General features: G+C 55.9%; 47 protein-coding genes and 1 tRNA gene (2 of these 48 cut by a window edge). 31 read left to right on the forward strand and 17 right to left on the reverse strand.

Going from position 1 to position 57671, the window contains the following annotated elements; genetic code table 11:
- The 3 genes from LOC70_RS20140 to csrA all read left to right on the forward strand — a co-directional run.
- Window positions 1–44, forward strand: partial view of a flagellin N-terminal helical domain-containing protein gene (locus tag LOC70_RS20140; RefSeq protein WP_255716507.1) — the end only. Its footprint begins 1870 nt before the window's first position; the window shows 44 of its 1914 coding nt (coding positions 1871–1914); its start codon lies off the left edge, out of view; its stop codon occupies window positions 42–44.
- Window positions 45–235: 191 nt separating this feature from the next.
- Window positions 236–700, forward strand: coding sequence for a flagellar assembly protein FliW (fliW, locus tag LOC70_RS20145; protein WP_230255768.1), 465 nt, complete (start codon window positions 236–238; stop codon window positions 698–700).
- Window positions 701–1208: 508 nt separating this feature from the next.
- Entirely contained in the window at window positions 1209–1433 is a 225-nt protein-coding gene (gene csrA, locus LOC70_RS20150; protein ID WP_230255769.1) for a carbon storage regulator CsrA, read from the forward strand.
- 28 nt (window positions 1434–1461) lie between these two features.
- Here the strand turns inward: csrA and LOC70_RS20155 are convergent, their stop codons facing one another.
- Genes LOC70_RS20155 through LOC70_RS20175 form a run of 5 tightly spaced genes read right to left on the reverse strand, consistent with a single transcriptional unit; the run spans window position 1462 to window position 7311 of the window.
- Window positions 1462–1956 (reverse strand): molybdenum cofactor biosynthesis protein MoaE, encoded by a 495-nt coding sequence (locus LOC70_RS20155; RefSeq protein WP_230255770.1) that lies wholly within the window; start codon window positions 1954–1956, stop codon window positions 1462–1464.
- Window positions 1957–1959: 3 nt separating this feature from the next.
- Complete coding sequence (locus tag LOC70_RS20160; protein WP_230255771.1) at window positions 1960–2220, reverse strand: MoaD/ThiS family protein; 261 nt, start codon at window positions 2218–2220, stop codon at window positions 1960–1962.
- Window positions 2221–2250: 30 nt separating this feature from the next.
- Window positions 2251–5463: an FAD-binding and (Fe-S)-binding domain-containing protein gene (locus LOC70_RS20165; RefSeq protein ID WP_230255772.1), complete on the reverse strand. Its 3213-nt coding sequence runs from the start codon at window positions 5461–5463 to the stop codon at window positions 2251–2253.
- 46 nt (window positions 5464–5509) lie between these two features.
- Complete coding sequence (locus LOC70_RS20170) at window positions 5510–6178, reverse strand: DUF2238 domain-containing protein (RefSeq protein WP_230255773.1); 669 nt, start codon at window positions 6176–6178, stop codon at window positions 5510–5512.
- Complete coding sequence (locus tag LOC70_RS20175) at window positions 6175–7311, reverse strand: TlpA disulfide reductase family protein (protein ID WP_230255774.1); 1137 nt, start codon at window positions 7309–7311, stop codon at window positions 6175–6177. Before LOC70_RS20175 ends, LOC70_RS20170 begins: the two co-directional genes overlap by 4 nt.
- A 272-nt stretch (window positions 7312–7583) precedes the next feature.
- On the opposite strand from LOC70_RS20175, the gene LOC70_RS20180 reads away from it, so the two are divergent.
- On the forward strand, window positions 7584–8411 hold the full coding sequence (locus tag LOC70_RS20180; RefSeq protein WP_230255775.1) for an inositol monophosphatase family protein: 828 nt from the start codon (window positions 7584–7586) through the stop codon (window positions 8409–8411).
- Between the two features lie 24 nt (window positions 8412–8435).
- Here LOC70_RS20180 and LOC70_RS20185 read toward each other — a convergent pair whose 3' ends face one another.
- A complete protein-coding gene (locus LOC70_RS20185; RefSeq protein WP_230255776.1) occupies window positions 8436–9302 on the reverse strand; it encodes a carbon-nitrogen hydrolase in 867 nt (288 codons plus the stop codon).
- On the opposite strand from LOC70_RS20185, the gene bioD reads away from it, so the two are divergent.
- On the forward strand, window positions 9301–10020 hold the full coding sequence (gene bioD, locus LOC70_RS20190; protein WP_230255777.1) for a dethiobiotin synthase: 720 nt from the start codon (window positions 9301–9303) through the stop codon (window positions 10018–10020). The genes LOC70_RS20185 and bioD overlap by 2 nt on opposite strands.
- Before the next feature lie 495 nt (window positions 10021–10515).
- Window positions 10516–11730, forward strand: a complete 1215-nt coding sequence (locus LOC70_RS20195; RefSeq protein ID WP_230255778.1) for an adenylate cyclase — start codon at window positions 10516–10518, stop codon at window positions 11728–11730.
- Window positions 11731–11804: 74 nt separating this feature from the next.
- Here LOC70_RS20195 and LOC70_RS24530 read toward each other — a convergent pair whose 3' ends face one another.
- Window positions 11805–13022, reverse strand: a complete 1218-nt coding sequence (locus tag LOC70_RS24530; protein ID WP_230255779.1) for a ribonuclease D — start codon at window positions 13020–13022, stop codon at window positions 11805–11807.
- Between the two features lie 151 nt (window positions 13023–13173).
- Here LOC70_RS24530 and LOC70_RS20205 point away from each other — a divergent pair, with 151 nt between their 5' ends.
- Window positions 13174–13980 (forward strand): (5-formylfuran-3-yl)methyl phosphate synthase, encoded by an 807-nt coding sequence (locus LOC70_RS20205; protein ID WP_230255780.1) that lies wholly within the window; start codon window positions 13174–13176, stop codon window positions 13978–13980.
- Between the two features lie 95 nt (window positions 13981–14075).
- Here LOC70_RS20205 and tig read toward each other — a convergent pair whose 3' ends face one another.
- Window positions 14076–15587, reverse strand: coding sequence for a trigger factor (gene tig, locus LOC70_RS20210; protein ID WP_230255781.1), 1512 nt, complete (start codon window positions 15585–15587; stop codon window positions 14076–14078).
- A gap of 252 nt (window positions 15588–15839) precedes the next feature.
- Here tig and LOC70_RS20215 point away from each other — a divergent pair.
- The 8 genes from LOC70_RS20215 (at window position 15840) to LOC70_RS20250 (ending at window position 23955) form a co-directional block, all read left to right on the forward strand.
- A tRNA-Gly gene (locus LOC70_RS20215) sits at window positions 15840–15912 on the forward strand.
- 160 nt (window positions 15913–16072) lie between these two features.
- Window positions 16073–17083: a ketoacyl-ACP synthase III gene (locus LOC70_RS20220; RefSeq protein ID WP_230255782.1), complete on the forward strand. Its 1011-nt coding sequence runs from the start codon at window positions 16073–16075 to the stop codon at window positions 17081–17083.
- Window positions 17084–17173: 90 nt separating this feature from the next.
- A complete protein-coding gene (locus tag LOC70_RS20225) occupies window positions 17174–17947 on the forward strand; it encodes a YqgE/AlgH family protein (protein WP_230255783.1) in 774 nt (257 codons plus the stop codon).
- On the forward strand, window positions 17948–18667 hold the full coding sequence (locus tag LOC70_RS20230) for a metallophosphoesterase family protein (RefSeq protein WP_230255784.1): 720 nt from the start codon (window positions 17948–17950) through the stop codon (window positions 18665–18667). It begins immediately after the preceding gene.
- A gap of 218 nt (window positions 18668–18885) precedes the next feature.
- Window positions 18886–20976: an NAD(+) synthase gene (locus tag LOC70_RS20235; RefSeq protein ID WP_230255785.1), complete on the forward strand. Its 2091-nt coding sequence runs from the start codon at window positions 18886–18888 to the stop codon at window positions 20974–20976.
- A 69-nt stretch (window positions 20977–21045) separates the two neighbouring features.
- Window positions 21046–21390: a rhodanese-like domain-containing protein gene (locus tag LOC70_RS20240; protein WP_230255786.1), complete on the forward strand. Its 345-nt coding sequence runs from the start codon at window positions 21046–21048 to the stop codon at window positions 21388–21390.
- A gap of 462 nt (window positions 21391–21852) precedes the next feature.
- Window positions 21853–22656 carry a crotonobetainyl-CoA--carnitine CoA-transferase gene (locus LOC70_RS20245; protein WP_230255787.1) on the forward strand — a complete coding sequence of 268 codons (804 nt, stop codon included), beginning with the start codon at window positions 21853–21855 and terminating at the stop codon, window positions 22654–22656.
- 141 nt (window positions 22657–22797) lie between these two features.
- Window positions 22798–23955 (forward strand): DUF1570 domain-containing protein, encoded by a 1158-nt coding sequence (locus tag LOC70_RS20250; protein WP_390889062.1) that lies wholly within the window; start codon window positions 22798–22800, stop codon window positions 23953–23955.
- A gap of 36 nt (window positions 23956–23991) precedes the next feature.
- Here the strand turns inward: LOC70_RS20250 and LOC70_RS20255 are convergent, their stop codons facing one another.
- Window positions 23992–25260 carry a DUF1559 domain-containing protein gene (locus LOC70_RS20255; RefSeq protein ID WP_230255788.1) on the reverse strand — a complete coding sequence of 423 codons (1269 nt, stop codon included), beginning with the start codon at window positions 25258–25260 and terminating at the stop codon, window positions 23992–23994.
- A 217-nt stretch (window positions 25261–25477) separates the two neighbouring features.
- Here LOC70_RS20255 and LOC70_RS20260 point away from each other — a divergent pair, with 217 nt between their 5' ends.
- From LOC70_RS20260 to LOC70_RS20285, 6 genes are all read left to right on the forward strand, one after another.
- Window positions 25478–25873, forward strand: coding sequence for a Dabb family protein (locus tag LOC70_RS20260; protein ID WP_230255789.1), 396 nt, complete (start codon window positions 25478–25480; stop codon window positions 25871–25873).
- 290 nt (window positions 25874–26163) lie between these two features.
- A complete protein-coding gene (locus tag LOC70_RS20265) occupies window positions 26164–27135 on the forward strand; it encodes a LysR family transcriptional regulator (protein WP_255716511.1) in 972 nt (323 codons plus the stop codon).
- Window positions 27136–27203: 68 nt separating this feature from the next.
- Window positions 27204–31769 (forward strand): glutamate synthase large subunit, encoded by a 4566-nt coding sequence (gltB, locus tag LOC70_RS20270; protein ID WP_230255790.1) that lies wholly within the window; start codon window positions 27204–27206, stop codon window positions 31767–31769.
- 144 nt (window positions 31770–31913) lie between these two features.
- Window positions 31914–33416: a glutamate synthase subunit beta gene (locus LOC70_RS20275; RefSeq protein ID WP_230255791.1), complete on the forward strand. Its 1503-nt coding sequence runs from the start codon at window positions 31914–31916 to the stop codon at window positions 33414–33416.
- Window positions 33417–33606: 190 nt separating this feature from the next.
- Window positions 33607–35133 carry a trypsin-like peptidase domain-containing protein gene (locus LOC70_RS20280; protein WP_230255792.1) on the forward strand — a complete coding sequence of 509 codons (1527 nt, stop codon included), beginning with the start codon at window positions 33607–33609 and terminating at the stop codon, window positions 35131–35133.
- 176 nt (window positions 35134–35309) lie between these two features.
- Window positions 35310–36005, forward strand: coding sequence for a 3-keto-disaccharide hydrolase (locus LOC70_RS20285; RefSeq protein ID WP_230255793.1), 696 nt, complete (start codon window positions 35310–35312; stop codon window positions 36003–36005).
- A gap of 331 nt (window positions 36006–36336) precedes the next feature.
- On the opposite strand, the gene fliG is transcribed toward LOC70_RS20285, so the two are convergent.
- From fliG to LOC70_RS20305, 4 genes are all read right to left on the reverse strand, one after another.
- Window positions 36337–37344 (reverse strand): flagellar motor switch protein FliG, encoded by a 1008-nt coding sequence (gene fliG, locus LOC70_RS20290; protein ID WP_230255794.1) that lies wholly within the window; start codon window positions 37342–37344, stop codon window positions 36337–36339.
- A 292-nt stretch (window positions 37345–37636) separates the two neighbouring features.
- Window positions 37637–39304 carry a Na+/H+ antiporter NhaC family protein gene (locus tag LOC70_RS20295; RefSeq protein ID WP_230255795.1) on the reverse strand — a complete coding sequence of 556 codons (1668 nt, stop codon included), beginning with the start codon at window positions 39302–39304 and terminating at the stop codon, window positions 37637–37639.
- Window positions 39305–39343: 39 nt separating this feature from the next.
- Window positions 39344–41767: a hypothetical protein gene (locus tag LOC70_RS20300; RefSeq protein WP_230255796.1), complete on the reverse strand. Its 2424-nt coding sequence runs from the start codon at window positions 41765–41767 to the stop codon at window positions 39344–39346.
- Between the two features lie 127 nt (window positions 41768–41894).
- The gene (locus LOC70_RS20305) at window positions 41895–42737 is read right to left on the reverse strand and encodes a TIM barrel protein (protein ID WP_230255797.1); all 843 of its coding nucleotides are present in this window, start codon (window positions 42735–42737) and stop codon (window positions 41895–41897) included.
- A gap of 304 nt (window positions 42738–43041) precedes the next feature.
- Here LOC70_RS20305 and LOC70_RS20310 point away from each other — a divergent pair, with 304 nt between their 5' ends.
- Window positions 43042–43317, forward strand: coding sequence for a hypothetical protein (locus LOC70_RS20310; RefSeq protein WP_230255798.1), 276 nt, complete (start codon window positions 43042–43044; stop codon window positions 43315–43317).
- A gap of 63 nt (window positions 43318–43380) precedes the next feature.
- Complete coding sequence (locus LOC70_RS20315) at window positions 43381–44226, forward strand: ParA family protein (protein WP_230255799.1); 846 nt, start codon at window positions 43381–43383, stop codon at window positions 44224–44226.
- 1 nt (window position 44227) lies between these two features.
- Here LOC70_RS20315 and LOC70_RS20320 read toward each other — a convergent pair whose 3' ends face one another.
- Together LOC70_RS20320 and LOC70_RS20325 are read right to left on the reverse strand one after the other, a co-directional pair.
- Window positions 44228–44842, reverse strand: a complete 615-nt coding sequence (locus tag LOC70_RS20320; RefSeq protein ID WP_230255800.1) for a DUF6702 family protein — start codon at window positions 44840–44842, stop codon at window positions 44228–44230.
- Complete coding sequence (locus tag LOC70_RS20325; protein ID WP_230256217.1) at window positions 44839–47421, reverse strand: M1 family metallopeptidase; 2583 nt, start codon at window positions 47419–47421, stop codon at window positions 44839–44841. Before LOC70_RS20325 ends, LOC70_RS20320 begins: the two co-directional genes overlap by 4 nt.
- A gap of 543 nt (window positions 47422–47964) precedes the next feature.
- Here LOC70_RS20325 and LOC70_RS20330 point away from each other — a divergent pair.
- Complete coding sequence (locus tag LOC70_RS20330) at window positions 47965–48147, forward strand: Flp family type IVb pilin (RefSeq protein WP_230255801.1); 183 nt, start codon at window positions 47965–47967, stop codon at window positions 48145–48147.
- 15 nt (window positions 48148–48162) lie between these two features.
- Window positions 48163–48693 (forward strand): hypothetical protein, encoded by a 531-nt coding sequence (locus tag LOC70_RS20335; RefSeq protein WP_230255802.1) that lies wholly within the window; start codon window positions 48163–48165, stop codon window positions 48691–48693.
- Between the two features lie 61 nt (window positions 48694–48754).
- Here LOC70_RS20335 and LOC70_RS20340 read toward each other — a convergent pair whose 3' ends face one another.
- Window positions 48755–49654 carry a uracil-DNA glycosylase gene (locus LOC70_RS20340; RefSeq protein ID WP_230255803.1) on the reverse strand — a complete coding sequence of 300 codons (900 nt, stop codon included), beginning with the start codon at window positions 49652–49654 and terminating at the stop codon, window positions 48755–48757.
- A gap of 208 nt (window positions 49655–49862) precedes the next feature.
- On the opposite strand from LOC70_RS20340, the gene der reads away from it, so the two are divergent.
- The 5 genes from der (at window position 49863) to LOC70_RS20365 (ending at window position 55666) form a co-directional block, all read left to right on the forward strand.
- On the forward strand, window positions 49863–51227 hold the full coding sequence (der, locus tag LOC70_RS20345; RefSeq protein ID WP_230255804.1) for a ribosome biogenesis GTPase Der: 1365 nt from the start codon (window positions 49863–49865) through the stop codon (window positions 51225–51227).
- 132 nt (window positions 51228–51359) lie between these two features.
- The gene (locus LOC70_RS20350; protein WP_230255805.1) at window positions 51360–51812 is read left to right on the forward strand and encodes an NINE protein; all 453 of its coding nucleotides are present in this window, start codon (window positions 51360–51362) and stop codon (window positions 51810–51812) included.
- Window positions 51813–51931: 119 nt separating this feature from the next.
- Window positions 51932–53992, forward strand: a complete 2061-nt coding sequence (locus LOC70_RS20355; protein WP_230255806.1) for an alpha/beta hydrolase family protein — start codon at window positions 51932–51934, stop codon at window positions 53990–53992.
- Complete coding sequence (locus LOC70_RS20360; protein WP_230255807.1) at window positions 53989–54411, forward strand: hypothetical protein; 423 nt, start codon at window positions 53989–53991, stop codon at window positions 54409–54411. The genes LOC70_RS20355 and LOC70_RS20360 overlap by 4 nt, the downstream gene beginning before the upstream one ends.
- A 97-nt stretch (window positions 54412–54508) precedes the next feature.
- A complete protein-coding gene (locus LOC70_RS20365) occupies window positions 54509–55666 on the forward strand; it encodes a hypothetical protein (RefSeq protein ID WP_230255808.1) in 1158 nt (385 codons plus the stop codon).
- Between the two features lie 86 nt (window positions 55667–55752).
- Here the strand turns inward: LOC70_RS20365 and LOC70_RS20370 are convergent, their stop codons facing one another.
- The gene (locus LOC70_RS20370) at window positions 55753–57075 is read right to left on the reverse strand and encodes a family 16 glycoside hydrolase (protein WP_230255809.1); all 1323 of its coding nucleotides are present in this window, start codon (window positions 57073–57075) and stop codon (window positions 55753–55755) included.
- 124 nt (window positions 57076–57199) lie between these two features.
- Between LOC70_RS20370 and uvrA the strand changes: the two genes are divergently transcribed.
- Window positions 57200–57671, forward strand: the start of a protein-coding gene (uvrA, locus tag LOC70_RS20375) for an excinuclease ABC subunit UvrA (protein ID WP_230255810.1). Its footprint extends 2555 nt past the window's final position; the window shows 472 of its 3027 coding nt (coding positions 1–472); the start codon lies at window positions 57200–57202; its stop codon lies beyond the right edge, outside the window.

The following is a 57671-nucleotide window of genomic DNA, read 5'->3' on the forward strand; positions in this document are numbered from 1 at the left end:
TCATCGGGCAAACCTCCGGAATCACCGTGTTGAACTATTTGTAGGTTTCCTGCGGTTGACTGGCCCAGCGATGCGTTGAGTTTGCGGGTTGTACCGAACATAGCGATCGCATTGGTCATGCGGAAATTTCGAGTTTTCTGGATTGTTCTGTCAATTTGCAGCTCGCGAAGGTCGATACCCATAGCGACGGGACAGTCCCGGAACACCAAAAAATTCGACGAGTGGAATTCAAGTCATGCGGATTGACAGTCATCGCTTCGGCACGTTGGAGCTCAACGCCGATCAGTTGTTTTTGTTCCCGCAAGGCTTGATCGGAATGGAATCGCTGCATCAGTGGGCGTTGATCCCTGATCCAGACAACGCGGCCGTTGCCTGGCTGCAAAGTGCTGCTCGGGGCGACCGTGCATTGGCCGTTATCAGCCCGCGAGCCTTCTTTCCGGATTACCGCGTTCACATCGGCCGCCGTGACTTGGCGAGCCTGCACCTCACCTCTGGATCCGAGGTGTATGTGATGACGACGGTTGCTGGGCACGTCGGCAAATTGACGACCAACTTGCGTGCTCCATTGATGTTGAACTTGGACCGACGACTTGGTTGCCAAGTCATCACCAACGACGACCGGCCCATGCGTCAACCGTTGCCAACCGTCGCAGCACAATCGGCTCAACCGTTGCCGACTTCCAACGTGCGTGCTGCCTGATCGCAGCGAACACGAACAGCTCTCAACAAATGGCGGGTCCGTTCACGGGCTCGCCATTGTTGCTGCGCCAGCGTGTCGTTCATCGCCCGTGATGCGGATGCCCGCGTCGGAACGTCGCTGTGATGTCGTGCTGATGCGAACCTTGCAAGCTGGCTGGCATCTCACTGGTCGCCGTTTGCGTTGCGAAACCAGCGTCATCGCATCTGTTCATGGACGCGAGTGGCCATGTTGCAAAGCGGGCCAGCGTTGCAAACGGGGTACCAAGGCGAATCGGCACGACCGGCACGTGCCGACCTTCTGACCGATGCTTGAACAATTCTTGGGCGGGCGTCGATGAGTGGTGTACGCGAGGCGAAGCAACGGGTGTTGTTTCATCAGGTGAACCTCGTGCGAACATTGCGATGGAATGCAATTACATCCGGCAAAGGACTGCCGCCGTAAACGCTTGAAATTCCTGACGACTTGATTCGAAAGCTCTCCCACTCCGATAAAATAAGCCGAGGACACCATGCTCGTCCTTTCCCGACACCGCGACGAAAGCATCATGATTGGTGACGATGTGGTCGTAACCATCGTTGATATCCGAGGCGACAAAGTGCGTCTGGGCATCGAAGCTCCCCAAGCCATCCCAGTGCACCGTCAAGAAGTCTATGACGCGATCCAGCGAGAGAATCGCCGCGCATCGCAAACAGGTGCGGGGGCGACCAAGGACTTGCGTCCGCCTCGCGACTGATCGATCGCGATGAAGGTGGAGCTCCAGGTCAGTGAGGACCGTCCGTCGTGGGTGACGGATGAATCCACTGGCGATCGCCTGACTCGAAACGTTCTTGCTTCCAAATGGGAACATCGCGTTTCAGGTGATCCATTACGGAGGCCACCGCTTGCAAGGCGGCCACTCGGTGGGAACTGCTGCAACCGACGATGACACTGGCTTCACTGATCGGAACGATTCCGAGGCGATGCCAAAGAACGATTCGGTGCAACGAATATTCCTCTATCGCTTCGCTTGCAATACGTTGCAGTTCTTTCACCGCCATTTCGCGATGGGCGGTGTAAGCCAGCTCTTCGGTGACGTTGACCTGATCCTTCAAGATGGTGGTTCGCCTCGTCACGCCATGAAACCAAAGCATCGCACCCGCGTCGGGGTGCGATAGCCAGGCCGCTGCATTCTCCGAATCGAGCAACGGTTCCAGTGGATCGTCGGTCAGTCGAATGTTCACCGTGGAGTCGACCACGGTCGAAGGTTCCGCTTTCAAGGCTCAGCCTCCACTGACCGGTGGAATCAGAGCGATTTCAGCGGCCGAATCGACGGGTTCGTCGTGGCCAACATACTTTTGGTTCACTGCCAACCGCGATCGCTGCGTCAGTCCTGCCAAGGCGGGGTGTTGTTCTGCGATATGTTGCAGCAATTCACCAGCGGTGACTTCATCGGTCGAATCGATCGTGACGCGATCCACGCCGCCGGCCGCTTCGCAGGCTCCGGCAAAGAGCAAGACTTCGAGTTTGCGTGGCGGTGACATGATTGATCGATGCAGACGAAGGGTGACGGACTAGGAATTCGCTTGACCGCGAAGATTCAAGGCGGGGAGGCGACCGTAGGCGTGGGCTAGCAACTTCAACGGATGTACGGCTTCGTAGTTGCCACCGTGTTCCATCTGAAGTTTGCAGGCACTGCATTCCGTCGTGGGTGCGGAATGGGATGCCTTTCGAACTGCGGAGACCATGGGCCAACCAATTCGAAGGCTGTTGCGATAGTTTTTGCGTTGCAAACCCCACGTCCCCGCCATGCCGCTACAACCTTTGGCGACCACATCGACTTCCAACTCGGGAATCAACCGCATCAAATTCGCGGCTGCTGTGTCGCTGTGCAGGACGCGACTATGGCAAGGCTGGTGATACAGCATTTGATGCCGGATCGGTTCAAACTCCAACGTGAGTCGCTTTTCTTGATGCAGCGACCAAAGATAGTGGCATGCTTCAAAACTATGTTCGGCGACGAGGTGAGCGTCCTCGGTATCCAGCAAGTTCGGGTACTCGTGTTTCAAACAAAGTGCCGCGGCCGGTTCCGTCGCTAAAACGGTATAGCCTTGACGCACCGCGTCGGCCAGTAAGCGGACATTTCGTTTGGCGACACGGCGTGCACCCTTCAAGTCGCCTGCGGTGATGCGCCCCATTCCGCTGAGGCTTTGCCCGGTCGGAACATAGAACCCAATTCGGTTGTGTTGAAGGATTTCCGCGAGTGCACGACCGATTTCGGGGTCGTGATAGTTGGCAAAGTGGTCAACGAAGTAAACCACTTTCAATCCACCGGCGGGTGAGGCACGGTGCCAACGTCGCCTCACGGCGTATCGCAAGAAAGGTTCGCTGGTCAGAGGCGGAATTTCTCTGGATGCTGATAGTCCGAGCGTCTTTTCCGCGAACCAGCGCAGCGAACGCCGGCGGATCATCCAGTTCGAAAGCCAAGCCACTCGCGAACCCAAGGCCGCGAGCATGTCGATGCGACCGATCAGCCAATCGGACAGCGTGAGTCCATTGGTGGCGACGTACTGAGCTTTGATTTCGCCGACAACTTTCGGGATGTTGACCGACGCGGGGCATTCGACACGGCAGGAGTGGCAATTGAAACAAAGGTCCGCGACCGCTTTCGCTCGTTCACCAGTCAATTCGGAAACGGGCAGTTGGCCGCTCAACACGCCACGCAGCAGGTTGGCTTTCGCGCGCGGTGAAGCCTCCTCGACTGAGGTGATGCGGAACATCGGGCATTGGCGTTCATCAGTCGTGTGCGAACGACACCTCGCACATCCGTTGCAGGCTCGCGTCGTCGTTGTGATCGGAGCTCCGCCAGGCCAATGCTGCAGAACCTCGAGTTGAGGTGCAGGCTCGTGAGGCATGAGCGACGCAACCCATTTGGCTGGTTGGACGTCCTGCTTGACGGTGGCTTCGTCGATGATGGCGGGTTGCGCGTTCGGTGGGACTTTGTTGGATGGAACCGCGTCGGATGCGGGGTTTTCTACCGTCTGTGATGTGTCATCCGAAACCTCGTTGCGAGACAAACCAATGGATGAAGGAATGACGCTTCGTCCGGCGGCAACAATCTCGATCGTCTGGTCTTGAGGTCTTAGGTTTTCGTCCGGTTTTTGCAGGACCGCGCCAAAGAGTTTCCCTGGGTTGAATCGGTGATAGGGATCGAACAAACGTTTGACTTGACCCATTGCTTGCCAAAGTTCGCCGGTCTGTTTCGGCATCAGGTACGAACGACTGAGTCCCGCGGCATGCTCGGCGCCGATTTGTCCGCCACGTTCCCAAACCACACTGGCAATTTCTTCGCTAAGCGGACGAATTTTGCTTCGGTCCTCCACTTTCTGAAGATCCAGCATTGGGCGGACGTGTAGTTGACCATGGCCTGCATGTGCGAAAATGGTCGCGGTGACTTGGTGTCGCTTCAATACGTTTTGAACCGCCACCACCATCGCCGGAATTTGTTCCGGCGGCGAATGAATGTCCTCCACAAAGGGCAAGGGCATTTGCGTTCCGCGGACACGGTACTGCCGTGGGATCACTCGGCGAAACAACATCCAGTAAAGGTCACGAACTTCATCGCGAATGGTGTCCATCGATTGAAATGCCGCGTCGGGACCACTGCATAAAGACTGACGCAGAATGGCAAGCCGGTCGTAGAGGTCGCCCAGCGATTCGCCTTGAATCTCAACCAACATTGCGGCTTCGGCTTCGCGAGGCACCAAGTCCACGAACCGTTTGTCGCCTTCACGAGCGATTTGTAGCAAGCGGCGATCCATCACATCGCATGCGATGGGACCATGGTCGAGGGCGGCGACAGCGGCCCGCGTCGCGGAGTCCAAGCGATGAAAGAAGAACAGCACCACACCGCGATGTGCCGGGATCGCTTCGGTGCGCAACGTCGCGTCGATCAGAATGCCCAATGTCCCTTGGGAACCGCTGAAGAATTTCGCGAGGTCGACGCGGTGGTTGGCATCGTACAAATCATCCAGGCGATATCCGCCGCTGGCGGGCGACAAGAATGCGTTGGATTGCAGATGGGGCGCGAAACGGTTGCGGATTTCAACGAGCCCGCGTGTGACGCGATTGACGAAGCCGGTTTCTCCCGAGCGGTCCAACAACGGAACGGCGGTTTCGTGATCGCGGTCTTGGTTCAGTGGATCCGTGGGACGGTCTTCTTCGCCGAGGGCGACCGGATCATGTTGGGATAGTTCCACCAAGCGGCCGTCGGCGGCAATCATTCGCAACGAAAGAATCGTGTCGCGTGCGGATCCGCTGCGCAGGTAGTGGCTTCCTGATGCGTTGGTTGCGATCACCCCGCCCATGGTGGTCACGGAACGAGTGGCCGGGTCAGGACCGAACCAACGTCGGTGGCTCTTCAGAAAACGATTGACGCTGGACAGCGTGGCACCGCTTTGCACGGTGACTTGCGAGCCATCTTCTGTGGTCGACAGACGCTTCATGTGAGCGGACATGTCCACGACGATGCCGGGGCCCACGGATTCGCCGGACACTCCGCTTCCACTGCCACGTGGATGAATCGGCAAATCATTGTCACATGCGTATTGGACTGTGGCCGAAACATCGGCGGTGCAGCGCGGACGCACGACGGCCAAGGGCCGAATTTGGTAGATGCTGGCGTCTGATGCGTAGAGCTGCAACGAGACGGGGTCACACAACACGTCGCCGGATACCAATCCGCGGAGATCGTCGTGAAGTCGCTGGCTGTCGTTGTCTCGATGCATGCTCCCATTACGACGGCTCGCGACCGTATCCGTCAAGATGACAGAGTCACTCGCGTTTCAATTCGAGCCAGATCCGGTGAATGCCGATGGCCGACAAGCTTCCCAGGCCGGCGAGAAGCAGATCTTTTTGAGCGTCCCACATGTCGCCCTGCTGGCCGTTGTACGCTTCGGCCTGCGCGGGCGAAAAGAACATGGCGATTTGCCATTCGAGGACTTCGTAAGCGGCTCCAACCGCCAAGACAATCGATGCCGATAGGAACCAAAGCCATCCATTCGAAAAGGAAGGCCGCGTTTCGCGAATTGGATCGCGAAGCTTTTCAGATAGAACATCGAACGCAACGGGAACGCCGAGCAAACCCGACGCGAAATGCACCAATCGGTCGTAATGGTTTCTTTGCCAGGCCATGCGTTCGGAAAGCGAACCGCCGAATAAGCTTTGTGACCAGTCGTCGTAGGGCACGAAGGAGTAAATCCAGCGTGCCCCCAAGATGTGCATCAATACAAAAGCGATTGCAGAAGTGAACGCGATGGACGAAAGCCGAGCCTGCGAACTGGACCACCACAGGCCGCCGAGCATGCCGATGGTTGGAATGTGTTGCAGCCATTGCTCGTTCGGATAAGGAGCCCGATACAGCGAAAGCAACATGCATCCCAAAGTGGCAAGGACGACGGCCTTTTGGCGATCCAATTGTTTGAGCCCTCGGCGGACGTTCATTCCGTCTCAGCAGCGGTTTCCGTTTCCTCCGATTCTTCTTTTTTGTCGGAACTCGTCAGCTCATCCAGAAACGGTTGCAGGAAACGACGACGCACTTCCGGAGCCACTTCGAGGGCTCGGGTTTGCCACTCGATCGCCGCTTCCTTGTCATCGGCTGCGGCCTGGAGGTAGGCCATCGCATTCATCGCCATCCATTGGTTCGGCAGTGACTCGGGGGAGTTCTCTTCTTGGTAAGCGAGAGCAGACTCCAAGGCATCAATGGTTGTTTGAAGCACCTTTTCATTTTCCATTTGTCCAGCCCGGACGGCTTGAGCAACACTGCGTGCCCAGCTGCTGATTGCGACCGCGTCGTTCGGGGTGGCGGCAACTTTCTCTTCGATCGTAGCCAAGGCTTTCTCGGCTTGGCCAAGAGCCAAGGTATTCGCGAAAGCGAGAGACTCGATGGCGTTCTCGTACTTGCTGGCTGCGAAGAGCTCCGTGTTTTCTTCTAACATTTCAGCCACCAACTCGTGCTTCCCGGCTCGCTGAGCCAGAACCAATTCACGGTAGGCCAATTTCATCTGGGTTTCTTTTTCGAATTCTTCCTTGGCGGCTTCTCGGTCCCACTGGTTGTTCAGTACCGCCTCCAAAGCAGAGTCCATGCTCATTGGATGGCCAATCCATTCAACATGCCCGTCCTTGCCCACAATAAACGCGGTGGGAATGCCGTTCTGGTTGGCTGCTTTCATGTAATCCGTGTGCACGGAGGCGTCTGGATCGGTCGTCAGGCTGTAGGCCGAAGTGAGTTCACCATAAGTGATTGGCTCTTGATCCTCATCGGGCTCTTCTTCGCTCTCGTCTGTCTCCGCTTCTTTTTTGCCCGGATGGAGGATCGTTTCAGGGACTTCTTTGTCGAGAAAGTTTGTGACCGTTTCCAAGTCTTCACGGCTGACGCTGACGACTCGCAATCCTTCGTCGCGATAACGGGTTTGAAGTTCAGCAAGATGAGGCATGCTATACAGACAGGGGCCGCACCAGGTCGCCCAAAATTCCACGACGGTGACTTGACCAGGTTCGAAATCTGTCATCGGGGAAGGCTCCTCGCCCACCCAGTGTTCGATGTCCAACGAAGGAGCCACGGATCCGATTGTCATCGGTTCAGGTTCATCGGGAGGCGTCTCCGCTTGCTTTGGCTCGGGGGCTTTGGGCGTGGCCGAAGGTTGAAGAGGAGTGGCCGGCTTTGAGCTTGTTTCGTCCCCCTTGGCAATGGCGGAGGGAACCATCAAAAAACAACAAGCAAACATCCAAGCGGTCAAGAATCGATTCACCACGATTGGTCTCACAGAGTGACTGGGACAGAAGTCGGGGATGACCCACCTAGAGTATCAGATTGAAGCCCTCGGTTGAGAGTTTCCAAGGAACCAAAATGACAGAGAATTCGTTGGGGAAAAACGACTTCATCGATACCGCGATCAAGGCGGCTCAATCCGGCGGTGAAATACTGAGGCGATACTTCGAAAACGGAGTGACGATCCGCAACAAAGCCGATGGCGGTGGTAAGAGCTATGACTTGGTCAGTGATGCGGACTTGGAAAGTGAAAAGGAGGTCGCTGATACGATTCGCGACGCATTCCCGGACCACGAACTGTTGGGCGAAGAGGACCTGCAGAACGGGGATCCAAACGCCAAGCACTTGTGGGTGATCGATCCACTCGATGGCACCAACAATTTCGCTCATCACCTGCCACACTTTGCCGTGTCGGTGGCTTACTACGAATCAGGCGTGCCCATCGCGGGAGCGGTCTACAACCCCATTCGCGAGGATTGGTTCACGGCGGTTCGTGGCGAAGGGGCGTTTCATAACGGGACTCGCGTGAAGGTCAGCGAAGCTGCCACGCTGAACCAATCGATGATTGGTTGCGGTTTCTATTACGATCGCGGAAAGATGATGCGAGCGACGTTGGCGGCCGTCGCGGAGTGTTTTGAGAATGACATTCACGGCATCCGCCGCTTTGGAACCGCGTCACTGGATTTGTGCCAAGTCGGCAACGGTTCGTTCGACGCTTTCTTCGAATACAAACTTTCGCCATGGGATTTCGCGGCGGGAGTTCTGTTCATTCAGGAAGCTGGCGGAAGAGTCACAACCGCCACCGGAGAAGACTTGCCGCTGCAAAGCACCACGATCCTGGCTAGCAATGGCAAGATTCACGATGCGATGTTGGACATCACATCGCGACATGCCTTGAACCAGTGAGCAAACTGGCGGGCCAAGGTTGTTTCAGTCAATCCAGCGTTTGGTCAGGTCGCCGTAGGCGTCGATGCGACGGTCCCGCAGGAACGGCCAATGGGTTCGCACCACATCAATGTCCGCCAGAGGGCAGTCGGCGGTGATGATTTGGTCGCTTTCACAGTCGCCTTGTGCAAGGATCTCACCGCGTGGTGAGGCGATGAACGATGAACCCCAAAACTCAACCGGGCCTTCGCTGCCGACTCGGTTAGGTGCACCCAGATAGATCCCGTTGGCGATGGCGTGGGCTCGCATGGCGGTGATCCAAGCGTCACGTTGCCCTTCGCCGTATTCCTCTTTTTCTTCGTTGATCCATCCGATGGCAGTGGGGTAAAGCAAAATGTCGGCGCCCGCCATCGCGAAAAGTCGGGCGGCTTCGGGGAACCATTGATCCCAGCAAATGCCGACTCCCAGTTTCGCGAATCGCGTGGGAATGACTTTGAATCCCAAGTCGCCGGGTATGAAATAGAACTTCTCGTAGTACAACGGGTCGTCGGGGATATGCATTTTGCGGTACACACCCGCCACACTGCCGTCGGCATCGATCACCACCGCGCTGTTGTGGTAAACGCCGGGAGCACGACGCTCGAAGATGGGCGCGACAATCACCACACCCAATCGTTTGGCGACCGGAAGCAAAGCTTCGGTTGTTGGACCGGGGATCGATTCCGCCAAATCAAAATTCGCATGGTCTTCGCTTTGACAGGGATAGCAGGTGGCAAACAATTCCTGAAGGCAGATGACTTGCCCGCCATCCGCAGCGGCTTTTTCGATCCAGCCGATCGTGGCTTCGATCGACTTGTCTTTCGAGCCCGTGTCTCGCATCTGAACCAACGACAACCTGACCGAATGACTCATGGCAAATCTCTATTTTGTAACCGGAACCGATACGGAGATCGGCAAGACCTACTGCACGGCGCGGTTGGCCGAGTTCTTGTTGGCGGGAAAGCGTCGGGTGGGAGTTTACAAGCCCGTCGCCAGCGGATGTGACGAGCTTTCCGACGGCGAGCGGTATAGTGTCGATGCGGATGTGTTATGGCAAGCGGCATCTCGTCCAAAAACTTTGGCCGACGTGTGCCCCCAAAAGTTCCTGACGCCTGTTGCACCACCCGAAGCCGCGTTTCGCGAAGGCAGGAGAGTTGATCAGTTCAAGCTGGTGAAAGGCATGCTGGCGTGGTGCAACGATACGGACAATCCCGTCGATGATTTATTGATCGAAGGTGCGGGAGGTTACTTCAGTCCAATCAGCAAAGACTGGCTCAACATCGATCTGGCAAAGATCATGCGAACGCGAGCGATGGCGGCGGGCCACGCGTTCTACGTCTTGTTGGTGGCTCCGGATCGTTTGGGCGTTCTGCATCAGGTGATTTCCACGACGCGAGCCGCCAAGGCCGATGGCTTGCCAGTGGATGGCGTGATTTTGAATCGGTTGGACGAGTCGCTTGATCCGTCCTGTTCGTCGAACCATGAGGATTTGATGCGTTGGTGCGACGTCCCAATCGTGGCCGAAACGACGGGGCCGCAAGGCAAATTGGCTGTTCATGGCGGTGGGAAGCAGCTTGGATTGCTGGCGTGAAACGAACCGTGAAACAACTTGAAAGATGAATTTTTTTCGACCAGGTGTTTTTCGGCGTTGACACTCATTTGTCGCCATTGGTAACCCACCTTCATCGGCGGAACATCGCTTCCGTCGCCCACCTTTCTATCCAACCAATTTGAAGAGCCAAACTAAGAGTTCGCTGCCAAGGAATCGTTTGCGGGAATGGTTCCTTCGTTGCATTGCAACGGAAGCTCACAAGTCGTTGCGACGGTTACTGGGTCAATCGTCTCAGCGAGAATGCTTCTCAGTGAACTTTTGAGTGCATCGGAGCGTCGCTCGGCGGCGCTCCGATGTCTCGCTCATCATCCGCTCGCTTTCCGCACGAGCATCGATTCGTCTGGAACTCATCCAACAAGTTTGGCAAAGTGATCACTTCAATCGGAGTGTCTGTCCGATTGCGTTTCGGTATCACCGCGAATCGAGACACCGCAATCCGTCGAGTTGGCTTCTCGCACTCATAGGGGCTCGTTCATGTCAACCAAACCACCTGGCGACGAACCAGCCGAAGACGAGACCAAAGAAACCGACAACAGCAAGCTCGGTGGCGAGGAAGCACCGGATGTCGAATCAGAGACGTCCGCTGGGGGTGATTCCAGTGCCAGTGGCGATGAAGACGCTAGCGGTGAACCCGGCGGTGAGGACGAGGTCTCCGCCGAAGAACCGTCCGCTGCCGATGACGCTAAGGAGGACGATGATGAGTCTGACGAGCTGGGCGACGTGGTGGACACGGATGACGAAGATCAGCCCGCGGTCCGTGTCCCGCTGAAGCAGCGATTGATCGCTTTCTGGACCCCCGCACGTTTGTGCGTGGCGTTGGTTGTCGTCGCGGTGCTTGGCCTCGGATGGTGGGCGACGCGTCCGATCGAAACGCCCAAGCCACCGCCAGAACCGCCAAAGCCAGAGGAACTCTACGCGGAACAAATTCAGCGAGTGCTTGATGGCGTGTCGAAGCAATTGCACACGGTGTCTTATCCAATCAAAGATGAGGACCTAAAGAAACTGCCATTCGATCAGCTGAAGGATGCGGCGAAGCAACGCAGCGAATTGCGTCAGCACCTCGAATCACTCGCTGAGGAGTCCGGGGGCGAGTCGCCGGATGACCACGACGAAAACTCCGCACCGTTGCCGCCATCGGATCGCTTTTCGCGTTTGGGCGGGGACGAGCCTCAGATTACGGAGTTGCCGATGCTTGAAACCGTGCTGATCGATGAAGGTGTCATCACCGACAAAGGAATGGAAACAATTGCTGAGATTCCCGAGCTGAGGCACGTCCGATTGCGGCTATCGCCAATCACTGACGCCGGGTTGGAACCCTTGTTGAAATGCGAGACTTTGTGGTTTTTGAATCTTCCCCATAGCAAGCTGACGGAAGAAGGGGTCCGGTCCTTGTCGAAGCTTCCCAAGCTGAGGCAATTGCGATTGGGATCGACGTTGCTGGGCAACGAGGTTTGCCGAGCTTTGCTGGAGGTCAAATCCCTCCGGGGGATTCACCTGATTGGTGTTCCGGTGAGCGATGAGGGGCTGAAGGTCTTGGTCGAGCTGCCTCATTTAGAATCGCTCTACCTCGACGATTCAGGGATCACCGAAACAGGTTGGGATTGGTTGTTTCAAAACCATCCACAATTGCACGTTCATATCAATCAACGACACCATGACCGTGATCCGCAGTATCACGTTCATGAGTGATTGTCGAATGACGTGCGGGTATCGCCAGATTGGTCACGGCCATGCCGCGAAGATTCGCAACGTGCGGGGGCTTATCAGTCGTTGGATGACTGCGGTGCCGCTTCGCATTCGACAAACTCAAGCGGTTGCTGTTCACTGGTGTCGGCCACGCGAATTGCCAGTTCGCCGCGAAGGATTTTTCGAAAGGCGGAACCGACGATGTCACCTCGCCATCCTTTGAGCAGGGCCGGTGTCGGTGAACCGCGACGTGGATCCAATTCGTAGGCCAGCAGTTCCTTCACGTCATCTGAATTACCAACGATCGCTGGAGCGAGTTTTTGTTGTCGGCTGATGCAAGCGATCGAAGTCGATAGGAATTGGCTTAGCATTGGCGATGCGCTGCGAGACCGCCCGCGTGCTCGGCGAGGCAGTTGTTCATCGGGAACTTTTAGCGCCGCCGCGATGGCATCGCCGATCTCGTTGTACTGGTCGTTGTAGCCGCGGCGTTCCATGCCTCGAATGTTGCGGATCTTTTTGACATCTGGTGAACCGCGTTTGGCAAGTTCCACCATCAAGTCGTCTCGCATGACGCGGCGTGGTAAACGGTTCTTGGATCGAGCAATCTCTTCACGCCAGCGCCAGAGATGCCGAATGATTTCGAGCTGTCTTGGTTTCAGTCCGGAGCTGCCACTGACGCGTTGCCAGTTTTCACTTTCTTCCGCGTCGATGACTTTGTTTTGCAGTCGGGTCGTTTCTTCGTCGAGCCATTCGACTCGATCGAGCGACTGCACATCAGCGAACAGTTTGCGATGCATTTCTGCCAGATTGGTGACGTCGTGCAATGCGTAGGTGATTTGGTCCTTGGTCAGCGGGCGATGTCGCCAATTGGTTCGGGTTTCGCCTTTGGGAAGCGTCTTTCCAACCAGTTTTTGAACAAGCGTTGCCAGAGAAGCGGGGTACTCGATGCCGACAAATCCGGCGGCGAGTTGGGTGTCGAATAGTCCGGCGATGGGGCGACCGGAAAAGCGGTAGGCAAAGCGAATCTCTTCGCGTGCCGCGTGAGCGATGACAACTCGTTTGCCAGCGGGAGCTTGGTCATCCGTCAGGATGTCCCAGAACGCTTGCGTGTCGCCGACTTTGTAGGGGTCGATCACCGCGAGATGCTCGCCGGCGGCAACCTGGATCAGGCACAGTTCGGGGCGGTAGCAGTCTTCGGAAACGAATTCGGTGTCAAAACCGATGACCGGTTCATTCGCGATGGCTTCGCAAAATTGCTGGAATTGCGAAGGCGTTTCGATGGAGTCGTAGTTCACCGCGGCGGATCCGGTGGCTTGTTGTTCGACATAGATTTCACATAAGTTGCGTTTTCAGAACGCGATTCTGACGATGACTGTAACTTGCTGCCCGCTTCGGGTCGATCGGATGCAGCCATGAACAGGAAGAGAAAGCCTTGGAGTTGAATTGATGGAACTTGGTTCCCCGCGACCTTCCGATTTGGATTGTCGTCCATCGGCGAGCGAGAAATCGAAGCGAAAGTCACGTCTGCTGGTGAGCGTTCGGAATCTCCACGAGGCTCAGTTGGCAGTTGACGGTGGCGTCGACATTGTCGATTTCAAAGAACCGCTCCGTGGAGCTTTGGCGGCTTGCGATCCCCATGTTTGGAGCGAGGCGGTGGCAGCATTCGCGGGGGCGGGCGTAATGTTGTCGGCTGCGTTGGGGGAATCAGAATCCGCGATGCAGGTGGCCAGCCAGGTGCCCGCTGAGTTCACGTTCGCCAAGGCGGGGCCCAGTGGTTGCCGGTCGGGGGAATGGCTGCAAAGGCTGTGGGACCAGTTGCCCGTTCCCGAGTCCGTGGCTCTGGTGCCCGTCGCCTACGCGGACCACGAGACCGCCACAACGATCACGCCGGAAGAAGTCCTCGATGCCGTGATCGAAAGCGGTCGAAGTCGCCTGCTGATCGACACTTTTGTCAAAGACGGTCGGCGTCTGCCTGATCATTTGGACCGGCAACGACTAACAGACATTCTGCAAAAAGCTCAGGCTCACGATGTGTGGGTCGCTTTGGCGGGTTCTGTTCGGTTGCGTGAAAAGCATCGCCTTGAACGAGAGGGTTGCTTTCCAGATTGCTGGGGCGTTCGTGGGGACGTGTGTGACAACAGCGATCGATGCGGTCTGATCGATCCCGGCAAAATTTCTCTCTGGCGTCGTTCGTGTCGCACTGCGAGCGTGGTGCCGTGCGAAGACGAGACATGCGTGTCGGTGCTCGGCTGACTTTGGCTCGAGGCCAATGAAAAACACCTGGCCACGGAGAGTGACCAGGTGTTGATGAATTAGCAATTGAAGCTATTCAGAAAACGGAAAGACGATCAGTCTTTTTCCTTCTCTTCTGGTTCAGCACCCTTCGGCGTGTTGTCGTCGTACTTCGCTTCTGGAATCGCGTCGTGATCCTTGGTGGGGACGACTTCGTGATACACAGCGAACTCTTCGTTGGCGGCTTCCGATTCTTTTTCGACGGGTTCGTCGGTCACGGTGGCAGCTTCGGTGATCAGTTCGATGACCTTGCGTTCGACGATTTGGTTGCGAAGAGCGTCCATTTGGCCGGTCTTCTCCAATCGAGCGCGAACACGTCGAGGTGACGAATCGCTTTGCTCTGCGATGAGCATGATTTCGTCTTCGTATTCTTGTGGTTCGGCGTCGATTTTTTCTTCGTCGGCGATTTGTTCCAAGATGAAGTGTTCACGCAACGAGGCTTCGGTACCTTCTTGCATGTTTTGCTTGGTCGCGTTGACGAAGCGGCGAATCATGTCGTCGTCGAAACCGCTGCGGCGGAACTCGAGAACCTTGCGGTCCAATTCACGTTTCATTTGACGACGGACCAGCGTTGGTGGCAGGTCGAAGTCGGCCGCTTCGAGCAGTTTCTCGACGATCGCGCCACGCATGGCTTGTTCAGTGCGGAAGTTGGCTTGACGCTCGAGCGATTGGCGAACGAAGTCACGCAGTTCGTCCTCCGATTCGAATTCGCCCAATTCGTCGAGGAATTCAGCGGTCAGTTCAGGCAACTGTTCTTTCAGGACTTCGACGACAGTGAAGGTCGCGTCGAGTTCTTTGCCCTTCATTTCCTCGTCGGCATGGCCTTCGCTCAGCTTGACTTTGCCGGTGACGACATCGCCTTCCTTGCAGTCCTTCATCATTTCGCCGAAGTTTTCGCAAACGGCGTCCGAAAGGCTCAGGCGGTTCGCCAAGGTGACGCGTTCTTCTTCCATTTCGGAGACGACCTTGTCACCGTCTTTGAAGACCGCGGTCAGCAGCAAACGGTCGCCAAGCTCGGCGGGAGCGTCGCTGGCTTCTAGCGATGCGTAACGCGAAAGGACTCGTTGAAGAGCGGCGGCCACGTCGTCGTCAGAGATGGTTTCGACGGGTTTCTTCAGTTCCAGCTTTTTCCAGTCTGGGGTGGCGAACTCAGGACGCACTTCGATGCTGAACTGGTACTTGAAGTCGCCTGTTTCTGGCAGCTTGATGGAGTCGTAAGCGAAGTCGGGTTCACCGATTGCCGAAAATTCAGCGTCTTCGGTGACCTTGGCCAAACTGTCCATCAACAGCGAGCCTTTGACGCGATCTTCAATGCGGTCTTTGAATTGTTTCTCGACCAACTTGCGAGGCGCACGACCGGCGCGGAAACCGGGAACCTGAGCTTCCGGTACCAATTCGTCGTAAGCGTCCTTCATGTAGCGATCGACCTCGCCACGGGGAATCGTCACAACAACCTCACGCAAACAGGCATGAGGTTTGGACACCTCCATGTTCAACTGCAGCGGGTCTTTGACGGGAGCAGCCGCGTCTTCGGCGGGCGTGGAATCGGTGTCGAAAGACGTGGACATCCTGATTTTAAACCTTGTGTTAGAAAAACGAATCGATCGAACCGGAACTGGCTCTCGATAAAATCGGGAAGCGAAATCGAAAGACCGGGTGATCGGACGCTTCGACCGGAGGGCCTCCTGCTTCAGGGGCCGTTTCTTGCAGCGGCAAAGTGTAGTGTTTTCCGGCGATGATCGACAAGCCGTTAAAAAACCTTTCAAGTCGACTTGCGACAAAACCGATGGTCCCTATACTGTCGCCCACACAACTGAAACGCGGCTGTAGCTCAGTTGGCAGAGCATCACGTTGCCAACGTGATTGTCGTCGGTTCGAATCCGATCAGCCGCTCTCAAAAAACCACGCCCGACTTGATCGGGCGTGGTTTTTTTTGTGCCCAAACGGTGGGAGGCGTCTTTGTCAGTTGCCGGTGATGCGGAATCGTTGGTACGCTTCCGCGTCTTTCGATTGACCGAAACCCCTCCCTTCCTAACCTTTCGCTGAGACGAACGTGTCGTACGCCCAGATCGGTCCCATCTCGGTGCACCTACCCGAAAAGGTGGAAGACAATGCCACGTTGCAGGAACAGTTTCCCTCCTGGGACCTCGACCTGATCGCTGAAAAGACGGGCATCCAGCAACGGCATATCGCGGCACCCGAGGAAACCGCTGCTGACTTGGCGGTGAAGGCGTGCGAACAACTGTTCGAACGAGAAGGTTTGGACCGGTCGTCAATTGACTTCGTGCTGCTCTGCACTCAGACCCCTGACTACCCCCTTCCCACCACAGCGTGTTTGCTCCAAGACCGCCTGGGATTGAAGAATCAATGTGGGGCGATCGATTTCAATCTGGGGTGCAGCGGTTATGTCTACGGCACCGCGATGGCCGACGGACTGATTCAATCTGGCGTGGCTCGAAATGTCCTGTTGGTCACCGCGGAAACCTACAGCAAGTACATCGACGAGAACGATCGTAGTTTGCGAACCATCTTTGGCGATGCGGCGGCAGCAACTTTGATCACCGCGGCGGACGAGCCATCGCTGTGGGGATTTCAATTCGGCAGCGACGGCAGCGGGGCTGACATGTTGATCGTTGGCTATGGTGGCGGCCGTCCCGCAGATGACGCGATCCGCCCGCGGCACCGAAAACGATGGAAGAGTCGTTTGTATATGGATGGCCCCAGCCTGATCAATTTCACGGTCGACGCGATTCCGCGGTTGGTGGACGAAATCTTGGAAGCCAACGGGCTGACCGACGACCGGATTGGCCATTACCTATTTCATCAGGCGACCTGGAAGATGCTGGATCAGCTTCGGCTGCGGATGAATATTGAGCCAGAGCGTCTGCCGGTCGATTTAGCCGACGTGGGCAATACTGTATCCTGCACCTTGCCGATTTTGATCGAGCGAATGCGTCAGCGTGACCAATTGAACCGAGGGGCCACGAACATGTTGGTTGGGTTCGGTGTTGGGCTCTCGTGGGGTGGTTGCTTGTGGCGGGATCAATTTCGCGACCAAGCTTGAGCCGCGGACGGTTTGGGCTGAATCAGGTTTCTGTTTTTCCGCCCATCGTTTTTTCACGCATTGCTGCTTCCCTCCAGGTCCGGGCTTGAGATGAACGCATCCCCAAACTGCACCGGTTGCTTTCTGATTGCGTCGCCCTATTTGCACGATGGCAACTTCTTTCGGTCGGTGGTGCTGATCATTCGACACACCCACGAAGGCGCGTTCGGGGTGGTGATCAATCGTCCGGGACCCCAGCGTTTCAGCGAAGTCATCGCGATGAGCGATCCGAGCTGGAACGTTGGATCCAAAAGCGAAGGCGGCTCCGCTGAATCGCCCGGTATTGATGAAGCGGCAGGCGCCTCCGGCGATTCGCTGCCCGGGAGTGGAGAGGAGATTCTTCCGGATCAGATTTATTTGGGTGGGCCGGTCAATGGTCCGGTGATGGCGATCCACAGCATCGCGGGCATCGGTGATCCCTGCGGTGCAGATCCTGGCGATGCGAACGAGAACGATCCAGCCGGAGCGAAGACTCAGTTGCACGACCATCCAGCCGAACCTTGGGGATCGATGTCGATTCAGTGGGCCGACGTGCCGGCATGGGTGACGGCCGATGAAGATCACTTGAGACTATTGTCTCGCCGTGATGATGCGAAGGTTCGTTACGTCGTTGGGTATTCCGGTTGGGGCCCGTCGCAACTCGAAGGCGAATTGGCCGACGGTGGATGGTTGGTCACACCGGCGGATGGCGAGTCCATCTTCAGTCCGAGCGATCAGGTTTGGGAAAAGCTGGTTCATCGATGTGGACAAGAAATCCTGCAAGACCTCACTCCGGATGTGACCTTTCCGAGTGAGCAACAAGGTTTTGATCCGGGTGTCAATTGAATGTCCCGGTATGTGATTGGTGACATCCACGGTTGTGCGAAAGCGCTGCGATCAATGATCGAAGTGCTTTCGCCCACTCAGAATGATGAGCTGATTTTTCTCGGCGACTACATCGATCGAGGCCCCGATTCTCGCGACGTGGTCGATCAGTTAATCGAGCTTCAGTCGAAATGCCAGGTCGTCGCTTTGCGCGGAAACCATGAATGGATGCTACAAAGTGTGGTGGCGCGGGGATTGGACGATGCAATGTGGCTCCGCAGTGGTGGCAAGGCGACCATCACGAGCTACGGTGGTTCGATCCAAAAGATCCCTGGCGACCATCTCGAGTTCTTCGACGCATTGTTGCCACATCACCAAACGGAACGAGAAATCTTCGTCCATGCGATGTACAACCCCACATGCGAGGTGCATGAGCAGGACGACGAACTGACATATTGGGCCCACTTGCCAACGCAACTCCCCGCTCCACACTGCACCGGTAGGCGAGTTTTCGTGGGGCACACGCCCCAGCCAAGCGGTGAGGTTCTACGGCACACCCATTTGGTTTGCATGGACACCTATTGCTTCGGTGGCGGTTATCTGTCGGCAATGGATTTGGAGATGGAAACGATCCTGCAGGTTGACCGACATGGCCACGTGAGACGCGTGCCGGTGGAACGGGTGATGATGTTGCTGCGAGGTTGCGCGTCCTGGTTTCGCAAAGGCGAAGCGGACGGCTAATGCTGTTCTCTACGGGTGAATGATTCGTTCTGGCTTCCGCGTTCGCTTTGCCGGAAAGTGCGAATGACAACGGTTGCTATACTGTTCCGGACAAATGCATTGGTCGTTGTGATGCCTATCCACCGGGCGTTTTGCGGTAGGTTTGGCGAAAATAGGTGCCTCGCGTGAGGCAGCATGCATTCGACTTGGAAACCTTCTGACTGCGAGACACCTTCGTTTTGACTTCCTCGGATCCCTCGACGTTCACGCGGCAGCGGAAAGATCACGGTTTCTATCGAATCTCGGTTGTCTCTCCGAAAGTGACCGTTGCCGACCCGCGCGCCAATGCGGAAGCCACGATCGCAAGCGTCCATGCAATCGCCCGCGAATCCAATTCGGACCTGATGGTATTTCCGGAGTTGGGTTTGTCTGCCTACACCTGCGGTGATCTTTTTGCGACGCAAACGCTTTTGCAGGCATCGCAGGACGCACTTCTGCATGTCGCGGAACAGACCCGAGATTATTCCGGGGTGTTGGTGGTGGGCTTGCCGTTTCGTGTCAACACCAGCGTGATGAACGTTGCGGCGGTGGTCTGCGGCGGACGCGTGCGGGGGTTGGTGCCAAAAACGTTTTTGCCGAACTACCGAGAGTTTTACGAGGCTCGCCATTTCAAAGCGGCTTCGCCAGCGGATCCAGTTGAGGTTCGTTTGGGGAATGATGACGTTCCGTTTGGGACGGATTTGATCTTTCGTCATGGCACTGCGAAGCTCGCCGTTGAGATCTGTGAGGACCTTTGGGTTCCCGTTCCGCCCAGTAGCCATTCCGCACTGGCCGGCGCCAACGTCATCGCAAACTTGTCCGCGAGCAATGAACTGATTGGAAAGGCCCAGTGGCGTCGCGATTTGGTGGTCAGTCAATCTGGACGACTGTTGGCCGCGTATGCCTACGCTTCAGCGGGCGGCGGCGAATCGACTAGTGATCTTGTTTTCGGCGGCCATTGTCTGATCGCGGAAAACGGTGCTTTGCTCGGAGAATCACGACGTATCGGTGACGGCGTTGCTGATTCATTGCCAATCGAAACGCAGTTGACTCGAGACGTTGACTTGCAGCGATTGGATCACGATCGACGCGTCACAGGATCGTTCGATGATTTCCAAGCGTCTCTGCCGCGAGACTACCGAACGATTGAGTTGGCCAATGTGGTGACGAAGGCGTCGACAGCCAACTCAGCCGGGCCCGAGAAGCGGAACCCACAGCAGAAGAGTGGCGTTGATGGTTTGCTCCGGTACGTGGACGCCCATCCGTTTGTGCCCAGCGAGACCTCCAAACGGGAAGAACGGTGCGCCGAAATTCTTGCGATCCAGACTGCCGGTTTGGTGAAGCGATTGCAGCAGTTGCCCGCTGACTTGCCTTTGTCAATTGGTGTGTCGGGTGGTTTGGACAGCACGTTGGCGTTGCTGGTCGCGGCGTCCGCAGTGGATCAAATGAAGCGTGACCGGCAGGTCATCGACGCGATCATCATGCCTGGGTTTGGAACCACGGCCCACACCAACGACAGTGCACTTCAGCTCGTTCGTGGTTTGGGTGTCTCGTACGAGAGCATCGACATTCGTCCGCTCGCGTTGCGTACGTTCTTGGACATCGGGCATTCGCCCCTCGGTTTACAAATTGACAAGCAGACCGAGGTCGACGAGTTGCAAACTCGATTGCAAAAGGTCGCATCGGATGCAAAAGACCTCAAGTTCGAAAACGTCCAGGCTCGTTTGCGAACGATGGTCTTGATGAGTCGAGGATTTGTGTTGGGCACGGGGGATCTGTCGGAGCAGGCTCTTGGATGGAGCACTTACAACGGTGACCACATGTCGATGTACAACGTCAACACTTCCGTGCCAAAGACGCTCGTCCGCTATCTCGTTCAATACGCGGCGGATCACGCCTATCGCGATTCCTTGCACGAAACGCTGCACCGAATCGCCGACACGCCGATTTCACCGGAGTTGTTGCCACCGACGGAGGACGGCGAAATTCGCCAGAGCACGGAGGCCTCGATCGGTCCTTACGAACTGCACGATTTCTTTCTCTATCATTTCGTTCGCGGCGGGTGTGGGCAGGCCAAGTTGTGTTTTTTGGCGAAGCAGGCCACGTTCCACTCGCCTCATTCAGATGACGTGATCGAGCAAACGGCCGAAACTTTCATTCGCCGATTCTTTCAAAATCAATTCAAACGCAATTGCGTGCCCGATGGACCGAAGGTTGGTTCGGTTAGTTTGTCGCCGCGAGGCGATTGGCGCATGCCGGCGGATGCGTCCAGTGCGGCTTTCCGAGACTGACGAAATCGTGCAGGATGGTACGGAGCTCTCCACGTTCCACCCGCGACCCTATCTGAACCAAAGTGCAATATGACCAGCGACGCCGCCCTGCCCATCGAAATCACGGTCCAAGACCTCGAAGCCTTGCGCAGCCGAGATGCGTCGTTCGTCTTGTTGGATGTCCGGGAAACGGAAGAGTACCAGACAGCTCGCATCGAAGGATCAAAGTTGCTGCCGATGAGCGAGATTCAACAGCGTTTGCCTGAATTGGAAGAGCACCGCAACGACCACATCGTGGTGCAGTGTCATCACGGCGGTCGCAGCATGCAGGTGACTCAGTTCTTGCGTGCACAAGGTTTCGACAACGCTCAAAACCTAGCCGGCGGGATCGACCAATGGTCGGTGCAGATCGATCCGTCGGTACCGCGTTATTGATTCGTGTTATTGATTGGTAGACGAGTTCGCTTAAAGGAGACTGCGAAGCTGCTCGTTAAGATGCGCGGTCTGGGTCGAGGTTGCTCGTTGAGGCGTCTTTACATGTCATTCGGATTGTCTTGGTCCTGACGATCCTGCCTCGTCGATAAGCGATGTCAGTCATCCAAACTTCGACGGAGCAGAAATCTGATGTCGCGAAACCTCTCAAACGTATTTCCAGCGAACCCTATGCTTGGCAGCGAACAAGCAATCTCGGGGGCGAGTTTCACAAGGCGAATCACAGCGGCGGCTTTGGTTGCCGTGTTGATGGTCGCCAGCAATGTCTCGAGCGTGCGGGCACAATCCTGTGGCTGTGGCGAACCAGCCTGTGGGTTGGAAGCAGCAACCTGCGGGTGTGAAACGGTTGGTGTGGAGGAACCGACTTGTGGGTTGGAGCCTGCATGCGGTTGCGAAGCACCATTGATGTTCCCATCGCTCCGAGCCCGTTTGGCTGGCTGCGGTTGTGAGGCGGAACCTGAGTGCGGAGCCGAGCCACTGTGCGGCGTCGAACCGTTTTTCGCGGCGGAACCCAGTTGCGGTTTGGACGGCAGTTGCGGCTGCGAGATTTCGACTGCGTCTGCATGTAACAAGTGCGATTCAGGCGGTTTCTTGACTCGTCATCGAGTTCAAAAGTGCAATCCGATTTACCAAACGTTGGATCTGGCGGCCGGGGGCGTGGAAGGTGTTTTGAAAGCCGGTTCGTATCTGTTGTGCGGCACCCCACGTGAACGGGCTCGGCAACAAGCTTGCAAGACTGGATGCCAAACATGCAACCATTGCTCCGCGGCGGCGACACATGTGCATGCCGCCCATGGAAACCAACCAACGTTTGAGTCACCGGTGGTGGAGCAACACATGACACCGCATCCGATGACGCCAACGGTCCAGTCGATCCCAACGCCCGCTCCAAACGTGACGCCCTTGATGGATCCACCGCAGACCACCATTCATAAGACTTCGCCAGGGTTGCCTGTTGTGCCGACACCGGCACCCGCGACGGGAACTCGCGGCGGTTCATCCAACGGTCGTGCAGGTTCGCTGTTCGACGAAATGCGAAATCCGTTTGAGGATGATTCCGCGAGCCTTTCCAGTCGCCGTTCCAGCGTCCGTCAAACTTCGTTCGAAAATGGCGAGCTGCAACCTGTCCGACGGACACCAACGCCCGTTCGCCGGGCTGCGACCAAACCCACCGAAGTCGACGATTATGCGGATTACTTCCGCCAATAGGTTTGGATTTGGCTCGCGGAAAGGATGGCTGCCGTGAGCCGCATTGAAGATCGTTTACAATGGCGATGGGCATTTTGCTCGTCGCCATTTTTCGTTGCGTGATCCGGCTGGACGTGTAGTTGACTTGAGAACGATGACGGCATGGTTTGTGTGTTTGGTTCACTTGTGAGAATTGGTGAGCCCGGAAGTCAAGATTTGGAATTGTTCGTGGTTTGTCGTTCCGGAATTTCGATTGGCGTTGGTGTCCTGCTGGGATGCTGCGCCTTGGTTGGAAGCCACGCGTTCGCGGACGTGATCACATTCACTGACCGTGACCAAGATCCTTCTGTGGAACGCACCATCGACGCCGAAATTTTGGTGGAGGCCGCCGATGGTGGTGTGTTGGCGCGATGTGATGCGGGACGTCTGTGGACGATTCAGCCTGACCAAATTGTCAGCCGAGTCGAGCAGCCGGCCGGTCCGCCGATCGACCAAGACACCATGGCGCGTCGAATGTTGGAGGAATTGCCCTCCGGTTTTCAGGTATATCGCACCGCGAATTACCTGTTGCTGCATCAAGGGAACGAAGCGTACGCGCGAGATTGCGGCGTGTTGTTCGAGCAGCTTCATCGAGGCTTCTTCAGCTATTGGCGAAATCAGCAGGTTGAGCTGAATGAGCCTCGCTATCCGTTGGTCGCCATTGTGTTGGCCAACCACGACGAGTTTGTTCGTTACGCGAGCCAGGAAATTGGCGACACCGCGAAGAGCGTGATTGGTTACTACCATTTAGAAAGCAACCGGATGATCACGTTTCGCGTTCCCAATATTGAACGCAACATTGCAACGATCATCCACGAGGCGACTCACCAGTTGGCCTACAACTGTGGTTTGCAAACCCGATTCGCTGACAATCCGATGTGGGTGAGTGAAGGCTTGGCAATGTTTTTCGAATCACCCGACTTCAGCAACCCGCGGGGGTGGCGCGGCATTGGTCGAGTGAACGCGGTCAACCTGGGACGTTTCCGTCGCTATGTTCCTTCGCGTCCAGGAGACTCCCTCGCGACGCTGGTCTCTGACGATTCGCGATTTCGCTCGGTCGCGACTGCGGAAAATGCCTACGGGGAGTCGTGGGCACTGACCTATTTTCTGCTGCGGACACAGCGGAAAGAATTCATCGCGTATCTGCAGCAGCTCAGCGAATCTAAGCCGCTGTCCGAAAGCTCGCCTCGTGAACGAATTGAGATGTTCGAAGAAGCGATGGGGATGAGCTTGCAAGAATTGGATCGCAAGTTCATTGCCTACATGCGGCGAGTGCGTTGAGTCCGGGGAATAGTTTTTCGCCCGATGACCGATTGCTTAAAACTCCCCGTTGATGATCTCGCCCGAGGCGCGTGTCCCCAGAGCACCCCATAGTCCGTAAGGGCTTTCCGACCCGGCGGGTGTGACGCTGTTGGTTTGTCCAGAAAGTGCTTTGCAATAGACACAAGGAATTCGAGAATCTCCGGCTTCGATCGAGTCAGTAATGAACTTGACCGCTCCATCGGACATGACGACATGGACACCGCCCACGTGATAGCTGCTGGGCGGAGCAATACCGTAGGTGTCCGAATGTCCTACCAAGCACAGTTCAGAGTTCGGGCCCAGGATCGTATTGAATTGAGACTGCAGCGTGTGGAAGTCCGCCCATCGCAAACCGCGTTGTGAAATCGGAGCGTAAACGTTTGCCGCGTCGGTCCAATAGTTCGGACGTTCCGGATCGATGTAGCCGAGATCGAAGCAACGTTTCGGGTTGTTGGCAATCTGAAAGAAGCCTCCCTTTGCATTGGTGAATCCAATCGTTCGGTTGTCACGGTCACCCAGCCCCGTCGCGATTTCGCCGACCGCGATGGTGTTGCTCAATCCGTCGGTGAAGTCGCGGAACTTCATCGATTTGCGTGGAACAAATGCACCGCGAAGGCCACAACGGGCTCGTTGCGACGCGAGCGATTGGTTGTATTCCCAACGATTTGCAGAGGTGTTCCAGACGGTCACTCCGTGTTCGGCTTCGTAGAATCCGTCGCCCGTGCAAGCGGCGTAGTTGGTGCGACCAAGGCCGGGCAATCCGTAACCAGGATCGCTCGGACATCGGAACGTGGGGATCTCGGTCGCCCAGGCCGGGTAATCAATCGTCCACGGACGGGGACCAAATGCGGGCCAGATATCGCCGTCGTCTTCGATCAATGGATTGCTGATCATGGACCAGATTGATTGCTGCTCCACAAACGGAAGCAGGCCGACCAGGTAGGTCAGTTCCATCCGCGTGAAGCCGGTGCCATCGTTGGCGGAGGCACGTCCGGCGGTGTTGTCATTTTCGTCCGTCGGCCCGACACCATGAATCGGCAACTGGTTGAATGCGGAATGATAGTTGTGCAGCCCCAGGCCAATTTGCTTCATGTTGTTGCCGCAGCTCATGCGACGGGCGGCCTCGCGAGCTGCCTGCACAGCGGGAAGTAGCAAGGCGATCAAAATGCCAATGATGGCGATTACTACCAACAACTCCACCAACGTGAAGCCGCGGAATTCCGAGTCGAGATATGGTGCTCGGCGAGCGTTCGATTTGAACGACAGGGTGGGGCTCAGCGGCATGACATGTCCACGATTCGATGGAGTTGAATGTCAATGCATCCGTGCATGTCCGTTCAGGTTTTAGGGAGCTGACCCATGCTGAACAAGTAAAAAATTGCAGCCCGCATTTGGAACGATGTCACAGCGGCCTTCGATTTCGTGCGCACGACTAGATCTGGTGCCACAGAGGAGGAACAATGGAGCCAACGTTCACTTCCGCCACTTCTGAGATTTTGTCATGCGTTTGTTCATTGGTTTAGGAATTTGTTGTTTGATCGCTGCGGTGATGCAGTTATCCGCGACCGGGGCCGAGAAGGAGGCATCGAAAAAGGTGTTGCGTCACGTCGTCATGTTCGGCTTCAAAACCACCAGCTCGGACGAAGATGTCCAAACGGTGGTCGATGCATTTCGCAAACTGCCCAGCGAAATTCCAGAGATCGCTGATTTCGAATTTGGCACCAACAACTCACCTGAAGGCCTGAACGATGGTTTGACCCATTGCTTCCTCGTGTCGTTCGATAGCGAAGCGGATCGCGAAACTTACCTGCCGCATCCGGCCCACAAGGCGTTCGTGGAAGTTCTCAAGCCGCACCTCGAAAAAGTGGTGGTGATTGATTACTGGGCCGATAAGTAGTCGCGATGAGTCGTCCAATTGATGTCTGATTCGAACGGTTCGCCGGCTGCCGCCAGCCCATTTTGACGGCAGGCAGCCCGCCATCGCCCGCCGACGAGTCACCTCCGGAACTTGCAAAAAGCTCGGGATTTGCGGACTCAAACCGCTCCCGAGCTTTTTCGTTGCGCGGGCGAAATTTGCAGCGGACACGCAACGCTTGACCAAATTTCGATCCCTGGCTATTCTCCCTCATCAGCCCGTCTGAAATTAGCGGGTTTCACCATAAGGAAAATTAATACAGCAGGTTGTCTTTGCAGTTCCGAACGCTCGAATTGTTTTGCCGTGTCGCCGATCAGCGCAGTTTTTCGAAGGCTGCCGCCGATAGTGGTTTGACACAAAGCGCGGTCAGTCAAGCCATCAGTGGGTTGGAAGAATCCATTGGTGCGAGCTTGATTGATCGTTCGAGTCGTCCATTGGGTTTGACGGAGGCCGGTGAGATTTATCTCTGCGGCGTTCGCGATGTCATTCGGCAGTACAAGGAACTGGAACAACGCGTGCGTTTCCGCGGGGAACGATTGACGGGCAGCGTCACCGTCGGTGCGATCTACTCGGTGGGTTTGAGCTACATGCCCGAGGCCACCAAAGTTTTCGAGACTCAGCATCCGGACGTGAAAGTTCGAACGGAGTTTGGTAGCAGTCAACGCGTCGTCCAAATGGTTCTCGATGGTGGCGTGGAATTCGGATTGGTGAGCTTTCCACGAACCACCAAAACGCTCGGATGCATCCCATGGCAATCTGAGCCCATGCGATTGGTTTGTTCCGCCGATCACCCGTTGGCGAAACGCACGGAGGTTTCGGCTTCTGAGCTCAGCGGCATGGAGATGGTTGGGTTCGAACGCGGTTTGGTGTTGCGACAAGCGATCGACCAATGTTTGAAACGGGCCGGCATTTCGGTTGTCACACAGATGGAATTTGACAACGCCGATTCGATGGTCCGTGCGATCCAAGCCAACCGTGGTTTGGGGATCGTTCCCGAAGCCGCCGTACGACGTGAAACGGCCAATGGAACGATCCGCGTGGTCGCTTGCCCGGAAATCCAATTGGTTCGCCCTTTGGGCATTATCTTCCGACGCAGCAGCACGCTCAGTCGGGCCGCGATCGAATTGGGATCGCTTCTCTTGGGACGGGAAATGGAGCCCGAGTTAAGAACCAAGTCCGAGGCCGCGAAAGCGGATCGAAAGAAAAATCAAAGTAAAGATCGGGCGGTCTCCGTCGTCGCGTGATTCGCAGCGACTGAAACATTCGCCATTTCAATAGTCCACACATCCCTCATCCCCAAGTTGTTTTTGACATGAACAAGCAACCTTTGTTTCATCTGCCGCCGGCCCAAGGACTGTATGACCCTGAGCACGAAAAGGATGCGTGTGGCGTTGGATTTGTCGCTCATATTAAAGGTGCACCCAGCCATCAAATCGTGATCGATGCCGATACGATTTTGCAAAACATGGATCACCGCGGTGCGTGTGGTTGTGAACCCAACACCGGTGACGGTTCGGGCATCATGTGCGGATTGCCCCACAAGTTTTTGGCCAAAGTTGCCAAAGCTGACTTGGGCGTTGAATTGCCCGAGCCTGGCAAGTTCGCCGCCGGTTTGATCTTCTTGCCAACGGACGATGCCGAACGTCAGATCTGCAAAGACTCCATCGCTCGGTTGATCGAAGAAACCGGTCAAAAGCTGATCGGTTGGCGTGACGTGCCGCAGGAAACCGACGCGGCCGACGTTGGTCCGACCGCTCGTCAAAGCGAACCTGTGATCGAGCAGTTGTTCGTCGGCGCAGCAGATGGTTTGAGCAACGAAGAATTTGAACGCCAGTTGTATTTGATCCGCAAGCAAGCCAGTCACGAGCTGCGCGGCGGAACGAAGATCCAGCAAGCGTTGATGTTCTACGTTTGCTCGCTGTCGACCAAAGTCATCATCTACAAAGGGATGCTGACGCCGGCCCAGGTGATGCCGTATTTCCCCGATCTTCGCGACGAAGATTTTGAAACGCATTTGGCGATGGTGCACAGTCGTTTCTCGACGAACACGTTCCCTAGTTGGGACCGTGCACAGCCGCTTCGTTTCATGAGCCACAACGGTGAGATCAACACGCTGCGTGGAAACCGCAACTGGATGCGTGCTCGAGAAGGCACCGCTGCCAGCGAAATCTACGGCGATGAGCTGAAGAAGTTGTTCCCCGTTATCGAGCCTCATTTGAGTGACTCGGGAACCTTCGATAACGTGCTGGAATTTCTGTTGATGAACGGCCGGACGCTTCAGGAAGCCATCATGATGATGGTGCCGGAAGCTTGGCAGAAGCACGAAACCATGCCGGAAGAGAAACGTGCTTTCTATGAGTATTTCAGCTGCATGATGGAACCGTGGGACGGTCCCGCTTCGATCGCTTTCACCGACGGAAAGTACATCGGTGCGACGTTGGACCGAAACGGTCTGCGTCCCAGCCGTTACTACATCACTCACGACGATCGCGTCATCATGGCCAGCGAAGTTGGCGTGTTGCCGGTCGACCCATCCATCGTGCGTGAAAAGGGACGCTTGCAACCTGGCAAGATGTTCTTGATCGACTTTGAAGCCGGCCGTTTAATTCCGGACGAAGAGCTCAAGAGCGAATTCGCTCGCAAGATGCCTTATGGAAAATGGTTGAAGCAACAACGCATTCGTCTGGCTGACTTGCATCCGGAAGCCGAAGGCCACGGGTTCGATGGCGAAACCTTGCTGCCACGAATGCAAGCGTTCGGTTACACGGCCGAGACGATGAACTTCATGTTGCGTCCGTTGGTCGAGCAATTGCGTGACCCGGTCGGCTCGATGGGCAATGACTCCGCGCTCGCTTGTTTGTCCGACAAGCCGCGGATGATCTACGACTACTTTAAGCAACTGTTTGCTCAGGTGACCAACCCCGCGATCGACTCGATTCGCGAAGAAGTCATTATGTCGCTGGAGTGCTACATCGGTCCTGAGCAAAACTTGCTGTCGGCGACGCCGGAGCACTGCCACCGTTTGCTGGTGGATCACCCGATCTTGACCAATGAAGAGGTGGCCGCGCTGAAGCACATCGATCACGAACGTTGGCATAGCCGCGTGATTGATATCACGTTTGATCGCAGTGAAGGAAAGGCCGGCTTGCAAAAGACGTTGGCTCGGATCTGCGAAGAAGCTGAAGCCGCTGTTGACGAAGGTTTGCAAATCATCGTCCTGAGCGACCGCAACGTTGCCTACGACCGCGTGCCGATCAGCATGCTGTTGGCGACTGGGGCCGTGCACCACCACTTGGTCACCAAAGCCAAGCGGACTCGCGTGGGGATCGCTGTTGAAACCGGTGAAGCTCGCGAAGTGCACCATCACTGTTTGTTGATTGGTTACGGTGCGGACGCGATCAACCCTTACCTGGCGTTTGAGGCCTTGTGGCAAGCCCACCGCGATGGGTTGATGGACCCGACGTTGGACGACGACAAGATCGTTGCCGCTTATCGCAAGGGTGTCGCTAAGGGCATGCTGAAAGTCATGGCCAAGATGGGGATCAGCACGCTGCAAAGCTACAAGGGTGCACAGATCTTCGAGGCTTTGGGATTGAAAGACGAAGTCATCGACCGGTGCTTCGTTGGCACGGCGAGCCGCATTCAAGGCGTGACGTTTGACGTCATCGCGGAAGAAACCCTGCGTCGTCACAACCTCGGTTTCCCCGAAAAGGAATCCGACCGACTGACGCAATTGCCCAACATGGGCGAGTTCCACTGGCGAGCCGAAGGCGAAAAACATGCTTGGAGCCCACAGGCAATCAGCACGCTGCAAATCGCTGCTCGGACCAACAACGAAGACGCGTACTGGAAGTTCTCGCACGAGATTAACGAGGACAACCGGACTCGTTGCACGCTGCGTGGTTTGCTGGACTTCAAGGAAGACGTTGCCGGACCTGCGATTCCTCTGGATGAAGTGCAATCCGCCAAAGAAATTGTCAGCCGGTTCTGCACCGGAGCAATGAGTTTGGGCAGCATCAGTGCGGAGTCTCACGAGACGCTCGCCGTTGCAATGAACCGTCTGGGCGGCAAGAGCAACACCGGTGAAGGCGGCGAGGATCCCAAGCGATTCCAACCGCTTCCCAACGGTGACTCGAAGCGTTCTGCGATCAAGCAAATCGCGTCCGGACGATTTGGTGTCACGATTGAATACCTCAGCAACGCCGACGAACTTCAGATCAAGGTTTCGCAAGGAGCCAAACCTGGAGAAGGCGGTGAGTTGCCCGGTAAGAAGGTCGACCGCTACATCGCAAGCATTCGCTACAGCACACCAGGTGTGGGCTTGATCAGCCCGCCGCCTCACCACGACATTTATTCGATCGAGGATTTGGCTCAGCTGATCCACGATTTGAAGAACAGCAACCCATCGGCTCGTGTTAGCGTGAAGTTGGTCAGCGAAGTCGGTGTCGGGGTGATTGCATCGGGTGTGGCGAAAGCTCACGCCGATCACATTCTGATTTCCGGCGACACGGGTGGGACGGGAGCGTCTCCGCTGACCAGCATCAAACACGCTGGTTTGCCATGGGAATTGGGGATCGCTGAAACGCATCAGGTGTTGGTGCTCAACGACCTGCGTAGCCGCGTCGTGTTGCAAACCGACGGTGGTTTGAAGACCGGACGTGACGTGGTGATCGCCGCGTTGTTGGGAGCTGAGGAGTTCGGTTTCTCAACCGCTCCTTTGATCACGCTGGGCTGCATCATGATGCGGAAGTGTCACTTGAACACTTGCCCCGTCGGAATCGCGACGCAGGATCCCGAGCTTCGCAAAAAGTTCGCCGGCAAGCCCGAACACGTTGTGAATTACCTGTTCATGGTGGCCGAAGAGGCTCGCCGCATCATGGCGCGTCTGGGCTTCCGCACGATCGACGAGATGGTCGGGCGAAGCGACGTCCTGCACACGGATGCTGCGATCAAGCATTGGAAGAGCGACGGGTTGGATTTGACATCGGTGTTGAAGCCTGCCGAACGTCCTCACGACAAGGTCGAGGTCATCTGCACACGCGGTCAGGACCACGGTTTGGAAAAGTCGTTGGACATGACCAAGCTGGTTTCGGAAGCGATGCCCGCGATCGAAAATGGCGAGTCCGTTCGCATTTCATCGCCGATCATCAACATCAACCGAACGGTTGGAACGATCTTGTCTCATGAGATCGCCAAGCGTCACGGTCAAGCCGGTTTGCCCGACGACACCGTGCACATTGATCTGACAGGGTCCGCGGGACAAAGTCTCGGTGCGTTCCTAGCTCATGGTGTGACGATCGAGTTGGAAGGTGACGCCAACGACTATGTTGGCAAAGGCTTGTCGGGCGGTCGCATCGTCGTTTATCCGCCTCGCGAAAGCACGTTTAAAGCGGCGAACGAAATCATCGTTGGCAACGTGTGCTTGTATGGTGCCACCGGCGGCGAAGCGTATTTCAGCGGTCGAGCTGCCGAGCGTTTCTGCGTTCGCAACTCGGGTGCACGTACCGTCGTTGAAGGTGTTGGCGACCACGGATGTGAATACATGACCGGTGGTCGTGTGGTTTGCCTCGGCGAAACCGGACGCAACTTCGCAGCCGGTATGTCGGGTGGGATCGCCTACATTTGGGATCGCAAAGGCGATTTCAACATCAACTGCAACTTGGCGACCGTGGAACTTGAGAAGATCGAGGACGCGGAAGAATTGGCGGAGGTCAAAGAAATGATCCAACGTCATCACGAGTACACCAAGAGTGCTTTGGCGGCCGAAGCGTTGGCCGACTTTGACACATTCGTTTCTCAGTGCGTGAAGGTCATGCCGACCGACTACAAACGCGTGTTGCAAGAAATGGCGGCGGAAAAGAAAGCCGTCAGCGTTTGAGCTGAGTCATGAGATTCGCCGTTTCAGGCGGATAACGGCAAGCGAAGCGGCGAGGAGTGATTTCCTCGCCGTCATTGGCTGGCGAACCTCGTTCGCCGACCAACACCACACCGAACATCTCCCCAATTCAATAAGGACCATCCCATGGGCAAGCCCACTGGATTCAAAGAATTCGATCGCGAAAAAGTTGCTTGGCGACTGCCGGTTATTCGTATCAACGACTATGACGAGATTTATACCGAGCCCAAGACGGAGCACTTGCAGCGACAAGGTGCTCGTTGCATGGATTGTGGCGTTCCCTTCTGTCAATCGGCGACCGGGTGTCCCATCGACAACCTGATCCCCGAGTGGAATGACTTGGTCTACAACAACCGCTGGAAAGAAGCCATCGAGCGGTTGCACAAGACCAACAACTTCCCCGAGTTCACCGGTCGCGTGTGTCCCGCGCCGTGTGAAGGCTCGTGCGTGTTGGGAATCACCAACCCGCCCGTGACGATCAAAAATATCGAGAACGCAATTGTCGATCGTGCTTGGGAAGAAGGTTGGATCACCGCCGAGCCGCCTCAACAACGCACCGGCAAAAAGGTTGCTATTGTCGGTAGCGGACCTGCAGGGCTGACCGCAGCGGACCAATTGAACAAGGCGGGGCATTTGGTCACCGTGTACGAGCGAGCCGATCGAATCGGCGGTCTGCTTCAATACGGCATTCCGAACATGAAATTGTCGAAGAAGGCTGTCCAACGTCGAATCGACAAGATGACTGAAGAAGGCGTGACGTTCAAAACCGGCGTGAACGTCGGCAAAGACATCTCGCCAAAGGACCTGCAAGAACAGTATGACGCGGTGTTGTTGGCATGCGGTGCGACCAAACCTCGCGATTTGCCAATCCCAGGCCGCGAGGCCAAAGGCGTTCACTTCGCGATGGACTTCTTGACCACCAATACCCAGCAACGCGTGCACGGCGACAGCCTCGGTAGCGACTTCATCAGTGCCGAAGGCAAAGATGTGATTGTCATCGGCGGTGGAGATACCGGAACGGACTGCATCGGCACGAGCCTTCGTCACGGATGCCGAAGCATGGTCAACTTCGAGTTGTTGCCCAAGCCACCGGCTGAACGAGCCGACGACAACCCTTGGCCAGAATGGCCTCGCATCTTCCGTGTCGACTATGGACACGAAGAAGCCGAAGCCAAATACGGCAAAGACCCTCGCGAATATCAGATCCTCAGCAAAGAGTTCCTGAAGGACGACGAGGGCAAGCTTTCCGGCATCAAAACAGTCCAAGTCGAATGGACCAAGAACGATGAAGGCGGATGGCAAATGGCCGAAGTCGAGGGCAGCGAGAAAGTTTGGCCGGCTCAATTGATCCTTTTGGCCATGGGTTTCCTGGGGCCAGAGCAAACCATCGCGGAAGCGATTGAGTTAGAAACCGACGCTCGCAGTAATTTCCAAGCAGAGCATGGCAAGTACGCGACGAACGTCGACGGAGTCTTCGCCGCAGGTGACTGCCGTCGCGGACAAAGTTTGGTCGTTTGGGCGATCAACGAAGGTCGTGGCGCGGCTCGTGCGATCGACATCTTCTTGGAAGGTTCCAGCAACCTCCCCGCGCCGGGCCAAACCATGGGCACCGCCATGGCGGCTGTTTGAAGTTGAAATTTCGGTGTTCTGCCGAGTGGTGAACAAAGCGATGCGGTTGGCTGTTTCAGTCAATCGCATTTTTTTTGCGCAAGCGAGGAATCGCTCGTCGACTCGGGGGCTCAATCTCTTCGCTAGACTATGGCGTGGTCGGACGCAGCGGATGCGTCTTCAATTGCTGCTAAGAAGAGAATGACGAGTGATGAGGCAAGTTTGGACAACCGTCGGTTTGCTGGGGTTGGTGCTTTGGATGTCAGAGACGACCCAGGCCCAGCGACATCCATCATTGGACCCGCAGTCGCCTCGCTGGTCGCCGTTGGTGGAGGTGATCGCGAAGGTGGAGCCCGCGGTCGTGGGGCTGTTTCTTCGAGATGAATTCACCGGCGGGTTCCAAACCGGAAGCGGAACGATCATCCATCCAGCGGGATATGTTCTGACCAACGACCACGTGCTTTCCAAAGACGAAGGCTATGCCGTGCTCGGTAAGAAAGCCACTCGCTTTGAAGTCGTGGGCCGAATGCCGGAGAAAGACATCGCCATCGTGCGGTTGCTGCATGTGAAAGGGCGATTGCCGACTGTCCCGCTCGGTCAAAGCAACGACGTCCATAACGGGGAGGCCGTTGTTGTCGCCGGTAATCCTGGTGGCCGTGGCATGACCATCACCTCGGGGATCATCAGTTCCAAAAAGACTTATTTGGACATGCCCAATGCGTTGATCGGTACTCAGTACAACTTGGAAGCTCGCGATGACTTCATTCGCTTTGATGCCGCCAGCAATCGTGGCAACTCAGGCGGACCATTGGTCAACATGGAAGGCAAGATCATCGGGATCGTTTCGCGAGTCAATCCAGAGGAACAAAACGCCAGTTTCGCGATTCCGATTGACCGAGTCCGCCGTTTGTTTCGAAGGGTTGTGGAGCCGGAACTTCGGCACAATCAGTGGGTGGGGGCGAAGCTCAATCCGCTTGCGGACGTCGCGCTTGTCAGCACGGTGGAACGGGACTCACCGGCGGAACGAGCGGGGCTGCAACCTGGTGACACCATCGCGTCCGTCAATGGATTGCCGGTCAATCACGCCGCGGATTGGTCGCTCGCTTTGGATCATGCGTTTCGCGAATCAGAGTCGTTGGAGGTGGTCGCCATCCGACGCGGAGCATCTTTGCCGCTCGCCATCGCGACAGAATCCGTTCGTCCGATGAAAGCGGTGCAATCGGATGAGATTGTGGAGGGCATTGCGTTTCGGCTTTACCATGGTGAGTTCAAAAAACTGCCGTCGTTTGAAACGATGGAAGTAGCTCGTTCCGGCGAAGTGGCAACTTTGAATCTTCGCGAGATCCAGGCCGACCGAGAGGATGATTTTGCGTTGGTCCTTGATGCATTCATCCAAGTTCCGGAAGACGGTTTGTATCGGTTTCAGATCACCTCGGACGATGGCAGCCGGGTCTTCCTTCACGACAATTTGTTTCTGGATCACGATGGCAACCATCCGCCGATGACCGTCAGCCGGTTGCTGAGAGCGGAAGCGGGATTGCATCCTATCCGAATCGAGTATTTCGAAGGTGGCGGCCATCAGGCACTCACGGCCAAGTTGATTCCAATTGCCGAAACAAGCGGTGATACAGAATCCGATGAAGGCGAGCCGGAGTCAGCGAGCGGGGCGGAAGAGCTAGATGAGCTTGAAGCGGAGTCTGACGGGTTGAAATGGTTTCGCAGCAAGAATGCGACGTGAATCGCTTCCGCCTCGAGGGAGCGACAACGATGCGAACGTCTGGATGTTCGTTCCGATGGATTTGCTTGCCCCAAGGTACGCTTGACCGACTAAAATCCCTGGCGAATCACTCCGTCGGCAGCACCTGTTCTTGCGCCGTTTCGGGCTCCCACCTCCTTTCCCTCCAGAAGTGTTTTATGAAAAAGTTGTTGTACGCGTTAGCCTTTTTGTCCGCAGCCAATTTCGGTCCCGTCGTTTCAGAGGCTCCCGCGGAGGATGCGGCAAAGTCAGAATGGATCACTTTGTTTGACGGCAGCAATCTCGACGCATGGCGAGAATACAACCGAGAATCGGTGACCACCGGTTGGAAGGTCGAAGGCGACGTGCTGACCTGCATTTCTCGCAAGGATCAGGGCGAGAAAGCTCGTGGTGAAAACATCATCACTAAAGAGAAGTTCGACGCGTTTGAACTCGAGCTGGATTTCAAGGTCACGCCCGCGGCCAACAGTGGCGTCATGTTTCACGTTTTGGAAACGAAGAAGCCGCCTTACTACACCGGTCCTGAGATCCAGATCCAAGACCACAAAGGCGGCCACGATCCGCAGAAATGTGGATGGTTGTATCAGCTGTATCCATCGGAGACGGATTCGACCAAGCCCGCTGGCGAATGGAACCATCTGCGTTTGATGGTCACGCCCGACAAATGCCAGATTGAAGTCAACGGCGTCTTGTACAGCGAGTTCGTCAAAGGCAGCGATGACTGGAACGAACGCGTTGCGAAGTCCAAATTCGGCAAGTGGGAAGGATTCGGCGAAGCCACCAATGGCCACATTTGCCTGCAAGATCACAACGACGAGGTGTCTTACCGAGACATCAAGATCCGTCGTCTTTGAATGGGATCATTGATCCGCCGACTGTGAAACGGTTGGCGTGAAACATGGTGGAGGAAAGGGAAGGGCCATGGTGAAGCCCTCCCTGCCTCACCATGGCCCTATCATTGCTGGAACGATGGCACCGATCGTTCCACCCTCCCAATCCATGGTACAAGGAGTATCGGACGGTACCGGTCAGATGCTCCAACCGTTTTGGGCTGGTGAAACGGATTTTCTGAAACAAAGAATCCGAAAGCTGTCGTCGGACGCGAAAATGCGGTCAAGTTGTGTGAGGATCCAATGAAGGATGACTCGCTTGGCCGCGAACAATCGCCCCGTTTTTGCGGAACGACTAGGTGACGTACTCTTCTTCCGCTTCGCCGGATGGCCGCGAAATTTCGCCCGTGTCTTCGAGATGGCGGACAATGTCCACGATCTTTTGCTGAACACCCTCGACTTCGCTGATTCGCACGCTGCCGAGGTATCCCATTTCTTCTTGCAGGTTTTCCGCGGCGCGAGAACTCATGTTTCGCAGCACTTTCTGCTGCAATGCCTCGCTGGCGCCTTTGAGCGCCATCGCCCACTGAGAAGTCTCCACGTTTTTCAGCAAAGCCTGGATATCGCGGTCGCCCAGTTTCGAAATGTCTTCGAAAACGAACATCAGGCGGCGAATGTCCTCGGAGAGCTCCGGATCTTCGCGACCCAGTGATTCCATGATCGTGCGTTCGATGGCACGTTCGACCACGTTGAGGATCTCGGCCACGCTTTCCACGCCGCCGGCGTTGCTGTGTTGCTGGTTGACCATGTTGCTGAGCCGTAGCTCCAACCCGCGTTCGAGTTCTGCCACCGCAGTGGGACTGGTGCGGCCAATGGAGGCGATGCGTCGAATCACTTCGAGTTGTTTGCCGCTCTCCAGGCCAGCCAAAACCTCGGCTGCGTAGGACGAGGGGACGTGCGACAGGAGCAGAGCGATGGTTTGCGGGTGTTCGTCACCAATGAATTGCAGCAGTGTCTGTGTGTCGACTTTCTTGACGAAGCCAAACGGCATGGCTTCGATGGTTTGCTGCAAATTGCCGATTAACTCAGTCGCGTCGCGGCCCAGGGCCTCCTTGATCAGCTCCTTGGCCCGCTCCAAACCACCGGGACTGGCGTAGATCGAGCTGGCTTTGCTGGTGAGGAACTCAGCAATGACGACTTCTTGTTCATCGCCACCGACCGAGTCGATTTGAGCGATTTTGATACTGATGGTTTCGATCAGCCTTGGTGGCAATTGACCAAGAACCTTGGCAGCTACTTTCGTGGGAAGACTCATCAGCAAAATCGCTGCCTTGGTCAGTCCTCGATCGTCTGGCATGTTCATGGTGGATGAATGGTTCAATTCGGATATCACCAACTACGCAGGACGCAACCAGCAGCGAACAAACGGTGGCAGAACACGGCCACCCAATACAAAAGACTCCAGCGAGGTTTCTAGGTCGTGGGATTGGCGGACGAAGAAGCCGAGCAGTGGCGGAGACTCTTCGTTCATCATCGGCAAATGGATCCATCGGCTCGATCAGGCAATCGAATGTGACGATTGCAACGACGAATCACCACGCAAGATCGTCAGAACCCGCAACGTCCAATGCGATCCATCACGATCGAACTCACTGTCAGTCCGAGTTGCCGTCGGGACGTCTTCCAAGGAACCGCAACGCCACCCAAAGAAGGAACCCGGCAGCAAACAGGCTGACCCAGGGCGAGATGCCCCATGATGCCGGCAGTGTCCCAAACACAATGCAGGCAATCCCAACAATCATCGCGTAGGGCATTTGCGTCCGAACATGCAGCACGTGATCACAGCCGCACGCACGGCTGGACAGCACGGTGGTGTCCGAAAGCGGAGAGCAGTGGTCGCCGAAGATCGCACCCGCCAAAACACTACTGAAAGTCGCCAGACAAATCGGTGATGTCGCCAACGACTGGGCATTGTTGACGTGAAGCGATTCCAGCCCGATCGCCGGAATGATCCCCGCCGCGATGGAGTCGGCTGACAGTGAGGCCAATGTGGCCGAGGGAGCTTGTTGAAGCTTGATCGAGAGAGCCACCGCGATCGGCGTCAGGATCGCCATGGTGCCCCAACTGGTCCCCGTCGCAAAAGCGATGAATGCTGCCAGAAGGAAAACGCTGGTGGGCAACAGTTCGATCGGCAGACCATCGTTCAGAACAGAAGCCAGGTAACCTCCCGTGTTGAGTTGATCCGAACCCGTCAGAGACGAGAGTCCCCAGGCCAGCCACAGCACGGCCATCGCCGGCATCATTTGCCACATGCCCTTGGCGGATCCCATCACCACCAATTCCCAAGAAACTCCACTGAGCAAGACAGCTAAAACACCCGCAACGAAGAGACCCGCGGCACCACCGGCAACCAATGCCAAGTACGAATTGCCTGAACCGACGATGTCGCCAATCAGTTGTCCAAACGACATGTCGGGATCGATCGTTTGCGGGGTGCCCGTCCAAACCAGGACTCCAAGAATCGCTGCCAGACAAACCAGTACTGGAACCACGGCGGCGAAGGTATCGGACCAGCGTCCAGTGGAAAGGTCGAGGCTGTGTTTCTTGGTGGACTTCAACGCCGCATGTTCTTCGTTCCACATGGGACCGAAGTCCCGGCCGGAGGTCGCCACCAGAAACACGAACCATAGAGCGAGCAACGGGTAGAACCGATACGGCAGGCTCTGCAGAAACACCGAAAACGTTTGGGACGAGGCGTCCAGACCTGCATCAGCAAGTCCCTGTTGCAGATAGCTCAGTTCCGTTGCGACCCAAGTGCTGACCAGGGTGAGCCCCGCGACAGGAGCCGCCGTGGAATCGACCAAGTACGCAAGCTTTGCACGCGAAATACCATAGCGGTCCGCTGTGGTTCGCATGGTGCCGCCCACCAACAAGGTATTCGCGTAGTCGTCGAAGAAAATCAGCAATCCTGTGAAGCCGATCAGCGTTTGCCCACCGATGCGGCTGGCCACTCTTCGTGTCCAACCGGAGATCATGCGTGCCATGCTTCCCGCGGATTCCAACACGCCCACCATGGCACCCAGAAGCATCGTGAACGCCAGCACATGCAGGTGATCCCAGTCGCGAACGGATTGATCGATTGTTTGATAGGCTCCGGTGAGTGTTCCAAGCAAAACATCGGACACACCGTCCGCATTCCGATTGGCCAACAAGGCGGTGCCAACAACGATCCCCAGCAACAGTGGAATCAACACGCGTCGCGTCGCCAGAGCCAAGATGATCGCGACGGCGGGAGGCAAAATGGATTCGATGCCGTCGGACATGTTCTTCTTCGTCTTTCGTCGTCGATGCGGTCGTCTTGGCTATCGCAATCGCGACAATCTCAGCGGTGCCGACAGGCTTTGCGTCGCCTCGGCTTCGGCGAGGTCCAGTTGCATGTACTGTGGAAGCAGGTCCAAAATTGCTTTGCGTTCAGCGGCGAAATCTTCTACACCACGCAGTAATTCAAATGCGTGCAGTCGGATCGCCGCCGCGTCGCGACCGTTGTAGCGAGGGGCAATTTTGGACCAGCGGATACCAAGCTCGCCTCGATCGCGGGTGGGCTGGTCACGCTCCGCACCGACGTCGTCACGCCACTGCATCTCCGCTCGAGCGAGTGATGCCAAACGGGAATCCGAAGCTTCGCACATCAGCGGCAGTCCCTCTTCCCAACGGCGAAGTTGCAAACAAAGCGTGCGACCGTAGACACCTGCGGACGCCGCGGATTGTTTCATTCGTTGCAGTTCGTCTTCGTCCGGCAAGGTTTTGATCGAAGAGAGCAGGTCCTCCAACTCCGTTTGTGAAGCTTCGTCCGTGGTGAACGGGGACAGTTTCTCTGCCAACAACCCCAGTGTGGAACACCATTGGTTTCGATTGTCGAGAATCAACTCGTCGAGCAACTCATTGGCTCGCATCAACAAGTGGTTGAGGTTCTCGGAGGAAGAAACGGTTGCCCGGCAATCGCTCCAGCTTTCGACCATCTTACGGAGCGTTGGGTCCGACCAAGCGGGGGACTCAGTCGATGTTGACGCAGATTCGTTCGACGGCGGATTGCCGATGGCGACAGCGGTTTGATCCGCGAGTGATTCGGCTCTCGCATGAATCTGGTCCAGCGGTTCCGTCAACCAACTTGCACGCAGACACAGGTTCATCGCCGCCAAGTGCTCGAGCGAACCGGGGCCCGCCAATTCCGAGATCAATTCCCACTGATCGATTAAACCCTCGGATTCGCCGCGTTGGAAACGGCGAGTGACTCGATCGGTTTCGTTCCAAAGTTGTTGCGTGGCTTCTTCGATCTCGACGATGGTGAATGGTTTTTTGCCAATCGCAGGAGCGGGATTTTGAGGAGGACTGTCAACGGAGTCGTTTGCGTTCGCGGATGAGACCGGCATTGTCTCGGCGAGTTTGTCTTCGACGTCTTCTGCAGCGTTGTCGTCAGCAGCGTTTTCGACCATTTCCACGACGGCGGGGCCGGCTACCTCAGGAGGTGACATGTCGGTGTCGGGCTCGACCAAATCGGCGTTCAATTCACGCGAATTTGGCTGCATTGCATGAGCCTCATCCAACGTGTTTTCCATTGGGTTCAAATCGGGCTGGCTGATGTCACTTTGCGCTGCATTGGAAGCATCGTCAGTCAAGTTTTCCAAAGCGAGTTGGTCGACCGGCGGCGATAGAGAAACCGGAGGCTCATCACTCGCTTCGGTTGGGCTGGCTTTCGACGAACTCGACGTTTCGATGCCGCTGGGTGTTTTGAGCTCGACTGCGTCTCCCGTTGGCGGCTTCGTAGGAACGTTTGGCTCTTGTTCTTGGCTCGCCTCTTCTGCGGTCGCCACTGGTGGTGCGGCCTGACGACCGCCCAACCAATAGGCAAGGTAAAAGGTGGCCGCCAAACAGAGAACCGAAAGACCGATGAGCGTTCGAACCTCCATCATCCATCGGCGGACTCGGCCGCGGTTCAATCGCATCTCTTCCAGGACCAGCTCGTTCTCGTTGCGTGGAGGAAGGTCCTCCATCAACGAACGTTCATGAGCCGGTTGGATCCAGTTGGTGTCTGTCTTGTCGGAAGGCGGCGGAGCGACACTCGCGTCGACGGCCGCATCGACCAAACGCTCGACCGATTTGGCTTGGTCGGATTTGGTGTTGCTGTCGTCCGGAGCGGTTGGCGGCGGCCCTGGCACCAATTCGTTGTTAGGTTTGCTGCGGCTCGTTTGGGTTGAGGGCGTCGCCGCGAACTCCGTCAATTGAGAGAACTCGGTGTGGGCGACAAACTCCAGTTCGAACGGCAGGATGCGTCCCAGTTGAACCTGTTGATGTCGGTCGATGCGGTAACGCGGATCCATCACGCGGTAGGCCGACGTGATGACTCTCGCCAAGTGGCATTCGTTGACCGTCGATGGTTTGCTGACTTGAACGGACGCCAAGGCCCCCGCACTGCGTTTGGTCGCGTTGCGGATGATATGCAATCGGCTCTCGAAGGTTCGCAAACCCAGCATCGCGAATTGCAGTTCATCCAACAGGTCGTTGGCGAGTTGCGGATTGGGATGGCACTGGATGATCTGATCGAAGATCGATTCGCCACCGCTGTCTTCGCCCTCCAATCCGTCGGACTCCGCCGTTGGCAATCCCGGCCGAGTCAACGCATCGCCAGCAGCCGGTTCGCGATCCGACGGCGGGACCGATTCATCCGGCGTGGCGTCGCCCACCGGAAAATCGATCGGTTGTTCGCTAGGAGGATTGGAATCGGACATAAAGCAGACGCTGCACCGAGGACGGAAGCCAACGAATCAACAAACCTGACACCGCGGCGTCGCTTTGGGATCGGTGAAATGACCGAGCCGTTCAGTTCATCGAAAATCGAAGGTGGGAATCCAAGGTTCAAACGTCACAAAGCGTGAAGGCCTGACGTAGGGAGTCAATTGGATCAGGGCGGGTGGGGATAAATTCCTGAGCAACGTAGCCAGTATAACCGGTCTCTCGGATCGCTCGGATGATAGGTGGATAGTTGATTTCTTGGTTAAAATCCAGCTCTCCGCGCCCTGGATTCCCCGCGGTGTGATAATGCCCCACAGTCTCGTGATAACGGCGTAGATGCCGGATGACGTCTCCGTGCATAATTTGCACGTGGTAAACATCAAAAAGCAGTTTCATGGAGGGCGAATCCACCGCACGAATCAAATCCACGCATCGATGGATGTCGTCGCCCCAGTATCCGGGGTGTCCCTTCATTGGGTGTGAATCATCCACGCTGTTGAGATGTTCCAGGACCAACTGGATACCGTATTGCTCTGCATACGGCATCACTCGTTTCCAGCAGGCCACGCAGTTCGCAAAGGCGGCTTGATCTGAGATCCCGGGTGTGTGCATTCCGGTGAATGTGATGACCGAAGGCGAGCCGACTTTCACCGCCAAGTCGATTCCGTCACGCAGAGACTTCTCCACCGCGTCGTGGTTGGCGGGGTCGACCGGGCCCTTTTGAAATCCATGGCTGCCGACCAAGGAAATTTCCAGACCCATTTTCTGGATCATTGGGTAGTGCTCTGCACCGATGCCCTCGAGCGCGACGTAGCCAATCTGTTTGGCTTCTTTGGCGAGCGTTTCAACCGGCATCGGTTTGAAGCACCATCCCATGATGGATTGCTTTAGCTTCGAATCTGAGTTCTTCGTTTGCGTTTCGTTGGCATTCAGACTGGCAGCGTCTTGGGGCGAGATAAGCGGCATGGGACTTGTCCGGCGATGGGGATGGATCGGATTCGTTGATTGCCCGGCGAGAAAGAGCAAATCGACCTTTCCGCCGCGAAGGTTCTCAGCTTATCCCAGAGCGGCGGAAGGCGGAGATCGCCCGAGAAACTTTTGCCCGCAAATTCTTCTCAAGTTGCCTAGTCCGCACAGTCGATAAATCTTTCACGCGACGCCCTGGCGTTGGACCCATCCAGCTTGTTACATCCGAATTGTGACATCCTGCCTCGGGTTGCCCATTTTCGCGGCCATGACAACCGAACTCTCGTCAACGGAATGATTCTCAGTGACATCCCTCACCGCCCGTCATGAATCGAAAGCGGATTCCACCGACCTGAAGCAAGCACGCCGCGAAATGGAATTGGACCGCATGTCAGGATTGGCTTCGCCAAAAACCGTTGCGTTGCCGTTGGCACAGGTCGCTCGATTGTTGATTGACGCCGCGTCGTGCAATCGAACTTGGTTGATGGATTTCGCAGATGATGTGGTGCGGATCGACTCAGATTTGTATGAAGTCCTTCTGGCGTACCAAGAACTACGCAACGATCTTCGGACTGCTTGAACTGGACCGCGTCCAGCCACACGCACGACACTCAAACATTCGAAACTCAGGAGCATTGCTATCATGCGTTCGATCGCCGTAATCAACCAAAAAGGTGGCGTGGGCAAAACGACCAGCAGTGTCAACTTGGCCGCCGCACTCGCACGGTCCGGAAAACGCGTCTGTGTGATGGACTTGGATCCTCAAGCTCACGCATCGCTGCACTTAGGCGTCACCGCAATCGACGGTAGCGTTCCATCGATGTACGAAGTGCTCTGCAGCGACACGACGCTGGCGGAAGCACGTCAGCAAGTCTCTGAGAACCTCTTCGTGGTTCCGTCCAATTTGGACTTGGCCGCTGCTGAAATGGAATTGGCCGGTGAAGTTGGCCGAGAAATGATCCTCAGCGATAAGTTGGCTGACGACGAAGAAGCGTTTGACTACTTGGTTTTGGATTGTCCGCCAAGTTTGGGCGTGCTGACGCTGAACGCATTGGTCGCCGTTGAAGAAGTGTTCCTGCCGTTGCAGCCTCACTTCCTCGCACTACACGGTTTGTCAAAGCTGTTGCGGACCATCGAAGTCGTCTCGCGCCGGATGAATAACAAACTGCGATTGAGTGGTGTGGTGCTTTGCATGTACGACGCCAACACGCGTCTGGCGGCGGAAGTCAGCACCGATATCGACGAGTTCTTTGCCGCCTCGAAGGACGGTCGCGAATTTTTCGCGGGAGCCAAGTTCTTTGACACGCGAATCCGCCGCAACATTCGTTTGGCAGAAGCACCCAGTTTTGGCCAGTCAATTTTTGACTACTCCGGCGATAGCAACGGAGCCGTTGACTATCAATCGCTCGCGGAAGAAGTCTTGGCCCAAGAAGAAGCCAGCGTTGGACAGCCGATGGAAGTCAGCAGCAACGCTCGGATGGCGGCTTGATTCACTCAGGCCACTGAAGTTTTGCGACTGGTTCGCGCGGTGTGATCACCGCGGAAACCGGTACGGGGTGTCCAAGCACAATGAACGTGTTCTGAAACGCGTCGTGTGGCGGATGGCCGTTGGGATGCGGTGTTGTTCGAGCCGCTTCTGCAAATAGATCGCAGCGAACATAGGTTGGCGGTTTGCTCGTGACGGGTTTGCTTGTCGCCCCATCGCCGTTTGTCTTGTCCGTTTTGGCGGACGAGTATTCTAAGAACCACCAAACGTGAATGCCCTCTTCCTGTCTTCCGATCCAGCGGAATTGAGCGGCATTGGAACGCGTCTCGGCGGGTGGACAACTCTCGTCGTTGCTGAAAGTCATGTGACGGCCGAAAGCAACTTGCTGCGGCTTGAGTTTGACGTTGGTGTCGAGGCCTTCCGTTGGTTCGGATTCCCACCTTTGAAGACGGGTCTTGGCTTCTTTCAACAGACGTTCCTCGTCGCCGAGCGAGAGACGAAACGCAATCTCGATGGACTGCGATTCGTCGTTCCACTGAAGTTCACAAAGCGTTTCCCGCGTGGGATGCATCAACACCCCACTGAGCAAAATGCCGCAGGCACAAAGGGCGGAGATCATTCGGATGCGGGCTCCTTATCCTCAGCAGCCGCTTTCTTTTTCGCGTCCGCCTTGGCTTTCTTCTTGTTCGCCTTGGTGTCCTTCGGTTCGTCCGATTCTTCTGCGTTTGACTCGGCCGATTCCTTTTCGATCTCTTTGTCGGCTTTCTTCAGTGGATCGTCCGACGCTGGCTCCTTGTCTTCCGCAGCCGCGTCCTCTGAAGCCTTTTCGCCCTCTTTCTTGGCGGCTTCCTCTTCCTTCTTTTTCTTTTCTTCTTTTCGCTTTTTAGCTTCTTCTGCCTTCCTCATGGGGTTACTCGATTTGCCCTTCTGATAAAGCTTGAAGCGACTGGGCTGCAACTTGGGCGGCCAGTGATTGTTGCCACCATCGGTGTCCGCGATTTCTCGTTTGGGATCGAGTTCCAATCGAACGATTTCTTTCTCGGACAAGAAGAGCCTTTTGACTTCTTTGCCGTTGAAACGCCAAATCTCGACTGGAATTTGGACGTCTTCCGATGTGTTGTCGGCGTAGTGAATACGAAGCGGGATGGGCATCACCAAGCCACCGCGATTCGAGAATTTGACGACGTAGAAGCGCGTGGTGCGGCGAAGCAGCGATCGTTGTTCGTCCGAAAGTTTGTCCAAGAACTGTTGGTAGTTCTTGCGGTCTTGTTCTTCGACTTTTTCTTCGTCGTAGTCGGGCGAATTGTAGAAGTCTTTCAGACCGGGGCGCCAATCGATGCGGCGGCGAAGTGGCAAGGCTCGATTGCGTTCGTCCGTGATGTTGTCGTCACGAGCGTCTTTCTCTTTTCGTTTTCGCTCGGCAGCCTCATCGGGATCACCACTGTCAATCAGATAGAGTTCGACCCCATCGATGGCGATGTCGACATGGTCGGTGCTGTAGAACCAACCACGCCAAAACCAATCCAGGTCCGTTCCCGAGGCGTCTTCCATCGTTCGGAAGAAGTCGCTGGGTGTTGGACGTTTGAACTTCCATCGTTTGGCGTACTGCGAGAATGCGTAGTCAAACCGTTCGCGTCCCAGCACGGTCTCGCGAAGAATGTTCAATGCGGTGGCCGGTTTTCCATAGGCATTGGATCCGAATTGAAGGATTTCGTCGCTGCTGGTCATGATTGGACGTTGGTTGTTGCCTCGCATGTACGGGACAATTTTTTCCGGCGGTCCGCGTCGTGAAGGGTAATCGTCTTCCCATTCTTGTTCCGTCAGGTATTGCAGGAACGTGTTGAGGCCCTCGTCCATCCATGTCCACTGACGTTCGTCACTATTGACGATCATTGGAAAGAAGTTGTGGCCAACTTCGTGGATGATCACGCTGATCAAACCGTATTTGGTGGCTTTGCTGTACGTGCCATCGTCTTCCGGACGAGGCCCGTTGAAGCAAATCATGGGGTACTCCATCCCGTACACCGGTCCGTTGACGCTGATCGCGACTTCGTAGGGGTATTCAAAGGAATAGCGACCGTAGACGTCCAACGTGTGAGCGATGGACTCCGTGCTGTACTGGCTCCACAACGGCTCGGCTTCGTTTGGGTAGTACGACATCGCCAACACCGTTTGGTCATCAACCGTGACCGGCATCGCATCCCAAATGAATTTGCGGCTGGCTGCGAAAGCAAAATCGCGAACGTTTTTGGCCGTGAAATTCCAAACCGCACGATCTTCAGTACGTGATTTCTCGTTCGCCTTTGCTTCTTCCGGGGTGACGATGAATTGAAGGTCGTCGCCCTTTTTCATCTCGGCGAGTCGTTCTTTCCATTCTGGTTTCAACACATCGTTTGGGTTCGCCAAGGTTCCCGTCGAAGCGACCACCATGTCGGCCGGAACATCGATGCGGACGTCATAGTCGCCCAACTCAAGTGTGAATTCGCCACTGCCCAAAAATTGATGGTGCTGCCATCCGGTGTAGTCCGTGTAGGCGGCCATTCGCGGGAACCATTGGGCAATCTCGTAAATGTAGTTCTCGTCGTCTTCGAAGTACTCGTATCCGCCTCGCGCACGGATCATCGTCGCGTCGACAATGTTGTAGCTGTATTCCAGTTTCAGTTGCGTGGATTGACCGGGGGCGAGTGGCTTGGGCAAGTCGACTCGCATCATGGTGTCGACGATCAGATGATCGATCTCGTCGCCTTTGGGATCGGTCACCGACTGAATTTTGTAGCCGCCATCGAAGGCTTCTTGCGCCAACATGGATTCGACGAAGGAGAACGACGCACTGCTTCCAATTCCAGGTGCAGATTTACTGGTGATGGCCGCGGAATCGTTCTTGAAGCGGTTTTGATCCAATTGCACCCACAGATAATCCAGCGTGTCTGGCGATTGATTGTGGTAGGTGATTTGGCAAGTGCCTCGTAGTGATTGGTTCTCGTCGTTCAGTGCGATGTCAATCTTGTAGTCCGCACGTTGCTGCCAATACTGAGGTCCCGGTGCACCGGATGCCGTTCGATAGACGTTGGGGGTTGGCAACCACGGTTCCAAAGGATGGAAACGATCGGTGGCATCACTGTGTTTTGGGTTGGGAAGCGGCTGAGCATCCACCTGTCTCGCAAGTGTGAAGCTGAATCCCAATGCCAGCAACAACAACGCAACGTGATGACCCACCCGAAATCCGAATTGCGAACCAATCAATCGGTTGCAGGTCTTCTTGATAGGAATTGAGTTGGCAGAAATGGTGTTGGCACGTTGGGAGGTTGCAGAGCGAGAAACTTCAGACGATCGAAATCGCATTACAAGAACTACCTGGTCTCGGAGTAATCGGGGCGTCGGGCAAGGGCCGAACCGCCTTCGAATCGCATGGTGAACGGCGTGGGTTTTCCAGGATACTTCGTTTTGAAGCCCCAAATGGCCGTCGGGGCCACATAATTCGGTAACGGCGGGAATCCGGCAGCAAGTCCGATTTGCTGGTCCCTCAGAATCGATTTATGCCTCGGTTGAGGGGAGCAAACTGCGCCCATCACTCTAGACAAACTTGCGCAGTCGTCAGAAACGGAACGATCGGAATCGAAATCCACTTCGCCATCTTTCCCGATTGATAAGCTCCGCCCGCCAAACAAAGCCGGGCTAAGTTTTCGACAGAGCGGGATTGTGATCTCGCCCCAACGAATCGTTATCAACTGAAGCTCTTCCATGTCCCGATCCAACGTTTGGCGATCGATTCGGCATTTCATGCTCGAAGAAGATGGCCCCACCGCTGTCGAATACGCTGTCATGTTGGCCATGATCATCGTCGTGGCCTCGGTGGGAATCAACATTTTGGTGACGGAGACGAGCAATAGTCTGAACCATTCCTCCGATGCCATTGCTAACTGAACTGGATTTGCCCCGATGAAAGCTCAGCAATCCAAACGGCCATTGCGACAACAATTGTTGATCGACCGCGACGTGCAAGTTGCATTGATCATGCGCGCAGTTCTGTACGGGACGGCATGTGTGACTTACTTCGTCGTGATTCAGTTCTTCACGCAATCGATGATTCACCCAGGTGTGGCCACCAGCGACCTATTCTTGTCGTTGACCGACGAAGCGATCTATTGGGTGCCTGGATTGCTAGTCCTTGGCCCGTTGATGATCTACGACGTGCTGCGAGTCAGCAACCGATTCGCGGGACCCATCTTCAGCATGCGACGCGAAATGCAGAATTTGATCGATGGCAAGGAAGGCCGAAACATCAAATTTCGCAACGACGACCATTGGTCTTCGTTGGCGATGCAGTTCAATGTCATTCGAGAAGAATTGCTCGAACTTCGCGCCAAGCAAGCTGCTTCGGGTGAGGCTTCCGAGGAACAGGAAGACGAACACGATGACAGCTGGATGGAAGCGGTGCCGGACGAAGCGGAACCCGTCGCCGCCAGCTGAGCGACTCAGAGCAAGAGCTTCGAGATAGCGTCGGCCCCGTCGCGTTGAACACAACGTGACCTCAAGTCACCAAGCCGGCGTCTCGCATCAACATTTGCAGATCGGCCCAAGCCGCTTTTTTCGCGTCTGGGTTCCGCAGCAGGTACGCCGGGTGATAGATCACCAGCACCTTGCTCTCGTGGTATTGGTGAAACCGTTGCCGCAAGCGTCCAATTGATAATTTCGAACTCAGCAGCGTGTGTGCACTGACGGCACCGAGACATACGATGTATTCGGGACGCAGAATCTGAAGTTGCTGCTCCCAATATTCGCGGCAATTGCTCAGTTCATTCGGTTCCGGGTTTCGATTTCCTGGCGGTCGACATTTGACCGTGTTCAGCAGGTAAATGTCTTCCCGCTGCAACTTGCAGGCTTGGATCATTTTGTCCAGCAATTGGCCCGCACGCCCAACAAATGGTCGGCCTGTCCGGTCCTCGTCCGCACCGGGGCCTTCCCCGAAAAACGCGAATCGTGTCCCAGGATTTCCTTCACCAAAGACTGTTTGGGTTCGGCATTTTGCCAGTTGGCTGCACTTCGTGCACCCGGAAACGGTTGTCGCCAACTGTTCCAATTGTTGTTGCCGATCAGCGATTGGCAGGCTGACACCGGGGTACGGATCGTCGTTCACCGAGAATGACTCAACGGGTTGCAAGCGGCTCGTTGGTGCCCGCGGTGGCGTTTTGACTTCGTCGCCAATTTCAGCGGCGGTGGGAGCCGGCTTCGTTGCGGGCGATGGTGATGCAGCGGTCAAGGCTGCTTCGGCCGGTGGAGACACTGCAAAACGCGATTCCCACTCCGCCACCCGTTCCGCATTGGGTTGTGGGATGAACGGCACCCCGACGCGATGCAGGTGAGCCAGCAATTCCTCGGCGGCTTCACGTGTTTGGGCGGGATCCAGTGGGTTGTGCGTGTCGTTCGACATGGAAGTCAGGAGCGAGGACGGAGCGTTTTCACGTCAAAAAGCGGTGTCGGCAGTTCGGTTCTGACCAAGGGTCGGATTCGACGAAGAACGACGAGTTTCGACCAAGGTAGGGATTCTGAAAATGCCCTCCGCAGCTTAACATTGGCAGGTTACCACTGATTGGTCGATCCATTCACCCGTCCGCCTTTTTCTTCCTCCGATTTTTGTCATGCCAGTTCCACAAGTCGCGATCGTCGGTCGTCCCAACGTCGGCAAGAGCAGTCTGTTCAATTGGCTCGCACGCCGCCGTCTCGCCATCGTGGATAACTTCGAAGGCGTGACTCGGGACCGGATGACAACCCTGATCGAAGCCGACGACCGCTTTTTTGAGTTGGTCGACACCGGGGGGATGGGTGTCGAAGACCCCGACGATTTGACCTCTGACGTTCGGCACCAGATCGATCTGGCGATCAACTCCGCGGATGTGATTTTGTTGGTGGTCGATGTCCAAACGGGATTGATGCCATTGGATGAGGAAGTCGTCGAACGGTTGCGAGGTTTGGAACGCCCCGTGATCTTGGTCGCTAACAAAGCCGACCAGCAACATCAGGATGTTCACGCCAACGAATTTCAAAAGCTCGGTCGCGGCCGATTGGTCACTGTCAGCACCCTGCAGAACCGCAATCGAGACGAATTGATTCAAACGATCGTCGACCGGTTGCCGGATTCAGAAGACGATTTGGTGGCACCCGATGCGGGGATGAAAGTTGCCATCGTCGGACGTCGCAACGTTGGCAAGAGCACGTTCGTCAACACGCTGGCGGAATCCGACCGGATGATTGTCAGCGAAGTCGCAGGAACCACTCGTGATAGCGTCGATGTCCGATTTGAAATTGACGGTCAAACGTTTATGGCCATCGACACGCCTGGTTTGCGGAAACGCAAGTCCATTCGCACGGATCTTGACTACTACGGTTCGCACCGCGCCCAACGCAGCATCCGTCGCGCGGATGTGGTGTTGATGTTCTTTGATGCACTGGAAAAAACCAGTCGTGTCGATAAGCAGTTGGTGGGCTACATCATGGAGCACCACAAACCGGTGATCTTCGTGGTCAACAAATGGGACAAAGTCGACAAAGAGGTTCCTACCGAACGTTGGGTGAAGTATTTGCGACACCAATTCACGACATTGTCGTATGCACCCATCGCGTTCATCACCGGCCAAACCGGGCGCAATGTGAAAGCGTTGCTGAACCACGCCGCGATGCTCTACAAGCAATCACAATCACGCGTGTCGACCGGCGAGTTGAACCGAATCATCCGAGCGGCGATGGACCAGCATCCACCCGCGATGTACCAAGGTCGCCGGCCGAAAATTTACTACGCCACGCAAGTTTCGACAGAACCGCCAACCGTGGTGGTCATGTGCAGCGACCCCAAAGCGATCACCAAAGACTATCAACGTTACCTGGTGGGCTGGATGCGGGACCACCTGCCGTTTGGTGAAGTGCCTATCAAAATGTACATGCAGCAACGAAGTCGCGCGGAAGCGAAAGCCGAACGATCCGGGCAAGGTCGTCCGTACGATCAGTAGGGAATTGGGACGCAGAGACGTTCCGCTGCGAAAAGGCGCGCCACGTGCAGTCGAAAAAGGTGCCTTTATTTTGGCCGCCGTCTGTGAGGTTGTCTTCGGCGGTTGATTGAAACAAGAAAAAGGGATCGCAGCATGTCGACATCGCATTCGCCCGTCACGCCAGCACCTGCACACGGAAGTTTCCCAGCACCGGAGACGCATTCCGTTGTGGTTGGCTACATCACTTGGTTGTTTGGCTTTTTCGGAGCCCATCGCTTTTACTACGGAAAGCAGATCAGCGGAACGCTTTATTTCTTCACGTTAGGCTTGGCTGGAATCGGTTGGATTGTCGATCTCTTCTTGATCCCCAGCATGGATCGGCGGGCACAGATGCGGTTTGCAACCGGGCCGCTGGACTACACGATCGCGTGGATTTTGTTGACGTTCTTAGGTCTGTTCGGCATCCACCGGTTCTATCTCGGCAAATGGGTGACCGGGGTGATCTATCTGCTCACGGGCGGGTTGTTCGGTGTTGGATGGCTCTACGATTTGTGGACGTTGAACGAGCAAGTTGATTTGGAAAATCGACGACTCAACCGCGGGTGATGAGGCATCGCACGTTCCGAGCGTGAGAGGCTTAGAATGGTAGCGGCCGTGACCGAGTTTGAGATTCGGTTGCCGCTCCCGCCGACCATCCTGCCCACTCCTCTCTGCGGATCTCCACCATGCGATGTTTTCGCTTTCTATGCGCGTTGTTGCTTCTCCCAACTTTAGTCGGTGCAGCCACGGCTACCGCAGCAGACTCTGCTCCAGCCGATCCAGCACCTGGTGACCAAGTCATCGCGGAATACTTTCGTCAGCAGACCAACCAACTGAGCGAAGACTGTTTTTCCAACATTCAAACGTTGGAAGATTGGACCGAAAATCGTGAGCAATATCGTCGCCAATTGCTGAGCATGTTGGGGCTGGATCCGATGCCCGCTCGGACCGAACTTCAGGCAGCGATCACGGGAGTCGTGCGACGAGAGGAAGCCGGTTTCCTTGTTGAGAAGGTTCATTTCCAGTCGTCGCCCGGACTGTACGTGACCGGCAATTTGTATCGCCCGATCGATGTGTCTGAGCCGCTTCCCGCGGTTCTGTACGTTTGCGGCCACGGACGCGTGGTGAAAGACGGCGTCAGCTACGGCAACAAGGTTCACTATCAACACCACGGAGCCTGGTTCGCTCGAAACGGTTATGTGTGTTTGGTCATCGACACCATCCAGTTGGGCGAGATCGAGGGCATTCACCACGGCACGTACCGAGAGAAAATGTGGTGGTGGAACAATCGCGGATACACGCCGGCCGGGGTGGAAGCTTGGAATTGCATTCGAGCACTGGATTGGTTGCAGTCCCGCGACGATGTCGATCCAGAGCGATTGGGTGTGACCGGTCGAAGTGGCGGCGGAGCGTATTCTTGGTGGTTAGCGGCGATTGATGAACGCGTTCGGGTGGCCGTGCCCGTGGCTGGAATCACCAATTTGCATGACCATGTCGTGAATGGGTGCGTCAGCGGTCATTGCGATTGCATGTACATGGTCAATTCACAACGTTGGGACTTTCCAATGGTCGCCGCGTTGGTGGCTCCTCGTCCGTTGCTGATCTCCAATACCGATCGTGATCCCATTTTTCCCTTGGAAGGCGTAGTGGATGTGCACGCCAAGGTTCGGCGCATTTACGATTTGTATGATGCCTCGGAAAAGCTTGGATTGCAGATCACCTCCGGGCCTCATCAAGACACCCAAGAACTGCGCGTGCATGCATTTCGTTGGTTCAATCGACATCTTCGCGGTGACGACAACTTGGTTGAATCCGTCGCGATCAAGTATTTCGAACCCGAAGAACTGAAAGTCTTCGAGTCCCTGCCAAAAGACGAACGGGTGACTTCGATTCACGAGTTCTTCGTCCCAAAGGTGTCTCCGCAGGACCTGCCGGCGTCCCTGAAAGAATTAGCGTCTGTCACGCCCGAGTGGAAACGTCAACTGAAGGAGCATACGTTTGCGGGATGGCCGACAACTACAGACGATGCCAATCTCGAAGTCAAGAAAACGATCGAGCTGGCTGATGCGAATGTGACCTTCGCCGAATTCACCAGCCAAGATCCCTTCCGGCTCCCATTGATCATCCTGCGGCCAAAAGGATCGGAAGATGGAGCCGCACCTCTTCGCGAAGGCGTTGATCTTCGTGTCTTGGATCAGAGCGGTTGGGAAGAGATTGTGGGAACACCAGAAACGAATCTGGATGAATGGTCGAAGCGGTTGCCCAACGATCGCGTTCAGGTTTTGTTTGCACCGCGAGGTGTCGGCCCGACACGCTGGTCCCAGGACGAGCGAGACCAGACGCATATCAGGCGTCGATTCATGTTGCTGGGGCAAACGCTCGCTGGAATGCAAATTTATGATTTGATGCGAGCCATCCAAACGTTGACCAAGTCTGAGAACATGATGTTGATGAGGACTTCGGGGCCACTGCATGTTCACGGTGAGGGCGAAGCAGCGGTTTGGGCCTTGCACTCCGCGGTTTGGACCGAGGGCATCGATCGCTTGACGTTGACCGACCTACCGACGACCAATCGCCAAGGACCCGATCTGTTGAATGTCAGCCGCGTCGCCGAGATGCCAATGTTGGTGGGGCTCGCGATGACCAACGTGGATGAGCTTCGGGTGGAGGGTGAATACAAGAAGGCGTGGGCAGACATCGCCAAGAGCCAAACGGTGCTTCAGCCGATCATTCGGAGCGAGCCATGAACGATAAGGCCTCCGACCAAGGTAATTCCAGTCGGCCGCCAGAGAATGCCAGCACTGAGACGAACGTTCGATCGTCGATGATTCGAATGTATGTCTTGATAGCGGCGTGGCTGCCCTTTGGGTGGTTGTTGTCTTTTTGGATTCCGTCCCAATCCGATTCCATTCGAGAATTAAGACGCAGTGGCGAGCTGCCAGTGATTGCTGAATGGATCGTTCGGTTGACCCCAACGTCGTCTTACTGGGCGGCTGTGCTGATGCTTGGATTTTCCGCGAGTTTGTTCGCGATGGGTTGGCATTTGCGTGTTTCGGTTTCCGATGCGGGCATCGCTCGGTATCGAAAGTGGACGACTTGGGGCACCGCTCTTGGGGTGATCGCGGCGGCAACGGTCTACGCGGTGATGTCTCGTGTGCTCTCGTGAAGCGATCTTTCGTGTTTCGATCCTGAATCGAGTAGATTGAATCGCACCGATCTACGTTTGATCGTTGAAGGTACCGACACTCAGGGGGAGAAACCGCATGCGACCGCGGCTTAAGTTCATCACGATCGGATTGACTTTGTTCATGACCGTCGTGTCGGCGATTTTGCCGACGTCCGTGTGGGCTTGCTTGTGGGACCGTGACACGTTGGCGATGGAACGTCGTTTCTATCCGCACGCGCACGAGATGATTGCGGGGTTCTTTCCCAAACACTCCGACGCGTATTACGAATGGCGAATCGACGATCGGTTGGCTGTTCCGGAAGAGTCGCGTTCACCAAGCGACTACGACGATTTGGCGGTCGCCTATGACAAGCTTGGGCAACATGACGAAGCCGTCGCTGTCATGGAAAAGAAGCTAGAGCGTTTCCCAAAAGAAGGTCGCTATCAATCGGAAGCCAACCTGGGAACGTTTCTGATTCACGCGGGACGATATGCAGAAGGGCTTGTACATATCCAGCGAGCCATCGAGATCAATCCCGAAGCTCACTTTGGACGAGAGATCTACCAGCAATTGTTGGTCGAGTACCTGATCCAGCAAGAGTACGAGCCAGAAGACTTGCCCATCGCAGCGTTGGATGCGAGACCGACCGGGTTCGCGAGTTTTATCATGCAACAGCGATCGCTTTCGGGCGACGAAGCCGAGGAAGAGTTGCATCGAGCGGCGGTTGGTGTGATGGGAATGATGCGATTCGGGCATCACGATTCGCCGGTTTTGCTGGAAGCCTTGGGTGATCTATTGGCAGGTGGTGACCCCGATGGCATGCATGATTCCAAAATGCTTTCGGCGAGAGCTTACCTGCAGGCCGCGTCGCGGGTGCAAGACGAGACCATCGCCTCGAAATACCGAGAGAAGGCGGAGGCGACGCTGTTTGGTCAAATGAGTGTGGAGTTGCCAAACATTGAAGAAAGCTTGCGAGCAGAAACACGGTTGGCCAGTGATCTGCATCAGCAGGTTGCGATGGACGAGGAGCGTTGGATCCGAGCGAACATTGACGTCGACGAGCAGTTCGCTCGCAAGTACCTCGAGGGACGGACTTATCAGTTGCCAATTGACGAACCGGTCGTCATTCGATCAGTGACGCGAATCGGTGTGAGTCGGATTTTGGTACTTGGGGTGATCGGTTTGGCTGTTGTGGGATTGGTTGGGTTTGTGTGGCGTCGCATTCGACGAGGTAACCGAATCGCCGCACATTGATGTTCATGTTTGCATCGGCGCATGAAAAACCCTCTTCCAACCGGGACGCGATTGAAAGAGGGCTGAGTCGTTCATCGGGTTGAAGATTACTCTTCCGATTTCACCGGGAAGGAATCGCTCGCCACCAAGCCACGGTCGACAACCCAAACGTTGCGGAAGCGAACGGGATCGGTGTGATTCTGCAAGAAGGTTTGAAGCGGCAAAGCTTCCTCGTCTTTACCTGCACCCGTGGGGCCTGGCAGGGCGACGTTGTCTTGAACCTTGACTCCGTTGACCCACGAGGTCACGTGAGCGGGGCGAAGTTTCTTACCGTTGGCACCGAATCGGGCCGCCGTGAATTGCACGTCGTAAGTTTGCCAAACCAAAGGTGGGAACGCCATGTTCAGACGCGGCGGCTTGAATCGGTAAAGAGCACCCAACCCGTTGAACACTCGCTCGGTGCCGAACGAATCAAGGATTTGACATTCGTAGCGGCTTTGCAGATAGATGCCGCTGTTGCCTCGTTTTTGTCCTTGCATTCCCGGCATGTGTGGGATGCGATATTCCAGGTGCAGATCAAAGTCGGTCAGCAACCAATTGATGTTGGCACCTTGCTTCAGCAGTTTTTGGTCGTCCATGTTGGCTTGGGTGAATTCGTCCGTGTTGGTGCCATCGAACAACACCAACGCGTTTTCGGGTGCCTTCGCTCCCATCGTGGGACTGGTGCGGTTTACCCGAGGCAGATCGCCCAAGGAGGCACCTTCCATGTTGATCAGCCGGCACTGTTCGGGGCCCGCGAACAACGCCCACGGTCCACCCGAGAGCACCAGCGTGTCACCGTTGCGACGACCGATCAATCGAAGCTGAGTTGACTCGTCAAACTCTTTGTCACCGGGCAAGCCGCCTTCGTAGGCGAGTGCTTCGAATTGCCCCGAACCCAGGGTTCGAATTTGAACGCCAAAGCGACGCTTGCCGGTTGAGTCAGAACTGTCCGCCTCGTCATCGTTCTTGCTGGCGGTGGGCATCGTGATGTCGCCGACGTATTCCCCGACCAGACTGAAATCGGTCGCGGCGGGGCCGTCGGTCGGTGGCAAGGTCCAAACACCTTTTTCGAGCCACACTGGGTCAGGTTGCGGCTTCGCGGGTGCGGCTTCCTTCTCAGATGCGTCTTTCTCGGGAGCATCCTTCTCCGGGGCATCTTGTTTCGGCTCGTCTTTTGCTTTCTCCTTCGCGTCGCCTTCTGATTTTGCGGGTTGTTCCGGCTTCTTTTCAGCCGGTTTCGACTCGGTTTTGCCTTGGTCGTCAGCCGGTTTCGTTTCGGCCGCTTTGTCGGCGGCTGGTTGGTCCTTTTCCTGAGCGGAAATGGAGGCGAAATTGGCGGTCGTCAGAAACAGTGCTACCAAGCCCAAAATGACGTGATTTGCACGCAAGATGGAGCGTTCTGGGGTCGCGTGAAAGGGTCGGAATGACATACTCGAGCAGGTCTCGTGCTTTCAGGGAGGTGGGCTGTCTGGGGGGAAGAGACATTCTAGTTCAATTGCGGATAGATGCAGCATGGGACCGAAGCAAAGTTTGGCGGCGGAGCCGTCAGTGACTCGACAACCGATCTCCGTTCGTGGGTGTCGTGTGCACAATCTGCAGGACGTGGATGTCGACATTCCTCGGGGGAAGCTGGTCGTCATCTGTGGGTTGTCGGGCAGCGGAAAAACGTCGCTGGCATTGGACACGTTGTATGCCGAGGGGCAACGCAGCTACATCGAGAGCTTCTCGGCCTACACGCGGCAGTATCTCAACCAACTAGACAAACCGGACTGCGATCGTATTTCGGGAATTCCGCCGGCGATCGCGGTGACGCGAGCTTCTGCGGTCAAGACGAACCGAAGCACGGTGGCCACGTCCACGGAAATCGCAGAACACCTGCGACTGCTCTTTGCCCGAGCCTCCGAATTGATTTGTCACCAATGCGGTCAGCCCGTTGTGATCGACAGCCCCCAAAGTGTTGCGGCGGCCATGAGTGACCCCGCCG

This window comes from Rhodopirellula halodulae (genome assembly GCF_020966775.1).
GTDB lineage: Bacteria > Planctomycetota > Planctomycetia > Pirellulales > Pirellulaceae > Rhodopirellula > Rhodopirellula halodulae.

Coding starts and splice junctions, on each gene's coding strand:
- LOC70_RS20250 (WP_390889062.1), top strand. CDS start 22,798: ATGGTTTGTGTGTTTGGTTCACTTGTGAGAATTGGTGAGCCCGGAAGT.
- LOC70_RS20240 (WP_230255786.1), top strand. CDS start 21,046: ATGACCAGCGACGCCGCCCTGCCCATCGAAATCACGGTCCAAGACCTC.
- LOC70_RS20340 (WP_230255803.1), bottom strand. CDS start 49,654: ATGTCGAACGACACGCACAACCCACTGGATCCCGCCCAAACACGTGAA.
- LOC70_RS20165 (WP_230255772.1), bottom strand. CDS start 5,463: ATGCATCGAGACAACGACAGCCAGCGACTTCACGACGATCTCCGCGGA.
- LOC70_RS20225 (WP_230255783.1), top strand. CDS start 17,174: ATGAACGCATCCCCAAACTGCACCGGTTGCTTTCTGATTGCGTCGCCC.
- bioD (WP_230255777.1), top strand. CDS start 9,301: ATGGCAAATCTCTATTTTGTAACCGGAACCGATACGGAGATCGGCAAG.
- LOC70_RS20245 (WP_230255787.1), top strand. CDS start 21,853: ATGTTCCCATCGCTCCGAGCCCGTTTGGCTGGCTGCGGTTGTGAGGCG.
- LOC70_RS20285 (WP_230255793.1), top strand. CDS start 35,310: ATGAAAAAGTTGTTGTACGCGTTAGCCTTTTTGTCCGCAGCCAATTTC.
- LOC70_RS20320 (WP_230255800.1), bottom strand. CDS start 44,842: ATGATCTCCGCCCTTTGTGCCTGCGGCATTTTGCTCAGTGGGGTGTTG.
- LOC70_RS20255 (WP_230255788.1), bottom strand. CDS start 25,260: ATGCCGCTGAGCCCCACCCTGTCGTTCAAATCGAACGCTCGCCGAGCA.
- LOC70_RS20355 (WP_230255806.1), top strand. CDS start 51,932: ATGCGATGTTTTCGCTTTCTATGCGCGTTGTTGCTTCTCCCAACTTTA.
- LOC70_RS20315 (WP_230255799.1), top strand. CDS start 43,381: ATGCGTTCGATCGCCGTAATCAACCAAAAAGGTGGCGTGGGCAAAACG.
- LOC70_RS20260 (WP_230255789.1), top strand. CDS start 25,478: ATGCGTTTGTTCATTGGTTTAGGAATTTGTTGTTTGATCGCTGCGGTG.
- LOC70_RS20180 (WP_230255775.1), top strand. CDS start 7,584: ATGACAGAGAATTCGTTGGGGAAAAACGACTTCATCGATACCGCGATC.
- LOC70_RS20205 (WP_230255780.1), top strand. CDS start 13,174: ATGGAACTTGGTTCCCCGCGACCTTCCGATTTGGATTGTCGTCCATCG.
- LOC70_RS20305 (WP_230255797.1), bottom strand. CDS start 42,737: ATGCCGCTTATCTCGCCCCAAGACGCTGCCAGTCTGAATGCCAACGAA.
- LOC70_RS20175 (WP_230255774.1), bottom strand. CDS start 7,311: ATGACAATCGGATCCGTGGCTCCTTCGTTGGACATCGAACACTGGGTG.
- LOC70_RS20365 (WP_230255808.1), top strand. CDS start 54,509: ATGCGACCGCGGCTTAAGTTCATCACGATCGGATTGACTTTGTTCATG.
- LOC70_RS20335 (WP_230255802.1), top strand. CDS start 48,163: ATGAAAGCTCAGCAATCCAAACGGCCATTGCGACAACAATTGTTGATC.
- tig (WP_230255781.1), bottom strand. CDS start 15,587: ATGTCCACGTCTTTCGACACCGATTCCACGCCCGCCGAAGACGCGGCT.
- LOC70_RS20300 (WP_230255796.1), bottom strand. CDS start 41,767: ATGTCCGATTCCAATCCTCCTAGCGAACAACCGATCGATTTTCCGGTG.
- LOC70_RS20295 (WP_230255795.1), bottom strand. CDS start 39,304: ATGTCCGACGGCATCGAATCCATTTTGCCTCCCGCCGTCGCGATCATC.
- LOC70_RS20195 (WP_230255778.1), top strand. CDS start 10,516: ATGTCAACCAAACCACCTGGCGACGAACCAGCCGAAGACGAGACCAAA.
- csrA (WP_230255769.1), top strand. CDS start 1,209: ATGCTCGTCCTTTCCCGACACCGCGACGAAAGCATCATGATTGGTGAC.
- LOC70_RS20185 (WP_230255776.1), bottom strand. CDS start 9,302: ATGAGTCATTCGGTCAGGTTGTCGTTGGTTCAGATGCGAGACACGGGC.
- LOC70_RS20170 (WP_230255773.1), bottom strand. CDS start 6,178: ATGAACGTCCGCCGAGGGCTCAAACAATTGGATCGCCAAAAGGCCGTC.
- LOC70_RS20350 (WP_230255805.1), top strand. CDS start 51,360: ATGTCGACATCGCATTCGCCCGTCACGCCAGCACCTGCACACGGAAGT.
- LOC70_RS20160 (WP_230255771.1), bottom strand. CDS start 2,220: ATGTCACCGCCACGCAAACTCGAAGTCTTGCTCTTTGCCGGAGCCTGC.
- LOC70_RS20360 (WP_230255807.1), top strand. CDS start 53,989: ATGAACGATAAGGCCTCCGACCAAGGTAATTCCAGTCGGCCGCCAGAG.
- der (WP_230255804.1), top strand. CDS start 49,863: ATGCCAGTTCCACAAGTCGCGATCGTCGGTCGTCCCAACGTCGGCAAG.
- LOC70_RS20230 (WP_230255784.1), top strand. CDS start 17,948: ATGTCCCGGTATGTGATTGGTGACATCCACGGTTGTGCGAAAGCGCTG.
- gltB (WP_230255790.1), top strand. CDS start 27,204: ATGAACAAGCAACCTTTGTTTCATCTGCCGCCGGCCCAAGGACTGTAT.
- fliW (WP_230255768.1), top strand. CDS start 236: ATGCGGATTGACAGTCATCGCTTCGGCACGTTGGAGCTCAACGCCGAT.
- LOC70_RS20330 (WP_230255801.1), top strand. CDS start 47,965: ATGTCCCGATCCAACGTTTGGCGATCGATTCGGCATTTCATGCTCGAA.
- LOC70_RS20275 (WP_230255791.1), top strand. CDS start 31,914: ATGGGCAAGCCCACTGGATTCAAAGAATTCGATCGCGAAAAAGTTGCT.
- LOC70_RS20280 (WP_230255792.1), top strand. CDS start 33,607: ATGAGGCAAGTTTGGACAACCGTCGGTTTGCTGGGGTTGGTGCTTTGG.
- fliG (WP_230255794.1), bottom strand. CDS start 37,344: ATGAACATGCCAGACGATCGAGGACTGACCAAGGCAGCGATTTTGCTG.